At 54.7% G+C, this 57,671-nt stretch carries 47 protein-coding genes, 5 tRNA genes, 2 rRNA genes and 1 riboswitch (2 of these 55 running past the window's edge); of the genes, 36 read left to right on the plus strand and 18 right to left on the minus strand.

Annotated features, from left to right (window positions below; genetic code table 11):
- The 3 genes from HBM95_01020 to HBM95_01030 all read right to left on the minus strand — a co-directional run.
- A protein-coding gene (locus tag HBM95_01020; protein NIH41535.1) for a sugar phosphate isomerase/epimerase crosses the window boundary here: on the minus strand, positions 1-421 show its 5' portion. Its footprint begins 329 nt before the window's first position; the window shows 421 of its 750 coding nt (coding positions 1-421); it begins with the start codon at positions 419-421; its stop codon lies off the left edge, out of view.
- A 103-nt stretch (positions 422-524) separates the two neighbouring features.
- Positions 525-1,541, minus strand: a complete 1,017-nt coding sequence (locus HBM95_01025; GenBank protein NIH41536.1) for a LacI family DNA-binding transcriptional regulator — start codon at positions 1,539-1,541, stop codon at positions 525-527.
- A gap of 129 nt (positions 1,542-1,670) precedes the next feature.
- On the minus strand, positions 1,671-2,333 hold the full coding sequence (locus tag HBM95_01030) for an OmpA family lipoprotein (protein NIH41537.1): 663 nt from the start codon (positions 2,331-2,333) through the stop codon (positions 1,671-1,673).
- A gap of 164 nt (positions 2,334-2,497) precedes the next feature.
- On the opposite strand from HBM95_01030, the gene HBM95_01035 reads away from it, so the two are divergent.
- Complete coding sequence (locus tag HBM95_01035) at positions 2,498-4,825, plus strand: molybdopterin guanine dinucleotide-containing S/N-oxide reductase (protein NIH41538.1); 2,328 nt, start codon at positions 2,498-2,500, stop codon at positions 4,823-4,825.
- On the opposite strand, the gene HBM95_01040 is transcribed toward HBM95_01035, so the two are convergent.
- Together HBM95_01040 and tag are read right to left on the minus strand one after the other, a co-directional pair.
- On the minus strand, positions 4,788-5,234 hold the full coding sequence (locus HBM95_01040; protein ID NIH41539.1) for an N-acetyltransferase: 447 nt from the start codon (positions 5,232-5,234) through the stop codon (positions 4,788-4,790). The two genes, HBM95_01035 and HBM95_01040, sit on opposite strands and share 38 nt — an antisense overlap.
- Positions 5,212-5,793, minus strand: coding sequence for a DNA-3-methyladenine glycosylase I (tag, locus tag HBM95_01045; GenBank protein NIH41540.1), 582 nt, complete (start codon positions 5,791-5,793; stop codon positions 5,212-5,214). The genes HBM95_01040 and tag overlap by 23 nt, the downstream gene beginning before the upstream one ends.
- Positions 5,794-5,955: 162 nt before the next feature.
- Here tag and HBM95_01050 point away from each other — a divergent pair, with 162 nt between their 5' ends.
- The 14 genes from HBM95_01050 (at position 5,956) to dppF (ending at position 22,349) form a co-directional block, all read left to right on the plus strand.
- On the plus strand, positions 5,956-6,654 hold the full coding sequence (locus tag HBM95_01050; protein NIH41541.1) for an autotransporter domain-containing protein: 699 nt from the start codon (positions 5,956-5,958) through the stop codon (positions 6,652-6,654).
- A 238-nt stretch (positions 6,655-6,892) separates the two neighbouring features.
- Positions 6,893-8,095 (plus strand): MFS transporter, encoded by a 1,203-nt coding sequence (locus HBM95_01055; GenBank protein ID NIH41542.1) that lies wholly within the window; start codon positions 6,893-6,895, stop codon positions 8,093-8,095.
- Between the two features lie 347 nt (positions 8,096-8,442).
- On the plus strand, positions 8,443-8,979 hold the full coding sequence (lpfA, locus tag HBM95_01060) for a long polar fimbrial major subunit LpfA (GenBank protein ID NIH41543.1): 537 nt from the start codon (positions 8,443-8,445) through the stop codon (positions 8,977-8,979).
- Positions 8,980-9,064: 85 nt separating this feature from the next.
- On the plus strand, positions 9,065-9,763 hold the full coding sequence (lpfB, locus tag HBM95_01065; GenBank protein NIH41544.1) for a molecular chaperone LpfB: 699 nt from the start codon (positions 9,065-9,067) through the stop codon (positions 9,761-9,763).
- A gap of 22 nt (positions 9,764-9,785) precedes the next feature.
- On the plus strand, positions 9,786-12,314 hold the full coding sequence (lpfC, locus tag HBM95_01070; protein NIH41545.1) for an outer membrane usher protein LpfC: 2,529 nt from the start codon (positions 9,786-9,788) through the stop codon (positions 12,312-12,314).
- A 17-nt stretch (positions 12,315-12,331) separates the two neighbouring features.
- A complete protein-coding gene (lpfD, locus tag HBM95_01075) occupies positions 12,332-13,408 on the plus strand; it encodes a long polar fimbrial protein LpfD (protein NIH41546.1) in 1,077 nt (358 codons plus the stop codon).
- A gap of 5 nt (positions 13,409-13,413) precedes the next feature.
- A complete protein-coding gene (gene lpfE / locus HBM95_01080; protein ID NIH41547.1) occupies positions 13,414-13,941 on the plus strand; it encodes a long polar fimbrial protein LpfE in 528 nt (175 codons plus the stop codon).
- Positions 13,942-14,161: 220 nt separating this feature from the next.
- Positions 14,162-15,856 (plus strand): kdo(2)-lipid A phosphoethanolamine 7''-transferase, encoded by a 1,695-nt coding sequence (eptB, locus tag HBM95_01085; protein ID NIH41548.1) that lies wholly within the window; start codon positions 14,162-14,164, stop codon positions 15,854-15,856.
- Between the two features lie 91 nt (positions 15,857-15,947).
- A tRNA-Pro gene (locus tag HBM95_01090) sits at positions 15,948-16,024 on the plus strand.
- A 620-nt stretch (positions 16,025-16,644) separates the two neighbouring features.
- Complete coding sequence (locus tag HBM95_01095) at positions 16,645-18,252, plus strand: ABC transporter substrate-binding protein (protein ID NIH41549.1); 1,608 nt, start codon at positions 16,645-16,647, stop codon at positions 18,250-18,252.
- 161 nt (positions 18,253-18,413) lie between these two features.
- The gene (gene dppB / locus HBM95_01100) at positions 18,414-19,433 is read left to right on the plus strand and encodes a dipeptide ABC transporter permease DppB (GenBank protein NIH41550.1); all 1,020 of its coding nucleotides are present in this window, start codon (positions 18,414-18,416) and stop codon (positions 19,431-19,433) included.
- A gap of 9 nt (positions 19,434-19,442) precedes the next feature.
- On the plus strand, positions 19,443-20,345 hold the full coding sequence (gene dppC, locus HBM95_01105) for a dipeptide ABC transporter permease DppC (GenBank protein NIH41551.1): 903 nt from the start codon (positions 19,443-19,445) through the stop codon (positions 20,343-20,345).
- A gap of 10 nt (positions 20,346-20,355) precedes the next feature.
- Positions 20,356-21,339 carry a dipeptide ABC transporter ATP-binding protein gene (dppD, locus tag HBM95_01110; GenBank protein NIH41552.1) on the plus strand — a complete coding sequence of 328 codons (984 nt, stop codon included), beginning with the start codon at positions 20,356-20,358 and terminating at the stop codon, positions 21,337-21,339.
- Positions 21,336-22,349 (plus strand): dipeptide ABC transporter ATP binding subunit DppF, encoded by a 1,014-nt coding sequence (dppF, locus tag HBM95_01115; protein ID NIH41553.1) that lies wholly within the window; start codon positions 21,336-21,338, stop codon positions 22,347-22,349. Before dppD ends, dppF begins: the two co-directional genes overlap by 4 nt.
- Before the next feature lie 43 nt (positions 22,350-22,392).
- On the opposite strand, the gene coaA is transcribed toward dppF, so the two are convergent.
- On the minus strand, positions 22,393-23,349 hold the full coding sequence (gene coaA, locus HBM95_01120; protein NIH41554.1) for a type I pantothenate kinase: 957 nt from the start codon (positions 23,347-23,349) through the stop codon (positions 22,393-22,395).
- Between the two features lie 311 nt (positions 23,350-23,660).
- Here coaA and HBM95_01125 point away from each other — a divergent pair.
- The 13 genes from HBM95_01125 (at position 23,661) to rpoC (ending at position 37,726) form a co-directional block, all read left to right on the plus strand.
- Positions 23,661-23,736: transfer RNA gene (locus tag HBM95_01125), tRNA-Thr, on the plus strand.
- Positions 23,737-23,744: 8 nt separating this feature from the next.
- A tRNA-Tyr gene (locus HBM95_01130) sits at positions 23,745-23,829 on the plus strand.
- A gap of 117 nt (positions 23,830-23,946) precedes the next feature.
- Positions 23,947-24,021: transfer RNA gene (locus HBM95_01135), tRNA-Gly, on the plus strand.
- A 6-nt stretch (positions 24,022-24,027) separates the two neighbouring features.
- Positions 24,028-24,103 (plus strand) — tRNA-Thr (locus HBM95_01140).
- Between the two features lie 118 nt (positions 24,104-24,221).
- On the plus strand, positions 24,222-25,406 hold the full coding sequence (gene tuf / locus HBM95_01145) for an elongation factor Tu (GenBank protein NIH41555.1): 1,185 nt from the start codon (positions 24,222-24,224) through the stop codon (positions 25,404-25,406).
- A 229-nt stretch (positions 25,407-25,635) separates the two neighbouring features.
- A complete protein-coding gene (gene secE / locus HBM95_01150) occupies positions 25,636-26,019 on the plus strand; it encodes a preprotein translocase subunit SecE (protein NIH41556.1) in 384 nt (127 codons plus the stop codon).
- Position 26,020: 1 nt separating this feature from the next.
- Complete coding sequence (gene nusG / locus HBM95_01155; protein NIH41557.1) at positions 26,021-26,566, plus strand: transcription termination/antitermination protein NusG; 546 nt, start codon at positions 26,021-26,023, stop codon at positions 26,564-26,566.
- Positions 26,567-26,722: 156 nt separating this feature from the next.
- On the plus strand, positions 26,723-27,151 hold the full coding sequence (gene rplK / locus HBM95_01160; GenBank protein ID NIH41558.1) for a 50S ribosomal protein L11: 429 nt from the start codon (positions 26,723-26,725) through the stop codon (positions 27,149-27,151).
- A gap of 3 nt (positions 27,152-27,154) precedes the next feature.
- The gene (rplA, locus tag HBM95_01165) at positions 27,155-27,859 is read left to right on the plus strand and encodes a 50S ribosomal protein L1 (GenBank protein NIH41559.1); all 705 of its coding nucleotides are present in this window, start codon (positions 27,155-27,157) and stop codon (positions 27,857-27,859) included.
- 289 nt (positions 27,860-28,148) lie between these two features.
- On the plus strand, positions 28,149-28,646 hold the full coding sequence (gene rplJ / locus HBM95_01170) for a 50S ribosomal protein L10 (GenBank protein ID NIH41560.1): 498 nt from the start codon (positions 28,149-28,151) through the stop codon (positions 28,644-28,646).
- A gap of 66 nt (positions 28,647-28,712) precedes the next feature.
- Positions 28,713-29,078 (plus strand): 50S ribosomal protein L7/L12, encoded by a 366-nt coding sequence (gene rplL / locus HBM95_01175; GenBank protein ID NIH41561.1) that lies wholly within the window; start codon positions 28,713-28,715, stop codon positions 29,076-29,078.
- Between the two features lie 319 nt (positions 29,079-29,397).
- Positions 29,398-33,426: a DNA-directed RNA polymerase subunit beta gene (gene rpoB / locus HBM95_01180; protein NIH41562.1), complete on the plus strand. Its 4,029-nt coding sequence runs from the start codon at positions 29,398-29,400 to the stop codon at positions 33,424-33,426.
- 76 nt (positions 33,427-33,502) lie between these two features.
- Complete coding sequence (gene rpoC, locus HBM95_01185) at positions 33,503-37,726, plus strand: DNA-directed RNA polymerase subunit beta' (GenBank protein ID NIH41563.1); 4,224 nt, start codon at positions 33,503-33,505, stop codon at positions 37,724-37,726.
- 58 nt (positions 37,727-37,784) lie between these two features.
- On the opposite strand, the gene HBM95_01190 is transcribed toward rpoC, so the two are convergent.
- The 10 genes from HBM95_01190 to HBM95_01235 form a co-directional block, all read right to left on the minus strand.
- Positions 37,785-38,102 carry a PTS lactose/cellobiose transporter subunit IIA gene (locus tag HBM95_01190; GenBank protein NIH41564.1) on the minus strand — a complete coding sequence of 106 codons (318 nt, stop codon included), beginning with the start codon at positions 38,100-38,102 and terminating at the stop codon, positions 37,785-37,787.
- Positions 38,102-38,410, minus strand: coding sequence for a PTS sugar transporter subunit IIB (locus tag HBM95_01195; GenBank protein ID NIH41565.1), 309 nt, complete (start codon positions 38,408-38,410; stop codon positions 38,102-38,104). The genes HBM95_01190 and HBM95_01195 overlap by 1 nt, the downstream gene beginning before the upstream one ends.
- Positions 38,411-38,590: 180 nt before the next feature.
- Entirely contained in the window at positions 38,591-40,132 is a 1,542-nt protein-coding gene (locus HBM95_01200) for a sensor domain-containing diguanylate cyclase (GenBank protein ID NIH41566.1), read from the minus strand.
- Positions 40,133-40,469: 337 nt separating this feature from the next.
- Complete coding sequence (gene thiH, locus HBM95_01205; protein ID NIH41567.1) at positions 40,470-41,597, minus strand: 2-iminoacetate synthase ThiH; 1,128 nt, start codon at positions 41,595-41,597, stop codon at positions 40,470-40,472.
- Complete coding sequence (gene thiG / locus HBM95_01210; protein ID NIH41568.1) at positions 41,594-42,412, minus strand: thiazole synthase; 819 nt, start codon at positions 42,410-42,412, stop codon at positions 41,594-41,596. The genes thiH and thiG overlap by 4 nt, the downstream gene beginning before the upstream one ends.
- Positions 42,366-42,566, minus strand: a complete 201-nt coding sequence (gene thiS, locus HBM95_01215) for a sulfur carrier protein ThiS (GenBank protein NIH41569.1) — start codon at positions 42,564-42,566, stop codon at positions 42,366-42,368. The genes thiG and thiS overlap by 47 nt, the downstream gene beginning before the upstream one ends.
- Positions 42,550-43,305 (minus strand): thiazole biosynthesis adenylyltransferase ThiF, encoded by a 756-nt coding sequence (gene thiF / locus HBM95_01220; protein NIH41570.1) that lies wholly within the window; start codon positions 43,303-43,305, stop codon positions 42,550-42,552. The genes thiS and thiF overlap by 17 nt, the downstream gene beginning before the upstream one ends.
- On the minus strand, positions 43,298-43,933 hold the full coding sequence (gene thiE, locus HBM95_01225; GenBank protein ID NIH41571.1) for a thiamine phosphate synthase: 636 nt from the start codon (positions 43,931-43,933) through the stop codon (positions 43,298-43,300). The genes thiF and thiE overlap by 8 nt, the downstream gene beginning before the upstream one ends.
- The gene (gene thiC, locus HBM95_01230; protein NIH41572.1) at positions 43,933-45,828 is read right to left on the minus strand and encodes a phosphomethylpyrimidine synthase ThiC; all 1,896 of its coding nucleotides are present in this window, start codon (positions 45,826-45,828) and stop codon (positions 43,933-43,935) included. The genes thiE and thiC overlap by 1 nt, the downstream gene beginning before the upstream one ends.
- A 78-nt stretch (positions 45,829-45,906) precedes the next feature.
- Positions 45,907-46,018, minus strand: a riboswitch (TPP riboswitch).
- 54 nt (positions 46,019-46,072) lie between these two features.
- Entirely contained in the window at positions 46,073-46,570 is a 498-nt protein-coding gene (locus HBM95_01235) for an Rsd/AlgQ family anti-sigma factor (protein NIH41573.1), read from the minus strand.
- A 95-nt stretch (positions 46,571-46,665) separates the two neighbouring features.
- On the opposite strand from HBM95_01235, the gene nudC reads away from it, so the two are divergent.
- From nudC to HBM95_01265, 6 genes are all read left to right on the plus strand, one after another.
- Positions 46,666-47,439 (plus strand): NAD(+) diphosphatase, encoded by a 774-nt coding sequence (nudC, locus tag HBM95_01240; GenBank protein ID NIH41574.1) that lies wholly within the window; start codon positions 46,666-46,668, stop codon positions 47,437-47,439.
- Between the two features lie 38 nt (positions 47,440-47,477).
- Positions 47,478-48,542: a uroporphyrinogen decarboxylase gene (hemE, locus tag HBM95_01245; GenBank protein ID NIH41575.1), complete on the plus strand. Its 1,065-nt coding sequence runs from the start codon at positions 47,478-47,480 to the stop codon at positions 48,540-48,542.
- A gap of 9 nt (positions 48,543-48,551) precedes the next feature.
- A complete protein-coding gene (gene nfi / locus HBM95_01250) occupies positions 48,552-49,223 on the plus strand; it encodes a deoxyribonuclease V (protein NIH41576.1) in 672 nt (223 codons plus the stop codon).
- A gap of 41 nt (positions 49,224-49,264) precedes the next feature.
- Complete coding sequence (locus HBM95_01255; GenBank protein NIH41577.1) at positions 49,265-49,855, plus strand: YjaG family protein; 591 nt, start codon at positions 49,265-49,267, stop codon at positions 49,853-49,855.
- Positions 49,856-50,041: 186 nt separating this feature from the next.
- On the plus strand, positions 50,042-50,314 hold the full coding sequence (gene hupA, locus HBM95_01260) for a DNA-binding protein HU-alpha (GenBank protein NIH41578.1): 273 nt from the start codon (positions 50,042-50,044) through the stop codon (positions 50,312-50,314).
- A gap of 11 nt (positions 50,315-50,325) precedes the next feature.
- Positions 50,326-51,018: a DUF1481 domain-containing protein gene (locus tag HBM95_01265; GenBank protein ID NIH41579.1), complete on the plus strand. Its 693-nt coding sequence runs from the start codon at positions 50,326-50,328 to the stop codon at positions 51,016-51,018.
- 49 nt (positions 51,019-51,067) lie between these two features.
- On the opposite strand, the gene purD is transcribed toward HBM95_01265, so the two are convergent.
- Both purD and purH read right to left on the minus strand, forming a co-directional pair.
- Positions 51,068-52,360 carry a phosphoribosylamine--glycine ligase gene (purD, locus tag HBM95_01270; protein ID NIH41580.1) on the minus strand — a complete coding sequence of 431 codons (1,293 nt, stop codon included), beginning with the start codon at positions 52,358-52,360 and terminating at the stop codon, positions 51,068-51,070.
- A 15-nt stretch (positions 52,361-52,375) separates the two neighbouring features.
- On the minus strand, positions 52,376-53,965 hold the full coding sequence (gene purH, locus HBM95_01275; protein ID NIH41581.1) for a bifunctional phosphoribosylaminoimidazolecarboxamide formyltransferase/IMP cyclohydrolase: 1,590 nt from the start codon (positions 53,963-53,965) through the stop codon (positions 52,376-52,378).
- Between the two features lie 561 nt (positions 53,966-54,526).
- On the opposite strand from purH, the gene HBM95_01280 reads away from it, so the two are divergent.
- Positions 54,527-56,076, plus strand: a 16S ribosomal RNA gene (locus tag HBM95_01280).
- Positions 56,077-56,256: 180 nt separating this feature from the next.
- A 23S ribosomal RNA gene (locus HBM95_01285) occupies positions 56,257-57,671 on the plus strand; it runs 1,516 nt beyond the window's last position.
- The 16S and 23S rRNA genes sit together here, the layout of an rRNA operon.

Genomic DNA, 57,671 nt, shown 5'->3' on the forward strand with positions numbered 1-57,671 from the left:
CGAGCTGACCGCAGTCGGTCTGATCGTTCTCCACGACCAGCGCCATACCGCTGGCATTCAGCAGGGCGCGCAGGGCGTCGAGAGGCTGCGCGTCGCGGAAATGACCCAGGGAAACCTTCAGCCACAGGGCGTTAAGGGTGCTGGCCTCAGAGAGGTAGCGGGTCAGGTCCGGGTTGAGGGTGCCGTCGGGCATAAACAGGGCTGCGGGGGCGGAGTAGCACGCCAGCAGGCCGAGCAGCTCAATGGATTCGCCCAGCGCAGGCAGCGCCAGCAGCTCTTCGCTGCTGAACAGTTCCCGGCGGATCTCCACGCCGTCTGCCCCTGCGCCTGCAATTACGGGAAGCATCGCCCGCTGACCGCCAGCCTGTCGCACCTGTTCCGCGCCGTACGCGGCGGTGACCACTATAATTTTCCTGCCCATCGTCGGACTCCATCGCAACATATCAATACTATTACGCTAGATGGAACCGGTTCCAAAGAAAAGGTCAGGATGTCGAATTTATGATCGCTATCACAAGGGGAAATTAACGGGCGGTGGAGCCGCGAACGATCAGCTCGCCGGAGAAGACCTGCTCGCGTACGGCATCGCTGGTGCCTTCAATACGACGAACCACTTGTTCTACAGCGGCATAGCCAATCTGCCAGGTGGGCTGTTTGAGGGTCGTGATGCCAACGCCTGCCAGCTCCGCCCACTCCAGTTCATCAAAGCCCAGCAGACCGATGTCGCTGCCCCAGTGCAGGCCAATGCGCTTGAGGGAGCGGGCGACCTGCAGCGTCAGCGCCCCGTTGGCGGAGATAACGGCTTTGCGCATCCCGCGATGTCGGGTGTGGAACTGGCGCAGGGTATTGTCGAGCTGGTCGGCTTCGTGAAGCGGCGTTTCGGCATTTTCGGCGATGACGCCGGGATAACGTGCAAGTGTGGCGCGAAATGCCGCCAGGCGATCGCGTCGGGTATTTACCATGCCCAGCGGTTCGCTCAGGAACAGAATCGCCTCGAAGCCTTGTTCGATCAGGTGCTCGGTAGCGGTTGTGGCTGCCTGGGTGTTATCCAGCCCAACCACATCGCAGGCGAATTCCGGGATTTTACGATCGATAAGGACCATGGGCAGGGAGGATTGCTGCAGGCGGTTCAGGCCCTCTTCACGCATGCCTACCGCGTTAACCACAATTCCTTCGACCTGATAGCTGCGCAGCAGATCGAGATAGTGCAGCTCCTGGTCGACTTCATTATTGGTATTACAGACCAGCGGCGTGAAACCCTTCTCGCGACAGGCGGCCTCGATACCGCTGAGGACGTTGACGGAGTAGGGGTTGGTGATATCGGCGATGATAAGGCCAATCAGACGGGTGCGGCCGCGTTTGAGCCCGCGTGCCATAAGGCTGGGACGGTAGTCGAGATCGGCAATGGCCTGTTCAATACGCGCCAGCAGCGCATCGGACAGCAGGTGTTTCTCGCCGTTAAGGTAGCGCGAAATGCTGGTTTTACCGGTTTTGGCGGCTTTCGCCACGTCGCTGATGGTGGCCCGGGCTGGTTTGCTCATCGCTGATTTCCCTGAATTTAGTGAGAATACCTTAGCGGGAAAATCAACGATGGCAAGTGGTTCATGCCGGGGTGTGCGGTCTGATGCCCTCACCCCGACCCTCTCCCACGGGGAGAGGGGGAAATGCGATTACTGAATTGGACTCAACGTAATCTCTACACGACGGTTCTGCGCTTTGCCTTCCGCCGTGCTGTTGCTGGCGATAGGGTTGGCAGGGCCCATGCCGCTGGTGCGGATGCGGTTCGCTTCAACGCCCTGGGTGATCAGCGAGCTGGCCACGGAATCGGCGCGTTGCTGGGACAGGCGCATGTTCAGATCCTGGCTGCCGGTGCTGTCGGTGTAGCCAATCACGTTCACGGCTGTCTTGTTGTACTCTTTCAGCACCATTGCCACGCCGGTGAGGGTGTTCGCACCCGCGGGTTTCAGCGTTGCGCTGCTGCTGTCAAAGGTGACGTTGTTCGGCATGTTCAGGATGATGTTATCGCCGCTGCGGGTGACGCTCACCCCGGTTCCCTTCATTTTGTCGCGCAGTTTTGCTTCCTGTACGTCCATGTAATAACCAACGCCGCCGCCCAGAGCCGCGCCCGCCGCTGCGCCAATCAGCGCACCTTTACCGCGGTCTTTCTTGGAGGAGGAGAGCGCCCCAACGCCTGCGCCTACCAGCGAGCCGATGCCCGCGCCGATGCCGGATTTACCCGCTTCGCGCTCACCGGTGTAAGGGTTGGTTGTGCAGCCAGAAACAGCCAGTGCACCGCTCACCAGAGCGGCAATAACGAGTACGCGTTTTTTCATCTTCTTTCCTTAATCCTTTTTATTCTTTGCCACGGCGAGCGTGGCAGTTGATTATGACGTCCAGATACGGAGAAAATTCCGGGTATAACTCTGAAATTTGTGACAAACCATAAACGGCCTCACCGAGAAGGCCGTAAAACCTGCACGCAACCAGGAGCGCACGCTTGAGCACCTCAACAAAAACCATTCTGACCGCCGCCCACTGGGGGCCGATGCTGGTCGAAACCGATGGCGAAAATGTTCTGTCGTCCCGTGGGGCACTGCCAACACAACATCCCAACTCGTTACAGACCGTCGTTCGCGATCAGGTGCACAGCAAAACGCGCGTGCGCTGGCCGATGGTGCGTAAAGGTTTTCTGGCCTCGCCGGACAAGCCGCAGGGGATCCGTGGTCAGGATGAGTTTGTTCGCGTGAGCTGGGATGACGCGCTGGCACTGATCCACGCCCAGCATAAGCGCATCCGCGACAGCTACGGTCCGTCATCCATTTTCGCCGGTTCTTACGGCTGGCGTTCGAACGGCGTGCTGCACAAGGCCTCGACGCTGCTGCAGCGCTACATGAGCCTGGCAGGAGGCTATACCGGTCATCTGGGTGATTACTCCACCGGCGCGGCGCAGGCGATCATGCCCTATGTCGTGGGGGGGAACGAAGTGTACCAGCAGCAGACCAGCTGGCCGCTGGTGCTGGAGCACACCGACGTGGTGGTACTGTGGAGCGCCAATCCGCTGAATACGCTGAAAATTGCCTGGAATGCCAGCGACGAGCAGGGGATTGGGTATTTCGACGCGCTGCGCAAAAGCGGCAAGCACATCATCTGCATTGATCCGATGCGCTCTGAAACCATGGATTTCTTCGGCGACAGCGCCGAGTGGATTGCTCCGCATATGGGCACCGACGTGGCGATGATGCTGGGCATCGCCCATACGCTGTTGGAGAACGGCTGGCACGACCGCGATTTCCTCGCCCGCTGCACCTCTGGCTTCGACAAATTCGCCGACTACCTGACGGGCCAGTCCGATGGGGTAGTGAAAACGGCAGAGTGGGCCGCAGAAATTTGTGGCATTCCTGCCGCTAAAATCCGCGAACTGGCGGGGCTGTTCCATAAAAACACCACGATGTTAATGTCCGGCTGGGGGATGCAGCGCCAGCAGTTCGGCGAGCAGAAACACTGGATGCTGGTGACGCTTGCCGCAATGCTTGGACAGATTGGTACGCCGGGGGGCGGTTTTGGTCTTTCCTATCATTTTGCGAACGGCGGTAACCCAACGCGTAAAGCGGCGGTGCTGGCGTCCCTGCAAGGCTCGGTGCAGGGCGGCGTGGATGCCGTGGATAAAATTCCGGTGGCGCGGATCGTTGAAGCCCTGGAAAAGCCGGGCGGTTTTTATCAGCACAACGGTCTGGACCGCCACTTCCCGGACATTAAGTTTGTCTGGTGGGCGGGCGGGGCGAACTTTACGCACCACCAGGATACCAATCGCCTGATCCGCGCCTGGCAAAAGCCTGAGCTGGTGGTGATTTCCGAGTGCTTCTGGACCGCCTCGGCCAAACACGCCGATATCGTGCTGCCGGCGACCACGTCGTTTGAACGTAACGATCTCACCATGACCGGCGATTACAGCAACCAGCATATGGTACCGATGAAGCGCGTTGTGGCCCCGCGTGATGAAGCGCGTGATGATTTTGACGTATTTGCCGAACTGAGCGAGCTGTGGGAAGCGGGCGGTCGCGAGCGATTTACCGAAGGGAAAAATGACCTGCAGTGGCTGGAGAGTTTCTATCAGATCGCCGGGCAGCGCGGTGCGGCGCAGGGCGTGACGCTTCCGCCATTTGCTGAGTTCTGGGAGGCGAATCAGATTCTCGAAATGCCGGAAAGCGAACAGAACGCCCGGTTTGTCCGTTTCGCCGATTTCCGCCGGGACCCGGAAAACCATCCGCTGAAAACGGAGAGCGGCAAGATTGTGATCTACAGCGAGCGCATTGCCAGCTTTGGTTATGCTGATTGTCCGCCACACCCTTCGTGGCTGGAGCCGGACGAGTGGCACGGCAATGCGCTCCCTGAACAGCTCCAGATATTGTCTGCCCATCCCGCGCATCGTCTCCACAGCCAGCTTAACTACACTTCACTGCGCGAGCAGTATGCGGTTGCGGGGCGAGAGCCGATTACGCTGAATACTTTTGACGCGAAAGCCCGCGGGATTGCAGACGGCGACGTGGTGCGCGTCTGGAACTCGCGTGGACAGGTGCTGGCAGGAGCGGTGGTCAGCGACGGGATTAAGCCGGGCGTAATCTGTATTCACCAGGGGGCATGGCCCGACCTTGAGCCCGCCGAAGGCGGTATCTGTAAAAACGGGGCGGTTAACGTGCTGACCAAAGATCTCCCCAGCTCGAAGCTGGGGAACGGTTGCGCGGGGAACACGGCGCTGGCCTGGGTCGAGAAATATGAGGGGCCCGAGCTTACCTTAACGGCGTTTGATCCGCCTGCCAGCTCATGATCCACGTCGGGTGCTGAGTATCATCTTGCCAGGCGCTGTCTTCGATGCGAAAGCCCTGAGCATGATAGAAATTCACCGCCCGGACGTTTTTCTGATACACCTCCAGGCTTAAGTGCGGGAAGCGCTGTTGAACATGGTTCAGCAGCGCGCGTCCAATACCGTGCCCGATATACGCAGGCGTAACGAACAGCGCCCCCACAAACTGCGACTGTATGACGCTGATAAACCCGCGCGGCGCGCCTTCTTCTTCCCACACCCAGGTTTCTGCCGCGGGCAGGTAGACCTCCCGCACCATGGCTTCATTCTCTTGCCAGTAGCTCGAGCTAATAAACGGGTGCGCCTCGGTGGTGCTTTCAAGCCACAGGCTCATGAGCGGATCGGCATTTTCACTTTGCCATTTGCGGATCATGTTGCCTCCCCGGATGACAGAAGCAGCCGGTGACATGGTCGTTGACCAGTCCACAGGCCTGCATAAAGGCGTAGCAGATGGTGGAGCCGACAAACTTAAAGCCGCGTTTTTTCAGCGCTTTAGAGAGCGCGTCCGACGCAGGCGTGGACGCAGGGATCTCCGCCAGCGTGGCGGCCTGCGTGATTTGCGGATCGTTATTCACGAACGACCAGACAAACGCTGAGAACGGTTCGCCGTTTTGTTCCATCGCCAGCCAGGCGCGGGCGTTGCCGATGATGGCCTGGATTTTACCGCGATGGCGGATGATACCGGCATCCTGCACCAGCCGTTCTACGTCATCTTCGGTCATGGCGGCGACGGCAACGGGATCGAACTGGTGGAAGGCGTTGCGGTAGTTTTCGCGTTTCTTCAGTACCGTAATCCATGATAATCCTGCCTGCTGGCCCTCCAGGCAGATCATCTCAAAGAGTTTTTTGCCATCCGTCTCCGGTATGCCCCATTCCCGATCGTGATAGTCGATATAAAGCTGATCCTGGCTAACCCAACCGCAACGTTCCATTCGTCCTCTCCCTTATTGATACTGATTTCGCAAAAATTTCGTTCTGACTGGCTTGACGTGTTTACTATAAAGACAATAGTTAATACAGGGCCATATGCTCTCTCAAGTCTTCCTGAATAACGACAAATATCGCCGAATTCGGCTCTCTCTGGGGTCGCTTTGATGATGATAAAAAAAATCAGTGGTCGCCATGCCGCTTCTGGTCTGGTGGGGATTTCAGCCTGCCTGTTGTTGTGTAATACAGCATCTGCCTGGCAACAGGAATATATCGTTTCAGACGCCCAAAATAATACGGCTGAACGCTATACATGGGACGCGGATCACCAACCGCGTTACGAGGATATTCTGGCTGAGCGAATTCAGTCTTCCCAAAATTCGCCGGGGCTGGCCCTGGCTCTGCCATCTGGTGCTAAAACGGAAGCGGCGATGAGTGTAGGCTGGAATTTTCCGGTTTCGTCGCATGTAACCACCGGTCCGGTGATGGCCTGGCGGTATGACGGCTCTACGCCGATGATGATCAATGAGTTTGGTGATAGCGCGACGACGCAGACGCTCGCCGATCCGCTCTGGCATGCCAGCGTGAGTACGCTAGGCTGGCGCGTGAATACCCAGTACGGCGATCTTCGTCCCTGGGCACAGATTAGCTATAACCAGCAGTTTGGTGAAAACCAGTGGAAATCGCAGTTTGGCATGCCTCAAACGCCAGCCCCTGTTCAAAGCGGTAACTGGATGGACGTCACCGTGGGAACAGACATTCCGTTTAATACGCACATGGCGGCCTATGCGTCGCTGGCTCAGGGGGAACGCACCACCACTGGTGAGGAGTTTCTGTATACCCTGGGGGTGAGCGCGAATTTTTAGTATTGTTACTTTTTTAAACGTTACGATAACATCTTAAAAACAATGACCACAGGCTTTGCAGCGATAGCAGGTACTAACCTGCCATCGCTTTCTTCCTCGGCAAGGTCATTCATTCCCGATTCCAGGCATTTCATTCCGTTCTTCCTGCATTTCATGACGTTTTACCCCATCGGTATTAAGGTTTTGTTTATCGTTGTCCTCAGCGAATTCCCTTAATTTCTGTTGCAGGACAACGGCCATGAACACATCAACCTATAACCGTACGCGCTGGCTCACGCTCTTCGGCACTATCGTTACCCAGTTCGCGCTGGGATCGGTCTATACCTGGAGCCTGTTTAACAGCGCGCTTTCCGACAAACTCGACGCCCCGGTCAGCCAGGTAGCGTTCTCCTTCGGCCTGCTGAGCCTGGGTCTGGCGATTTCGTCTTCCGTCGCGGGCAAGCTGCAGGAGCGTTTTGGCGTGAAGCGTGTGACCATGGCGTCCGGCATACTGCTGGGGCTGGGCTTTTTCCTGACGGCGCATTCCAGCAACCTGATGATGCTGTGGCTGAGCGCCGGCGTGCTGGTGGGGCTGGCCGACGGTGCAGGTTACCTGCTGACGCTGTCGAACTGCGTGAAGTGGTTCCCGGAGCGTAAAGGCTTAATCTCCGCGTTCGCCATCGGCTCCTATGGCCTGGGCAGCCTCGGCTTTAAATTTATCGACTCCCAACTGCTGGCATCCGTTGGCCTCGAAAAAACGTTTATGATCTGGGGCGCAATCGTCCTGGTGATGATCCTGTTTGGCGCTACGCTGATGAAAGATGCCCCGCAGCAGGAAGTGAAATCCGTTAACGGCGTGGTGGAGAACGATTTCACCCTCGCGCAGTCCATGCGTAAGCCGCAGTACTGGATGCTGGCGGTGATGTTCCTGACGGCCTGCATGAGCGGTCTGTATGTTATCGGTGTGGCGAAAGATATTGCTCAGGGGATGGTAAAACTGGATGCCGCGACGGCGGCGAATGCGGTGACGGTCATCTCCATTGCCAACCTCTCGGGTCGCCTGGTGCTCGGTATTCTGTCTGACAAAATTGCCCGCATCCGCGTGATTACGATTGGGCAGGTGGTTTCGCTGGTAGGAATGGCGGCATTGCTGTTTGCACCACTGAATGAAGCGACCTTCTTTGCGGCGATTGCCTGCGTGGCCTTTAATTTCGGCGGCACCATTACCGTCTTCCCGTCGCTGGTGAGCGAGTTCTTTGGCCTGAACAACCTGGCGAAAAACTACGGTGTCATTTATCTCGGCTTCGGTATCGGCAGTATTTGCGGTTCGCTGATTGCTTCCCTGTTCGGCGGGTTCTACGTGACCTTCTGTGTGATATTTGCCTTGCTGATTATTTCCCTGGCGCTGTCAACCACGATTCGCCAGCCGCAGCGAGAAATATTTAAAGAAGTGCATGCATAACGAACGTTTGACATGCCAGACAACAAAGCGCCCATCGGGCGCTTTTTTCGATTTAGCACAAATGAATAATTAATTCTCACCCGAGAAACGTTAAATAAGAAGGATCATCCATTTTACTGATCTATAGATTGTCAAAATCAATATATAAATTATATTGATTTATTCCTAATAAAAGAGCGGCTTGTACGGGCTGTCTTATATCTTTATGAATTTACTTAGTTTTAATTTTGACTAAAGATTAGCTTTATTTATTCTAATTTTAAAATCTAAATTCCCGTCTATATACTCCATTTTCTCACAGAATGCAGGTTATTCCTAAGGATGCGTTCTGTCATCTAACGTCATAAATGGAGTTTTTAATGAAAAAGGTTATTTTTGCACTGTCTGCTCTCGCTGTAGTTTCCACTTCCGCTTTTGCTGCTGAATCCGGTGACGGCACCGTTCGATTCAGCGGTGAAATCGTTGACGCGCCATGCGTAATTTCTACTGACTCTCAGAACCAGGAAGTTGTGCTGGGCCAGGTTAAGAAATCTGTCTTCAAAGCGGTTGGCGACAAATCTGTTTCCACTCCTTTCCAGATCAAACTGGAAGACTGCGACATCACCACTAAAACCAAAGTTAACGTGAGCTTCACCGGCGTTGCAGATGCAGATGACGCGAAACTGGTTTCTGTTAACACCGAAGCTGGTTCTGCGACTGGCGTGGGCATCGGTATCTACGACAACGCTAACAAAGCGGTTGATATGAACACCGGTAAATCCACCACCACGCTGGCTGCTGGTCAGACCGTGCTGTACTACACCGCTAACTACGTTGCGACCAAAGCCGCTGTAACCACCGGTTACGGTAACGCAGAAGTAGACTTCAACCTGTCCTACGAATAATCGACTTTTCGTTAGTAGAAGACAATCACAATGGCAACGGAAACCCCGTTGCCATTTTTTCCAGCGGAGTCTCAGGGAGAGAAGCATGAACCGCTTACGTTTGATATCTTGCGCAGCACTGGCGCTGGCGCTGATTTCACAAAACAGTTTTGCAGGCGGCGTGGCATTAAGCAGCACGCGCGTTATTTATGACGGCAGCAGAAAGGAAGCTTCTCTGACGGTCAATAACAAAAGCACCACGGATGAATTCCTTATTCAGTCATGGATTGATGATGCCAACGGTAATAAAAAGACGCCGTTTATCATCACCCCACCTTTATTTAAATTAAGCCCGAAGAAAAATAACGTCTTACGTATTGTGAATACCGCTAATACGTTACCGCAGGATCGCGAGTCCGTTTACTGGGTTAACGTGAAAGCGATTCCAGCCAAAAGTGAAAATGCGGAAGGTAAAAACGTACTGCAGATTGCCGTGCGTACCCGCTTAAAACTGTTCTATCGCCCTGCTGGCCTGAAAGGCAACAGCATGGACGGCTGGAGCAAACTGAAGTTTACCAGCGCAGGGGCTAACCAGATCAAAGTTGAAAACCCATCTGCCTTTAACCTCACTTTTAATAAATTTTATGCCAATGGCCGTGCTGTTGAAAAAGCGGGTATGGTTCCGGCAAAAGGCTCGTTGAATATTGAACTGCCAGCCGGCACCGGCAAGGTAAACGAAGTCAAATACAACATTATTAATGACTTCGGTACGGCTGGCGACATGCTGACTCAGCGCGTTAATTAATACGTTTTGAAGGTTTATTACTATGCCATGGACGCATCTTCCTCAGGTCAATAAGACCCCGCGTTTCCCCCTGTCCGCGCTTGCGCTGATGGTTGCGGGCACGCTCCCCGCGTATGCGGGAACATTTAACCCGCGCTTTCTGGAAGATGTGCCGGGTATTGACCAGCACGTTGACCTTTCAATGTATGAATCCAGTAAAGCCGAACAGCTGCCGGGTAAATACCGCGTGTCGGTGGTGGTCAACGATAAAAAAATGGAGTCTCGCACCCTGGAGTTTAAGGCGGCGACCGAAGCGCAGCGCGCAAAAATGGGTGAAAGCCTGGTGCCGTGCTTAAGCCGCGTGCAGCTTGAGGACATGGGCGTGCGTATTGACAGCTTCCCGGCGCTGAAAATGGCACCGCCGGAGGCGTGCGTGGCCTTTGAAGACATTATTCCTCAGGCCGCCAGCCATTTCAATTTTGCAGACCAGACGCTGATCATGAGCTTCCCGCAGGCCGCGATGAAGCAGACGGCGCGTGGTACGGTACCGGAATCCCAGTGGGACGAAGGGGTGAATGCCCTGCTGCTGGACTATAACTTCTCCGGTAGCAACGCCAGCTATGACGCGCACGACAGTGAAACCAGTTACAACAGCGACAGCTACTATCTGAACCTGCGCAGCGGTATGAACCTGGGCGCGTGGCGTTTACGTAACTACAGCACCTGGACACGAAACGATGGCAACAACAAATGGGATAACATCGGCACCTCGTTAAGCCGTGCCATTGTGCCGCTGAAATCACAGCTGACGCTGGGGGATACCTCAACGTCCGGTGATATTTTTGACAGCATTCAGATGCGCGGCGCACAGCTAACCTCCGACGAAGAGATGCTGCCTGACAGCCAGCGCGGGTTTGCGCCGGTGATCCGCGGTATTGCCAAAAGTAACGCCGAAGTGACCGTTGAGCAGAATAACTACGTTATCTACCGTACGTTTGTTCAGCCGGGTGCGTTTGAAATTAATGACCTGTACCCAACCTCAAACAGCGGTGACCTGACGGTCACTATTAAAGAAGCGGATGGCAGCGAGCAGAAGTTCGTACAGCCGTTCTCCGCGGTGGCGATCCTCCAGCGTGAAGGTCATCTGAAATACAGCCTCTCTGCAGGGGAATACCGTGCCGGTAACTATGACAGCGCCGAGCCGAAGTTCTGGCAGTTGGATGCCATGTACGGTCTGCCGTACGGCGTTACCGTTTACGGTGGTTCGATCTTCTCCGACGACTATTACTCGCTGGCGGGTGGTTTAGGTAAAAACTTCGGTTACATCGGTGCGGTATCCATCGACGTGACCCAGGCGAAAAGCAACCTGGCTAACGATGAAAGTTCGGAAGGTCAGTCCTACCGCTTCCTCTACTCCAAGAGCTTTAACAGCGGTACCGATTTCCGTCTTCTGGGTTACAAGTATTCGACCAGCGGCTACTACACCTTCCAGGAAGCGACGGATGTACGCAGCGATGCGGACAGTTCGTATAGCCAGTACCACAAACGTAGCCAGATTCAGGGCAACGTGACGCAGCAGTTGGGCACCTGGGGTTCGGTCTATTTTAACGTCACGCAGCAGGACTACTGGAACGATGAAGGTAAACAGCGCTCGCTGAACGCCGGTTATAACGGGCGTATTGGACGCGTGAACTACAGCGTAGCCTACACCTGGACGAAAAGCCCGGAGTGGGATGAGAGCGACCGTCTGCTGTCATTCTCCATGTCGATTCCGCTGGGACGCATGTGGAGTAACTACCACCTCACGACAGATCAGCATGGCCGCACCACCCAGCAGCTGGGCGTGAGCGGTAGTGCTTTGGAAGACCGCAACCTGAACTATAGCGTGCAGGAAGGGTACGGTAGTAACGGTGTGGGTAATAGCGGCAGCGTGAACCTGGATTATCAGGGCGGCGTGGGGAGTGCCAGCTTGGGTTACAACTACAACCGCGACGGCCAGCAGGTGAACTACGGTCTGCGCGGCGGCGTGATTGCCCACAGCGAAGGCATTACGCTTTCTCAGCCGCTGGGCGAGTCGATGGCCATTATCTCCGCGCCGGGCGCGCGCGGTGCGCACGTCATCAACAACGGCGGTGTGGAAGTGGACTGGATGGGGAACGCGGTCGTGCCTTACCTCACTCCGTACCGTGAAACGGAAGTCTCACTGCGAAGCGACAGTCTCAACAACCGGGTTGATCTGGATACGGCCTCCGTCAACGTGGTGCCAACGCGCGGCGCGATTGTCCGGGCTCGCTTCGATACCCGCGTGGGCTACCGCGTGCTGATGAACCTGACTCAGCCTGACGGCAAAGCGGTACCGTTTGGTGCAACCGCCACGCTTCTGGACACTAAAAAAGAGTCCAGCAGCATCGTCGGGGAAGACGGACAGCTCTATATCAGCGGAATGCCAGAGAAAGGCGCGTTGCAGGTGAATTGGGGCAAAGGCCAGGCACAGCAATGCCGCGTGGCGTTTACGCTCCCGGAACAACAGGATAATGCCGGAGTGGTGATGGCGAATGCCGTCTGTCGGTAACAGGGAAGGATTTTACTATGTTTAAAAAGCTTACGATGATTGCTGGCCTGCTGGGCGGGTCAGCGCTGTTTTCCGGCCAGGTGCTGGCGGCGGCGGATTGGGGGCCATGCGCACCGGATGGGGGTACGCACAACTTTAATGCATTAATCAATCAAACGATTACTGATACAACAATGAATGTTGCTGGCGGAACTCTTCCTGATTTTTATTCCTGGAATTTAGGTACTAGCTATCAGGCTAGTTGCCAATGTGCACCTGGAGTAGACAACAAAGAGTTTAATTACTTTAAAGCTGTTTCTCCTCTACCTGCTGGATATAAAAATGGGTCTTTAGAATATTACACACTAAATTCCAATATCGATATTTTGACATCCGTATATATATCTGGTGGTGTACAGGAGTACCGAACGGTTCCGTTTGATAATGTATCGAATGAAGTCTATTCACATGATGATTGTGATGATGGCTCTGGGCCTAAAACTGCTTGGACTTCAGGCAGTATGGGGCAGCTGTCTATGTATATTACACATCCGTTCGTTGGATCGCTTACAATCCCTTCGACGAAAATCGTTGACATATATGCGACGATGAAGAGTGGTGTGTATGGCTCTATACCGATATCGTCTGTTTATTTAAGTGGTAACATTGTCGTCCCTCAGGGGTGCGAACTCTCCAGCGGCAGTACCCTGGAAATACCATTTGGTGAATTTAAGGCCAGCGATTTTAAAGATCGCAAAGGGCAAATTGCTAAGAACGCCACGAAATTTACCAAAGAGCTGCAGTTTAAATGCACCAATATTTCCGATGGCGTAAAGATTTTCCTGCATATCGAGGGGATGCCAAACGCGAATGATTCGAACGCCATTGATATGGGCAACCCGGATATCGGCGCGGTGATTGAAGGGGCTAATGGTAAAATTCTGGTACCTAATGACACCAGCGTTAATCAGGAGATGAGCGTATCCGCGCTGGTCGATGATACGCACCGTACCGCCTCAACGACCATTTCGGCCTACCCGATAAGTACCACCGGTAAATTGCCGGCCGCGGGGGAGTTCGAAGGGATTGCCACCATGCGTATTGATGTGGAGTAAGCAGGATGAAAACCATGTATGCGTTTATGCCAGCATGTTTGCTGCTCACGGCCTCAGCGATGGCAGCCCCGACGAATATCGGTTCAGCAGGCGATATCCATTTCACCATTACCATTAAGGCGGCAACCTGTGAGCTGGAAAGTGACAATATTGATGTCAATATGGATACCGTGGTGCTCCAGCGGCCGGTGAGAGTGGGTAAAGAGCTGAACCAGAAAAGCTTCAGCATTGGCTTAAAAGATTGTGCCTACGCCACGAAGGCCTACGTCACGATGGACGGTACGGCAGACGCCACCAACCCATCGCTCTTTGCCCTGGAGAGCGGTGGCGCGACCGGCGTGGCGTTGAAAATCCAGAGCTCTGGCGGTGTGCAGCAGTATCCCTCCAGTACGGACAGCACGCCCGTGGAGCACACCGTCTGGTTTGATGGGACGAACAAGCTGAACTATATCGCCAGCTATGTGCCTGTTAAATCTGATGCCACCGTAGGCACGGCGAATGCGACGGTGAATTTTAGCGTCGCATACGAGTAATCACAGAGGGCCAGTTTGCTGGCCCTTTTCCATTTTTACTGATTTTTTGTAAAAATCTTCATCGATCACACTCTCTGCTGCCACTTTTTTTCCCCGCTGTGGTCTACTTATCGCGCTTGTGGACGTTTCTGATAACGGTTTCTCTCGCATCTACTTACTCTGTCTGCTTTCTCGATGAGATTCGGCGGGTCTTTATACCCCTTCCCCCAGGGTTGTTTGCATGAAATATATTAGGTCTCTTACCCAGCAAAGATTATGTCTGATGCTGGCTGTCTATATCGGTTTGTTTCTGAATGGCGCGGTGCTGTTCAGAAGAGTGGAAGGCTATTTTGAACACCTCACCGTAAGAAATGGAATTTTTGCCGCGATTGAAGTGTTTGGCTCTGTTCTCGCTACCTTCTTCCTGTTGCGTCTGCTCTCGCTCTTTGGCCGACGTACCTGGCAAATTCTGGCCTCGCTGGTGGTGATTATTTCCGCCGCTGCAAGCTATTACATGACATTCATGAACGTGGTGATTGGCTACGGCATCGTTGCCTCGGTGATGACCACGGATATCGACCTCTCGAAAGAGGTGGTAGGAAAAGGCTTTATCGTCTGGACGGTATTAACCTGCCTGATACCGCTCTTCTTTATCTGGAGTAATACCTGCCGCTATACCCTGTTACGCCAGCTGCGTACGCGGGAGCAACGTATCCGCAACGTCCTCGTCGTTCTGCTGGCGGGTCTGCTGGTGTGGGCGCCGATTCGTTTGATGGAAAAACAGCAAAAACGTATCGAAAAAGCGACGGGCGTGGATATGCCAAGCTATGGCGGCGTAGTGGCGAACTCCTATTTGCCGTCTAACTGGCTGTCAGCGTTAGGTCTGTATGCCTGGGCACAGGCGGACGAATCCAGTGATGTGAAATCCTTGATGAACCCGACCAAAAAATTTACCTATCAGGCGCCTGCTGACGGGCTGGATGATACTTACGTGGTCTTTGTCATCGGTGAAACGACGCGCTGGGATCATATGGGTATTCTCGGCTATGACCGTGATACCACGCCAAAACTGGCGCAGGAAAAGAACCTGGTGGCCTATCGGGGTTACTCCTGCGATACCGCAACGAAGCTCTCGCTGCGCTGTATGTTTGTGCGTGAAGGCGGGGCAAGCGATAACCCACAGCGCACGCTGAAAGAGCAAAACGTCTTTGCCGTGCTGAAGCAGCTTGGATTTAGCGCTGACCTGTTCGCCATGCAGAGTGAGATGTGGTTCTACACCAACACGCTGGCAGATAACATCGCGTACCGTGAGCAGATTGGCGCCGAGCCGCGTAACCGGGGCAAAAACGTTGATGACATGCTACTGCTGGAAGAGATGTCGCAATCTCTGAAGAACCATCCGAAAGGTAAGCATCTTGTCATTCTTCATACCAAAGGGTCGCACTACAGCTATTACCAGCGCTATACCCGTGATTTCGCGAAGTGGAAACCGGAGTGCGTTGGCATTAATAAAGATTGCAGCAAGCAGGAGCTGATCAACGCCTACGATAACTCCGTTCTGTATGTGGATACGTTCCTGAGCCGCGTAATCGACCAGCTGCGTGATAAAAAAGCGATTGTTATCTACGCCGCAGACCACGGTGAGTCCATCAACGAGAAAGAGCATCTGCACGGTACACCGCGTAAGCTGGCGCCGCCGGAGCAGTTCCGCGTGCCGATGATCATGTGGATGTCCGATAAGTATCTGGAGAATCCTGATAAGGCGAAAATGTTTGCCCATCTGAAACAGCAGGCAGAAATCAAGGTACCTCGCCGTCACGTTGAATTGTACGACACCATTATGGGGTGTCTCGGCTATACCTCACCAAACGGTGGGATTAACGAAAACAACAACTGGTGTAAACTCCCTGATAACACCGCAAAAGCCGCGCAGTAGCAGCTCTGGCGAGAATATCGCCAGTTGAATGGCTTTTTGAAAATAAGGGATTGACGGGGGCGTACCTCAGCAGTAAGATGCGCTCCGCATTCGGCGAGTAGCGCAGCTTGGTAGCGCAACTGGTTTGGGACCAGTGGGTCGGAGGTTCGAATCCTCTCTCGCCGACCACATTCTGAAAAGGGCTAACCGCAAGGTTAGCCCTTTTTGCATTATGACCTTATCCTGTCAGAGTATCCAAAACGCCCCTTAGACCTGCTTCTTCCTGCCTGTTAACGATTTTGTGACATAATCCATTGTATTTTTTTATATATAGATTGATCTTTTTTCGCGTTGCTTATGGATAACCTCAGCATTTTTCGCTGTGCGTTTTAACGTTCGCGGTATTTAGTGCTCAGATAATCACCATTCTGCAAGAAAATTTACCTATTCTGAATAAAAGTTAATCACTGATTGTTGCGAAATATGAAGATAGTTGTGCTGCAAGTTGGCGAGTAGCATAAATTTCCCTGCTGAAAACTGGCGTTCAGGGTTTTTTTAATCTTTGTTTGCGGTTTCTCACACTCAGCGCAAATCCCCGTCACCTGTATTGACGTTTTCACATTCTGTTGACAGATTGTAGGGCATGAGGGGCATTTCAGGGACGATCTGCGCTGCAACTCAAACGCTCTTCTGAAAGGATTCTCCATCCCTTTAACGCCTTCGGGCACCTCCGACCGGACCGGGTAAAAAATAAATAAAGGTCTGGCGGCGTAACACAACAAAGCAAAACATCACATTGGAGCAGAATAATGAGTATTTCCTTGAAGAAGTCAGGGATGCTGAAGCTTGGTCTGAGCCTGGTGGCTATGACCGTGGCAGCAAGCGTACAGGCAAAAACCCTGGTTTACTGTTCTGAAGGCTCGCCGGAAGGCTTTAACCCACAGCTCTTTACCTCTGGTACGACTTACGACGCAAGCTCTGTACCGATCTATAACCGTCTGGTTGAATTCAAAACCGGCACCACGGAAGTGATTCCGGGTCTGGCCGAGAAGTGGGACATCAGCGAAGACGGTAAAACCTATACCTTCCACCTGCGCCAGGGCGTGAAGTGGCAGGACAGCAAAGAATTCAAACCAACGCGCGACTTTAACGCCGACGACGTTGTGTTCTCCTTTGACCGTCAGAAAAACGCGCAGAACCCGTACCACAAAGTGTCTGGCGGCAGCTACGAATACTTCGAAGGGATGGGTCTGCCGGACCTGATCGCCGAAGTGAAAAAAGTGGACGATAAAACCGTTCAGTTCGTACTGACGCGCCCGGAAGCGCCATTCCTGGCTGACCTGGCCATGGACTTCGCCTCTATTCTCTCTAAAGAGTATGCGGATAACATGCTGAAAGCCGGCACGCCGGAAAAAGTGGACCTGAACCCAATCGGTACCGGTCCGTTCCAGCTGCTGCAGTACCAGAAAGACTCCCGTATTCTGTATAAAGCCTTCCCGGGCTACTGGGGCACCAAGCCGCAGATCGACCGTCTGGTCTTCTCCATTACGCCTGATGCGTCCGTTCGTTATGCAAAACTGCAGAAAAACGAATGCCAGGTTATGCCGTACCCGAACCCGGCTGACATCGCGCGCATGAAGCAGGATAAAAACATCAACCTGCTGGAGCAGGCGGGCCTGAACGTGGGCTATCTCTCCTTCAACACCGAGAAGAAACCGTTTGATGACGTGAAAGTGCGTCAGGCGCTGACCTACGCGGTGAACAAAGAAGCGATCATCAAAGCCGTTTACCAGGGCGCGGGCGTTGCGGCCAAAAACCTGATCCCGCCAACCATGTGGGGCTATAACGACGACGTTAAAGACTACAGCTACGATCCTGAAAAAGCGAAAGCGCTGCTGAAAGAAGCGGGTCAGGATAAAGGCTTTACCGTTGAGCTGTGGGCGATGCCTGTTCAGCGTCCTTACAACCCGAACGCCCGCCGTATGGCGGAAATGGTTCAGGCTGACTGGGCGAAGATTGGCGTTCAGGCCAAGATTGTGACCTACGAGTGGGGCGAGTATCTGAAGCGCGCCAAAGCGGGTGAGCACCAGGCGGTGATGATGGGCTGGACCGGTGACAACGGGGATCCGGACAACTTCTTCGCTACCCTGTTCAGCTGCGCGGCGGCGAAAGACGGTTCTAACTACTCTCGCTGGTGCTACAAGCCGTTTGAAGACCTGATCCAGCCGGCGCGTGCCACCGACGATCACAACAAACGTATTGAACTCTACAAGCAGGCTCAGGTTGTTATGCACGATCAGGCTCCGGCGCTGATTGTTGCTCACTCCACCGTGTATGAGCCAGTGCGTAAAGAAGTGAAGGGCTACGTGGTTGATCCACTGGGCAAACACCACTTCGAAAACGTATCGGTTGAATAATAAGTAGGGTGTTCTCCCTCTCCCTGTGGGAGAGGGCAGGGGTGAGGGGCGTGCATGCATCCCCTCACCCTAACCCTCTCCCGAAGGGAGAGGGAATTTACATTTGTGAGCAATACAGACGTCACGCCACTGGTCGTGCGTCATCAGAGAGAATCCGGGTTATGTTGCAGTTCATCCTCCGACGTCTGGGACTTGTTATCCCGACGTTTATCGGTATCACCCTTCTCACTTTTGCCTTCGTTCATATGATCCCCGGCGACCCGGTAATGATTATGGCGGGCGAGCGTGGTATCTCCCCTGAACGTCATGCGCAGCTGCTGGCTGAACTCGGCCTTGATAAGCCGATGTGGCAGCAGTACCTCCACTATATCTGGGGCGTGATGCACGGTGACTTGGGGATTTCGTTAAAAAGCCGTCTTCCGGTGTGGGACGAGTTCGTGCCGCGTTTTAAAGCGACGCTGGAGCTTGGCATCTGCGCCATGATTTTTGCCACTGCGGTGGGTATTCCTGTTGGGGTACTGGCTGCCGTTAAGCGTGGCTCTATTTTCGACCATACCGCCGTGGGCCTGGCGCTGACCGGTTATTCCATGCCTATTTTCTGGTGGGGCATGATGCTGATCATGCTGGTCTCGGTGCAATTGAACCTGACGCCGGTCTCCGGGCGCGTCAGCGATATGGTCTTCCTTGATGATACCAACCCGTTAACCGGCTTTATGCTGATCGACACGGCCATCTGGGGTGAGGAGGGTAACTTCATTGATGCCGTCGCGCACATGATCCTGCCTGCCATGGTGCTGGGCACCATTCCTCTGGCAGTGATCGTGCGTATGACCCGTTCCTCCATGCTGGAAGTGCTGGGCGAGGATTACATTCGTACCGCACGCGCTAAAGGGTTAACCCGGATGCGCGTCATCATTGTCCACGCGCTGCGTAACGCCATGCTGCCGGTGGTGACCGTTATCGGCCTCCAGGTGGGTACGCTGCTGGCGGGAGCGATCCTGACCGAAACCATCTTCTCCTGGCCGGGCCTCGGACGCTGGCTGATTGATGCGCTGCAACGCCGCGACTATCCGGTGGTGCAGGGCGGGGTGCTGCTGGTCGCGACGATGATTATCCTCGTCAACCTGCTGGTCGATTTGCTGTACGGCGTGGTGAACCCGCGTATTCGTCATAAGAAGTAAGGGGCCATCATGTCACAGGTTTCTGAAAACAAAGCTGTTGCTGCACCGGTTCCGATGACGCCGCTGCAGGAGTTCTGGCACTACTTCAAGCGCAATAAAGGCGCGGTAGTCGGGCTGGTGTATGTATCCATCATGATCCTGATTGCGGTGTTTGCAAACGTGCTTGCGCCGTATAACCCGGCGGATCAGTTCCGCGATGCGCTGCTGGCTCCCCCTGCCTGGCAGGACGGCGGTAGCCTGGCGCACCTGCTGGGTACCGATGATGTGGGCCGCGACGTGCTGTCGCGTCTGATGTACGGCGCGCGTCTGTCGCTGCTGGTTGGCTGCCTGGTGGTGGTGCTCTCCCTGATTATGGGGATCGTACTCGGTCTGGTTGCCGGTTACTTCGGCGGCATCGTTGATAACATCATCATGCGTGTTGTCGACATCATGCTGGCGCTGCCAAGCCTGCTGCTGGCCCTGGTGCTGGTGGCGATCTTCGGTCCGTCGATCGGTAACGCCGCACTTGCGCTGACCTTCGTGGCGCTCCCTCACTACGTACGTTTAACCCGTGCGGCGGTGCTGGTGGAAGTGAACCGCGATTATGTCACCGCGTCTCGCGTGGCGGGTGCGGGTGCGATGCGCCAGATGTTCGTAAATATCTTCCCTAACTGCCTTGCGCCGCTGATTGTTCAGGCGTCGCTCGGTTTCTCTAACGCCATTCTTGATATGGCCGCTCTTGGCTTCCTGGGCATGGGTGCGCAGCCGCCAACACCGGAGTGGGGCACCATGCTCTCCGACGTGTTGCAGTTCGCACAAAGCGCCTGGTGGGTTGTCACCTTCCCGGGTCTGGCAATCCTGCTGACGGTGCTGGCATTTAACCTGATGGGTGATGGTCTGCGTGATGCGCTTGATCCCAAACTGAAGCAGTAAGAGGCACGAGATGGCGTTATTAAATGTAGATAAATTATCGGTGCACTTCGGCGACGAAGGCACCCCGTTTCGCGCCGTGGACCGCATCAGCTACAGCGTAAATCAGGGCGAAGTGGTTGGCATTGTCGGGGAGTCCGGTTCCGGTAAGTCGGTGAGTTCACTGGCGATCATGGGGCTGATTGATTACCCGGGCCGCGTGATGGCGGAAAACCTGCAGTTCAACGGTCAGGACCTGAAGCGCATTTCTGAGAAACAGCGCCGCCAGCTGGTGGGCGCCGAAGTGGCAATGATCTTCCAGGACCCGATGACCAGCCTGAACCCGTGTTACACGGTCGGTTTCCAGATTATGGAAGCGATTAAGGTGCACCAGGGCGGTAACAAGAAAACCCGTCGCCAGCGCGCGATCGACCTGCTGAATCAGGTCGGTATCCCTGATCCGGCATCGCGCCTGGACGTTTACCCGCACCAGCTCTCCGGAGGGATGAGCCAGCGCGTGATGATCGCCATGGCGATTGCCTGTCGGCCAAAGCTGCTGATTGCGGATGAACCGACAACGGCGCTGGATGTGACCATTCAGGCGCAAATCATCGAGCTGCTGCTGGAGCTGCAGCAGAAAGAGAACATGGCGCTGGTGCTGATTACGCACGATCTGGCGCTGGTGGCCGAAGCCGCGCACAAAATCATCGTGATGTATGCCGGCCAGGTGGTCGAGACCGGTAATTCGCACGATATCTTCCGCGCGCCGCGTCACCCGTATACGCAGGCGCTGCTGCGTGCGTTGCCGGAGTTTGCCCAGGATAAAGCGCGGCTGGCGTCGCTGCCTGGTGTGGTACCGGGTAAATATGACCGACCGCAGGGCTGTCTGCTCAATCCGCGTTGTCCGTACGCGACGGATAAGTGCCGGGCGGAAGAGCCAGAGCTAAACCAGCTTGCTGACGGCCGCCAGTCGAAATGTCACTACCCACTCGATGATGCCGGGAGGCCAACACTATGAGTACGCAACAGGCCACCACGCAACAGCCGCTGTTGCAGGCCATCGACCTGAAAAAACACTATCCGGTTAAAAAGGGGATTTTTGCCCCTGAACGCCTGGTGAAGGCGCTGGACGGCGTCTCCTTTACCCTCGAACGCGGTAAAACGCTGGCGGTGGTGGGGGAGTCAGGCTGCGGTAAATCCACGCTCGGTCGTCTGCTGACGATGATTGAAGTGCCGACCGGCGGTGAGCTCTATTATCAGGGGCAGGATCTGCTCAAGCACGATCCGCAGGCGCAGAAGCTGCGTCGCCAGAAAATCCAGATTGTGTTCCAGAACCCGTACGGTTCTCTGAACCCGCGTAAAAAAGTGGGACAGATTCTGGAAGAGCCGCTGCTGATTAACAGCAATCTGAGCAAAGAGCAACGCCGTGAGAAAGCCCTGGCGATGATGGCGAAGGTCGGCCTCAAAACCGAGCATTACGATCGCTACCCGCATATGTTCTCCGGCGGTCAGCGTCAGCGTATCGCTATTGCCCGCGGTCTGATGCTTGACCCGGACGTGGTGATTGCCGATGAGCCGGTTTCGGCGCTCGACGTCTCCGTACGCGCGCAGGTGCTGAACCTGATGATGGATCTCCAGCAGGAGCTGGGGCTCTCTTACGTGTTCATCTCCCACGACCTGTCGGTGGTGGAGCACATCGCTGACGAAGTGATGGTGATGTATCTGGGGCGCTGCGTGGAGAAGGGGACCAAAGATCAGATCTTTAATAACCCTCGTCACCCGTACACCCAGGCACTGCTGTCTGCCACGCCGCGTCTGAACCCGGACGATCGTCGTGAGCGCATTAAGCTGACGGGTGAACTGCCTAGTCCGCTGAATCCACCTCCGGGATGTGCATTCAACGCCCGGTGCAGCCGTCGCTTTGGCCCGTGCACCCAGCTCCAGCCGCAGCTGAAGGAGTATGGCGGGCAGCTGGTTGCCTGCTTCGCGGTCGATCAGGATGAAAACGGCGAGAAGCCCCATGCATAAAGTAAAAAACCGGCGTTAAGCCGGTTTTTTTATGTCTGCCTGGCTATTTCCGCAGGCGAATCTGGTCGACGGCGTGCTTCTCGCTCTTGGTGAGGATCAGGCTCGCACGCTCGCGCGTCGGCAGGATGTTCTCTTTGAGGTTCACGTAGTTGATCTCATTCCACAGCCCCGTCGCCACATTAATCGCTTCTTCTTCAGAAAGCTGGGCGTAGTGGTGGAAATAGGAGTCCGGGTCGGTGAATGCCCCTTCACGGAACTTCAGGAAGCGGTTGATATACCAGTTCTGCAGCAGGTCTTCCGGCGCATCAACATAGATAGAGAAATCGACGAAATCCGAAACGAACACATGATGCGGGTCATGTGGATAATCCATTCCGCTTTGCAGCACGTTCAAACCTTCAAGAATCAGGATGTCCGGCTGGACTACCGTTTTATCCCCATCCGGGATGCGGTCGTAGATCAGGTGTGAATAGACCGGCGCCGTGACGTGAGGCACGCCAGATTTCAGGTCAGAGACAAATTTCACCAGACGGTGCATATCATAAGAGAGCGGGAAGCCCTTCTTCTTCATCAGCCCGCGTTCTTTTAATACTTCGTTCGGGTGCAGGAAGCCGTCGGTCGTGATCAACTCAACGCTGCGGTGTTCCGGCCAGCGGCTCAATAACGCCTGCAGTACGCGTGCGGTGGTGCTTTTACCCACGGCCACGCTGCCTGCAATGCTAATGATATAAGGAATGCGCTGACCGTTCGTGCCGAGGAACTGCTCCAGCACCGCCTGACGGCGCAGGTTGGAGCTGATATAGAAGTTAAGCAAGCGAGAGAGGGGGAGATAAATTTCTGCCACCTCTTCCAGGGACAGATCTTCGTTTATCCCTTTTAACCGTGCGATTTCACCTTCCGTCAGCGTCATAGGGACGGAATCACGCAGGGCAGCCCACTGGCTGCGGTTAAAGTGAAGATAAGGCGTCATTAACGTTTGCTCTTTTTTGCTCATAAGCATGCTTCAGTGAGCCAGCGCTATGCTGCCGGGACGTGGCTCATCACACAGTTAATTTTGGACAATGGGCAGGAGGTTAACACCAGATGGCGGGAATAATAAGAAAAAAGATGGAAAGCGCTGCGTTACGCGGAAGCCGTCACGCTACGGTGTATACCGTGCAAAACACCCTTTCATGTTGATTATTTGACCGTGGATGACTACTTTTACAGCGCTTAGTGCGCTGTTCGCATAAAATGTGAGCGAAAGAACGTTTTATGCAAATTTTTAGTTGCATGACCGCGCAGGTATCCATAGAATGCGCGCTACTTGATGCCGACTTAGCTCAGTAGGTAGAGCAACTGACTTGTAATCAGTAGGTCACCAGTTCGATTCCGGTAGTCGGCACCATCAAGTCCGGTGGGGTTCCCGAGCGGCCAAAGGGAGCAGACTGTAAATCTGCCGTCACAGACTTCGAAGGTTCGAATCCTTCCCCCACCACCACTTTCTGGCAGCGTAAATGCCGCCGGAGCTGGTTGGAAAAATTAGCCAGCTCAAACTGAAAAAGAGAGAAATCTCTTTTTTTGTTACAGAAAGAACTGGGTAGCCGAGTTTCAGGATGCGGGCATCGTATAATGGCTATTACCTCAGCCTTCCAAGCTGATGATGCGGGTTCGATTCCCGCTGCCCGCTCCAATACGTGCTGATATGGCTCAGTTGGTAGAGCGCACCCTTGGTAAGGGTGAGGTCCCCAGTTCGACTCTGGGTATCAGCACCACTTCACTTCTCCTTCCCGTTTCTCTCTGTTTCAATTTTACTGTATTCAACAATTCGGGCATTTCGCCTGGTTGATGTGGTGATATCACCGATTTATCCGTGTCTTAGAGGGACAATCGATGTCTAAAGAAAAGTTTGAACGTACAAAACCGCACGTTAACGTCGGTACTATCGGCCACGTTGACCATGGTAAAACAACGCTGACCGCTGCAATCACTACCGTTCTGGCAAAAACCTACGGTGGTTCTGCTCGTGCATTCGACCAGATCGATAACGCACCAGAAGAAAAAGCTCGTGGTATCACCATCAACACCTCTCACGTTGAATACGACACCCCGACTCGCCACTACGCACACGTAGACTGCCCAGGCCACGCCGACTATGTTAAAAACATGATCACCGGTGCTGCGCAGATGGACGGCGCGATCCTGGTTGTTGCTGCGACTGACGGCCCAATGCCTCAGACCCGTGAGCACATCCTGCTGGGTCGTCAGGTAGGCGTTCCTTTCATCATCGTGTTCCTGAACAAGTGCGACATGGTTGATGACGAAGAGCTTCTGGAACTGGTAGAGATGGAAGTTCGTGAACTGCTGTCTCAGTACGATTTCCCAGGCGACGACACCCCAATCGTTCGTGGTTCCGCGCTGAAAGCGCTGGAAGGCGACGCAGAGTGGGAAGCGAAAATCATCGAACTGGCTGGCTTCCTGGATTCTTACATCCCAGAACCAGAGCGTGCGATTGACAAGCCATTCCTGCTGCCAATCGAAGACGTATTCTCCATCTCCGGTCGTGGTACCGTTGTTACCGGTCGTGTAGAGCGCGGTATCATCAAAGTTGGTGAAGAAGTTGAAATCGTTGGTATCAAAGAGACTGCGAAGTCTACCTGTACTGGCGTTGAAATGTTCCGCAAACTGCTGGACGAAGGCCGTGCCGGTGAGAACGTTGGTGTTCTGCTGCGTGGTATCAAGCGTGAAGAAATCGAACGTGGTCAGGTTCTGGCGAAGCCAGGCTCAATCAAGCCACACACCAAGTTCGAATCTGAAGTGTACATCCTGTCCAAAGACGAAGGCGGCCGTCATACTCCGTTCTTCAAAGGCTACCGTCCACAGTTCTACTTCCGTACAACTGACGTGACCGGTACCATCGAACTGCCAGAAGGCGTAGAGATGGTAATGCCAGGCGACAACATCAAGATGGTTGTGACTCTGATCCACCCAATCGCGATGGACGACGGTCTGCGTTTCGCAATCCGTGAAGGTGGCCGTACCGTTGGCGCGGGCGTGGTTGCTAAAGTTCTCGGCTAATTGCTGATAACATTTGACGCAATGCGCAATAAAAGGGCATCATTTGATGCCCTTTTTGCACGCTTTCACGCCAGAACCTGGCTCATCAGTGATTATTTTTGTCATAATCATTGCTGAGACAGGCTCTGCAGAGAGCGTATAATCCGAAAAGCGAATTAGCATTTCGATTTGGTTTGCCTCGCGATCGCGGGGTGAAAATGTTTGTAGAATACTTCTGACAGGTTGGTTTATGAGTGCGAATACCGAAGCTCAAGGGAGCGGGCGCGGCCTGGAAGCGATGAAATGGGTAGTAGTAGCCGTTCTGCTGATCGTAGCGATTGTCGGCAACTACCTTTATCGTGACATTATGCTGCCGCTACGCGCGCTTGCAGTGGTAATTCTGATTGCTGCAGCGGGTGGTGTCGCGCTGTTGACGACGAAAGGCAAAGCGACTGTCGCTTTTGCCCGCGAAGCGCGTACCGAAGTCCGCAAGGTAATTTGGCCGACTCGCCAGGAAACATTGCACACCACGCTGATCGTAGCGGCGGTTACCGCTGTAATGTCACTGATCCTGTGGGGACTGGATGGTATTCTGGTTCGCCTGGTATCCTTTATCACTGGCCTGAGGTTCTGAGATGTCTGAAGCCCCTAAAAAGCGCTGGTACGTCGTTCAGGCGTTTTCCGGTTTTGAAGGCCGCGTAGCCACGTCGCTGCGTGAGCATATCAAATTACACAACATGGAAGAGTTGTTTGGCGAAGTTATGGTTCCAACCGAAGAAGTGGTTGAGATCCGTGGCGGGCAGCGTCGCAAAAGCGAGCGCAAATTCTTCCCGGGTTACGTGCTGGTTCAGATGGTTATGAACGACGCGAGCTGGCACCTGGTGCGCAGCGTACCGCGCGTGATGGGCTTTATCGGCGGCACGTCTGACCGTCCGGCGCCAATCAGCGACAAAGAAGTTGATGCGATTATGAACCGCCTGCAGCAGGTAGGTGATAAGCCGCGTCCGAAAACGCTGTTTGAACCGGGTGAAATGGTTCGTGTTAATGACGGTCCGTTTGCTGACTTTAATGGCGTGGTTGAAGAAGTGGACTACGAGAAGTCCCGCCTGAAAGTTTCTGTTTCTATCTTCGGTCGTGCGACCCCGGTAGAACTGGACTTTGCCCAGGTAGAAAAAGCCTAAGCAGCGATCAAAAAAGCGACGATTTAATCGTTGCACAAGGCGCGGGATTGGAATACAATTTCGCGCCTTTTGTTTTTATGGGTCTCGGCCCGTAAAACGAATTTTATTCACGGGGAGCCTCCCTGAGGCGCTATTACCCAATCAGAGGATTTTAGAATGGCTAAGAAAGTACAAGCCTACGTCAAGCTGCAGGTTGCAGCTGGTATGGCGAACCCAAGTCCACCAGTTGGTCCAGCTCTGGGTCAGCAGGGTGTGAACATCATGGAATTCTGTAAAGCGTTCAACGCAAAAACTGAATCCCTGGAAAAAGGTCTGCCAATCCCAGTCGTAATCACTGTTTACGCTGACCGTTCTTTCACTTTCGTTACCAAAACCCCTCCAGCAGCAGTTCTGCTGAAGAAAGCGGCTGGTATCAAGTCTGGTTCCGGTAAACCGAACAAAGACAAAGTGGGTAAAATTTCCCGCGCTCAGCTGCAGGAAATCGCGCAGACCAAAGCTGCCGACATGACTGGTGCCGACATTGAAGCGATGACTCGCTCCATCGAAGGTACTGCACGTTCCATGGGCCTGGTAGTGGAGGACTAAGAAATGGCTAAACTGACCAAGCGCATGTCCGTGATCCGTGACAAAGTTGATGCGACCAAACAGTACGACATCAACGAAGCTATCGCTCTGCTGAAAGAACTGGCAACTGCTAAGTTCGTTGAAAGCGTTGACGTTGCCGTTAACCTGGGCATCGACGCTCGTAAATCCGATCAGAACGTTCGTGGCGCAACTGTACTGCCACACGGTACTGGCCGTTCCGTTCGCGTAGCTGTATTTGCTCAGGGTGCAAACGCTGAAGCTGCTAAAGCTGCCGGTGCTGAACTGGTAGGTATGGAAGATCTGGCTGATCAGATCAAGAAAGGCGAAATGAACTTTGACGTTGTTATCGCATCTCCAGATGCAATGCGCGTTGTTGGCCAGCTGGGCCAGGTTCTGGGTCCACGCGGCCTGATGCCAAACCCGAAAGTTGGTACTGTAACTCCTAACGTTGCTGAAGCGGTTAAGAACGCTAAAGCGGGTCAGGTTCGTTATCGTAACGACAAAAACGGCATCATCCACACCACCATCGGTAAAGTGGACTTTGACGCTGACAAACTGAAAGAAAACCTGGAAGCTCTGCTGGTTGCGCTGAAAAAAGCAAAACCAACTCAGGCGAAAGGCGTGTACATCAAGAAAGTTAGCATCTCCACCACTATGGGTGCAGGTGTTGCAGTTGACCAGGCTGGCCTGAGCGCTGCTGCAAACTAATGCCTTTACGTGGGCGGTGATTTTGTCTACAATCTTACCCCCACGTTTGCTAACGAAAGTTAGTGGCTAAAAGAATTGTTCGTTGGAGCCTGGCCTATCCAGGCCTCCGTCGAAGACCGCAGGTGTCTCGAAAGAGACTTAATCCCCTGCGTAGACGGTGACAGAACGCTAAGATTATTTTTAATACTCTGGCTTGTTTCTGCTCACCGTATTAAGACGCTCTTCCCGTTGGGAAGAGTGAAGTGAGTTCCGGAACATGAGTTCCGGCAAACATCCAGGAGCAAAGCTAATGGCTTTAAATCTTCAAGACAAACAAGCGATTGTTGCTGAAGTCAGCGAAGTAGCCAAAGGCGCGCTGTCTGCAGTAGTTGCGGATTCCCGTGGCGTTACTGTAGACAAAATGACTGAACTGCGTAAAGCAGGTCGTGAAGCTGGCGTATACATGCGTGTTGTTCGTAACACCCTGCTGCGCCGCGTAGTTGAAGGTACTCAGTTCGAGTGCCTGAAAGACACGTTTGTTGGTCCGACCCTGATTGCATACTCTATGGAACACCCGGGCGCTGCTGCTCGTCTGTTCAAAGAGTTCGCGAAAGCGAATGCAAAATTTGAGGTCAAAGCTGCAGCCTTTGAAGGTGAGTTGATCCCGGCATCGCAAATCGATCGCCTGGCAACCCTGCCGACCTACGAAGAAGCAATTGCACGCCTGATGGCAACCATGAAAGAAGCTGCGGCTGGCAAACTGGTTCGCACTCTGGCTGCTGTACGCGATGCGAAAGAAGCTGCTTAATTGCAGTTATCTTTATAAAGCATTTGCTTACGTATAAACTTATTCTGATTTTCAGGAACAATTTAAATGTCTATCACTAAAGATCAAATCATTGAAGCAGTAGCAGCTATGTCCGTAATGGACGTTGTAGAGCTGGTTTCTGCAATGGAAGAAAAATTCGGTGTTTCTGCTGCTGCTGCTGTAGCTGTAGCTGCTGGCCCGGCTGAAGCTGCTGAAGAAAAAACTGAATTCGACGTAATTCTGAAAGCTGCTGGCGCGAACAAAGTTGCTGTTATCAAAGCAGTACGTGGCGCAACTGGCCTGGGTCTGAAAGAAGCTAAAGACCTGGTAGAATCTGCTCCAGCTGCGCTGAAAGAAGGCGTGAGCAAAGACGACGCAGAAGCACTGAAAAAATCTCTGGAAGAAGCTGGCGCTGAAGTTGAAGTTAAATAAGCCAACTTTTCTGGTTGCAGCCTAAGCAATTAGGCTGATGGCTGGTGACTTTTTAGTCACCAGCCTTTTTGCGCTGTAAGGCATCAGTAGCATTTCACACTGTTTGACTGCTGATTGTCCTGACAATGCTTGTTTCTATCGACGACTTAATATACTGCGACAGGGTGCTCGCTCTGTGTAAATCGCAATGAAATGGTTTAAGCGTGATAGCAACAGGTATTGCGGAAAGTATTCAATTTTCCGGTCCACAAAATGGTGTTGCACAAACTGTCCCTTCGTCGGACAGATGGGTCGACTTGTCAGCGAGCTGAGGAACCCTATGGTTTACTCCTATACCGAGAAAAAACGTATTCGTAAGGATTTTGGTAAACGTCCACAAGTTCTGGACATTCCATATCTCCTTTCTATCCAGCTTGACTCGTTCCAGAAGTTTATCGAGCAAGATCCTGAAGGGCAGTACGGTCTGGAAGCAGCCTTCCGTTCCGTGTTCCCGATTCAGAGCTACAGCGGTAACTCCGAGCTGCAGTACGTCAGCTACCGCCTTGGCGAACCGGTGTTTGACGTTCAGGAATGTCAGATCCGTGGCGTGACCTATTCCGCACCGCTGCGCGTAAAACTGCGTCTGGTGATCTACGAGCGCGAAGCGCCGGAAGGCACCGTAAAAGACATTAAAGAACAAGAAGTCTACATGGGTGAGATTCCACTCATGACAGACAACGGTACTTTCGTCATCAACGGTACTGAGCGTGTTATCGTTTCCCAGCTGCATCGTAGCCCGGGCGTCTTCTTCGACAGCGATAAAGGTAAAACACACTCTTCCGGTAAAGTACTGTATAACGCACGCATCATTCCTTACCGTGGTTCATGGCTGGACTTCGAGTTCGATCCAAAAGACAACCTGTTTGTCCGTATCGACCGTCGTCGTAAACTGCCTGCAACCATCATTCTGCGTGCACTGAACTATACCACTGAGCAGATCCTGGACCTGTTCTTTGAGAAAGTGATCTTTGAAATCCGCGACAACAAGCTGCAGATGGAGCTGGTGCCGGAACGTCTGCGTGGTGAGACCGCGTCGTTCGACATCGAAGCCGACGGCAAAGTGTATGTGGAAAAAGGTCGCCGTATCACCGCGCGCCACATCCGCCAACTGGAAAAAGATGATATCAAACACATCGAAGTTCCGGTTGAATACATTGCAGGAAAAGTAGCCGCGAAAGATTACGTTGATGAATCAACTGGCGAGCTGATCTGCCCGGCTAACATGGAGCTGAGCCTGGATCTGCTGGCTAAGCTGAGCCAGTCTGGCCACAAACGTATCGAAACGCTGTTCACCAACGATCTGGACCACGGTCCGTACATCTCTGAGACTGTACGCGTCGACCCAACGACCGATCGTCTGAGCGCGCTGGTCGAAATCTACCGCATGATGCGTCCTGGTGAGCCACCAACTCGCGAAGCGGCTGAAAGCCTGTTCGAGAACCTGTTCTTCTCCGAAGACCGCTACGATCTGTCCGCGGTAGGTCGTATGAAGTTCAACCGTTCTCTGCTGCGCGACGAAATCGAAGGTTCCGGTATCCTGAGCAAAGACGACATCATCGAAGTGATGAAGAAGCTCATCGATATCCGTAACGGTAAAGGCGAAGTGGACGATATCGACCACCTCGGCAACCGTCGTATCCGCTCCGTAGGCGAAATGGCGGAAAACCAGTTCCGCGTTGGCCTGGTACGTGTAGAGCGTGCGGTGAAAGAGCGTCTGTCTCTGGGCGATCTGGATACCCTGATGCCTCAGGATATGATCAACGCCAAGCCGATTTCTGCAGCAGTGAAAGAGTTCTTCGGTTCCAGCCAGCTGTCTCAGTTCATGGACCAGAACAACCCGCTGTCTGAGATTACGCACAAACGTCGTATCTCCGCACTCGGCCCGGGCGGTCTGACCCGTGAACGTGCAGGCTTCGAAGTTCGAGACGTACACCCGACGCACTACGGTCGCGTATGTCCAATCGAAACGCCTGAAGGTCCAAACATCGGTCTGATCAACTCCCTGTCCGTTTACGCACAGACGAACGAATACGGTTTCCTCGAGACCCCGTACCGTAAAGTGACTGACGGTGTTGTTACCGACGAAATTCACTACCTGTCTGCTATCGAAGAAGGCAACTACGTTATCGCTCAGGCGAACTCCAACCTGGATGACGAAGGCCACTTTGTAGAAGATTTGGTTACCTGCCGTAGCAAAGGCGAATCCAGCTTGTTCAGCCGCGACCAGGTTGACTACATGGACGTTTCCACCCAGCAGGTGGTATCCGTTGGTGCGTCCCTGATCCCGTTCCTGGAACACGATGACGCCAACCGTGCATTGATGGGTGCGAACATGCAACGTCAGGCCGTTCCAACTCTGCGTGCTGATAAGCCGCTGGTTGGTACCGGTATGGAACGTGCTGTTGCCGTTGACTCCGGTGTTACTGCAGTTGCTAAGCGTGGCGGTACCGTTCAGTACGTCGACGCATCCCGTATCGTTATCAAAGTTAACGAAGACGAGATGTATCCGGGCGAAGCGGGTATCGACATCTACAACCTGACCAAATACACCCGTTCTAACCAGAACACCTGTATCAACCAGATGCCTTGCGTATCTCTGGGTGAGCCAGTTGAGCGCGGCGACGTGCTGGCAGACGGTCCGTCCACCGACCTTGGTGAACTGGCGCTCGGTCAGAACATGCGCGTAGCGTTCATGCCGTGGAACGGTTACAACTTCGAAGACTCCATCCTCGTCTCCGAGCGTGTGGTTCAGGAAGATCGTTTCACCACCATCCACATTCAGGAACTGGCCTGTGTGTCCCGTGACACCAAGCTGGGGCCAGAAGAGATCACTGCCGACATCCCTAACGTGGGTGAAGCTGCGCTCTCCAAACTGGATGAATCCGGTATTGTTTACATCGGTGCGGAAGTGACCGGCGGCGACATTCTGGTTGGTAAGGTTACGCCGAAAGGTGAAACCCAGCTGACGCCAGAAGAGAAACTGCTGCGTGCAATCTTCGGTGAGAAAGCGTCTGACGTTAAAGACTCTTCTCTGCGCGTACCAAACGGTGTTTCCGGTACGGTTATCGACGTTCAGGTCTTCACTCGTGATGGCGTTGAGAAAGATAAGCGTGCGCTGGAAATCGAAGAGATGCAGCTCAAGCAGGCTAAGAAAGACCTGTCTGAAGAACTGCAGATCCTCGAAGCGGGTCTGTTCAGCCGTATTTATGCGGTGCTGGTTGCCGGTGGCGTTGAAGCTGAGAAGCTCGACAAACTGCCACGCGATCGCTGGCTGGAACTGGGCCTGACCGACGAAGAGAAACAAAATCAGCTGGAACAGCTGGCTGAGCAGTATGACGAACTGAAACACGAGTTCGAGAAAAAACTCGAAGCGAAACGCCGCAAAATCACTCAGGGCGACGATCTGGCACCAGGCGTGCTGAAGATTGTTAAGGTGTATCTGGCCGTTAAACGTCAGATCCAGCCTGGTGATAAGATGGCAGGTCGTCACGGTAACAAGGGTGTTATCTCTAAGATCAACCCGATCGAAGATATGCCGCACGATGCTAACGGTACGCCGGTAGATATCGTACTGAACCCACTGGGCGTACCGTCTCGTATGAACATCGGTCAGATTCTGGAAACCCACTTGGGTATGGCAGCGAAAGGTATTGGCGACAAGATCAACGCCATGCTGAAACAGCAGCAGGAAGTCGCGAAACTGCGCGAATTCATCCAGCGTGCCTACGATCTGGGTACCGATGTGCGTCAGAAAGTCGACCTGAACACCTTCAGCGATGAAGAAGTGCTGCGTCTGGCAGAGAACCTGCGCAAAGGTATGCCAATTGCAACGCCGGTATTCGACGGTGCAAAAGAAGCTGAAATTAAAGAGCTGCTGCAACTGGGTGGTCTGCCAACGTCTGGTCAGATTACGCTGTTTGACGGCCGTACCGGTGAACAGTTTGAGCGTCCAGTAACCGTTGGTTACATGTACATGCTGAAACTGAACCACCTGGTCGACGACAAGATGCACGCTCGTTCTACCGGTTCTTACAGCCTGGTTACTCAGCAGCCGCTGGGTGGTAAGGCACAGTTCGGTGGTCAGCGCTTCGGGGAGATGGAAGTGTGGGCGCTGGAAGCATACGGCGCGGCATACACCCTGCAGGAAATGCTCACCGTTAAGTCTGATGACGTGAACGGTCGTACCAAGATGTATAAAAACATCGTGGACGGCAACCATCAGATGGAGCCGGGCATGCCAGAATCCTTCAACGTACTGTTGAAAGAGATTCGTTCGCTGGGTATCAACATCGAACTGGAAGACGAGTAATTCTCGCTCAAACAGGTCACTGCTGTCGGGTTAACGCCCGACAGCAGAGTGTGCTAACTCCGACGGGAGCAAATCCGTGAAAGACTTATTAAAGTTTCTGAAAGCGCAAACTAAAACCGAAGAGTTTGATGCGATCAAAATTGCTCTGGCTTCGCCAGACATGATCCGTTCATGGTCTTTCGGTGAAGTTAAAAAGCCGGAAACCATCAACTACCGTACGTTCAAACCTGAGCGTGACGGCCTTTTCTGTGCACGTATTTTCGGGCCAGTAAAAGATTACGAGTGCCTGTGCGGTAAGTACAAGCGCCTGAAACACCGTGGTGTGATCTGTGAGAAGTGCGGCGTTGAAGTGACCCAGACCAAAGTACGCCGTGAGCGTATGGGCCACATCGAGCTGGCGTCTCCGACTGCTCACATCTGGTTCCTGAAATCTCTGCCGTCCCGTATCGGCCTGCTGCTGGATATGCCGCTGCGCGATATCGAACGTGTACTGTACTTCGAATCTTATGTGGTTATCGAAGGCGGGATGACGAACCTGGAACGTCACCAGATCCTGACTGAAGAGCAGTATCTGGACGCGCTGGAAGAGTTCGGTGACGAATTCGACGCGAAGATGGGTGCGGAAGCTATTCAGGCCCTGCTGAAGAGCATGGATCTGGAGCAAGAGTGCGAGCAGCTGCGTGAAGAGCTGAACGAAACTAACTCCGAAACCAAGCGTAAAAAGCTGACCAAGCGTATCAAACTGCTGGAAGCGTTCGTTCAGTCTGGTAACAAACCAGAGTGGATGATCCTGACCGTTCTGCCGGTTCTGCCGCCAGATCTGCGTCCGCTGGTTCCGCTGGATGGTGGTCGTTTCGCAACGTCCGATCTGAACGATCTGTATCGTCGCGTGATCAACCGTAACAACCGTCTGAAACGTCTGCTGGATCTGGCTGCGCCGGATATCATCGTACGCAACGAAAAACGTATGCTGCAGGAAGCGGTAGATGCCCTGCTGGATAACGGTCGTCGTGGTCGTGCGATCACCGGTTCTAACAAACGTCCTCTGAAATCTTTGGCCGACATGATCAAAGGTAAACAGGGTCGTTTCCGTCAGAACCTGCTCGGTAAGCGTGTTGACTACTCCGGTCGTTCTGTAATCACCGTAGGTCCATACCTGCGTCTGCATCAGTGCGGTTTGCCGAAGAAAATGGCACTGGAGCTGTTCAAACCGTTCATCTACGGCAAGCTGGAGCTGCGAGGACTCGCCACTACCATCAAAGCCGCTAAGAAAATGGTTGAGCGTGAAGAAGCTGTCGTTTGGGATATCCTGGACGAAGTGATCCGCGAACACCCGGTACTGCTGAACCGTGCACCAACACTGCACCGTCTGGGTATCCAGGCATTTGAGCCAGTACTGATCGAAGGTAAAGCTATCCAGCTGCACCCGCTGGTCTGTGCGGCTTATAACGCCGACTTCGATGGTGACCAGATGGCTGTTCACGTACCGCTGACGCTGGAAGCCCAGCTCGAAGCGCGTGCGCTGATGATGTCTACCAACAACATCCTGTCTCCAGCGAACGGTGAGCCAATCATCGTTCCTTCTCAGGACGTTGTATTGGGTCTGTACTACATGACCCGTGACTGTGTTAACGCCAAAGGCGAAGGCATGGTGCTGACTGGCCCGAAAGAAGCTGAGCGTATTTATCGCGCTGGCCTGGCCTCTCTGCATGCGCGCGTTAAAGTGCGTATCACCGAATACGAAAAAGATGCAAACGGCGAATTCGTTGCGAAAACCAGCCTGAAAGACACGACCGTTGGCCGTGCCATTCTGTGGATGATCGTACCGAAAGGTCTGCCTTTCTCCATCGTCAACCAGGCGCTGGGTAAGAAAGCGATCTCCAAAATGCTGAACACCTGTTACCGCATTCTGGGTCTGAAGCCGACCGTTATCTTCGCTGACCAGACAATGTATACCGGCTTTGCTTATGCAGCGCGTTCAGGTGCATCTGTTGGTATCGATGACATGGTCATCCCAGAGAAGAAACACGAGATCATCTCTGAAGCGGAAGCTGAAGTTGCGGAAATCCAGGAGCAGTTCCAGTCTGGTCTGGTCACCGCGGGCGAACGTTACAACAAAGTTATCGATATCTGGGCTGCGGCGAACGATCGTGTATCCAAAGCGATGATGGATAACCTGCAAACCGAAACCGTGATTAACCGTGACGGCGTAGAAGAGCAGCAGGTTTCCTTCAACAGCATCTACATGATGGCCGACTCCGGTGCGCGTGGTTCCGCAGCACAGATTCGTCAGCTGGCAGGTATGCGTGGTCTGATGGCGAAGCCGGATGGCTCCATCATCGAAACGCCAATCACCGCGAACTTCCGTGAAGGTCTGAACGTACTCCAGTACTTCATCTCCACGCACGGTGCGCGTAAAGGTCTGGCGGATACCGCACTGAAAACAGCGAACTCCGGTTATCTGACGCGTCGTCTGGTTGACGTTGCGCAGGATCTGGTTGTGACCGAAGACGATTGTGGCACCCTCGAAGGTATCACCATGACCCCGGTTATCGAGGGTGGTGATGTTAAAGAGCCGCTGCGCGATCGCGTACTGGGTCGTGTAACCGCGGAAGACATCCTGAAGCCGGGCACCGCAGACATTCTGGTTCCACGCAACACGCTGCTGCACGAACAGTGGTGTGACCTGCTGGAAGCGAACTCTGTTGACTCCGTAAAAGTGCGTTCCGTTGTATCCTGTGACACCGACTTTGGTGTATGTGCGCACTGCTACGGTCGTGACCTGGCGCGTGGCCACATCATCAACAAAGGTGAAGCCATCGGCGTTATCGCGGCACAGTCCATCGGTGAGCCGGGTACACAGCTGACGATGCGTACGTTCCACATCGGTGGTGCGGCATCTCGTGCGGCTGCTGAATCCAGCATCCAGGTGAAAAACAAAGGTAGCATCAAGCTCAGCAACGCGAAATCGGTTGTGAACTCCAGCGGTAAACTGGTTATCACTTCTCGTAACACCGAGCTGAAGCTGATCGACGAATTCGGTCGTACCAAAGAGAGCTATAAAGTGCCTTACGGTGCTGTTATGGCGAAAGGTGATGGCGAGCAGGTTGCCGGCGGTGAAACCGTTGCAAACTGGGATCCACACACCATGCCGGTTATCACCGAAGTAAGTGGTTTCATCCGCTTTACTGACATGATCGACGGCCAGACCATTACTCGTCAGACCGACGAGCTGACCGGTCTGTCTTCTCTGGTGGTTCTGGATTCTGCAGAACGTACTACCGGTGGTAAAGATCTGCGTCCTGCGCTGAAAATCGTTGATGCTCAGGGTAACGACGTTCTGATCCCGGGTACCGATATGCCTGCGCAGTACTTCCTGCCGGGTAAAGCGATTGTACAGCTGGAAGATGGCGTACAGATCAGCTCTGGTGACACCCTGGCGCGTATTCCTCAGGAATCCGGCGGTACCAAGGACATCACCGGTGGTCTGCCACGCGTTGCGGACCTGTTCGAAGCACGTCGTCCGAAAGAGCCTGCAATCCTGGCTGAAATCAGCGGCATCATCTCCTTCGGTAAAGAGACCAAAGGCAAGCGCCGTCTGGTTATCACGCCAGTAGATGGCAGCGAGCCGTACGAAGAGATGATTCCTAAGTGGCGTCAGCTCAACGTGTTCGAAGGCGAACGTGTAGAACGTGGTGACGTGGTTTCCGACGGTCCAGAAGCGCCGCACGACATCCTGCGTCTGCGTGGTGTGCATGCTGTTACTCGTTACATTGTTAACGAAGTACAGGACGTATACCGCCTGCAGGGCGTTAAGATTAACGATAAGCACATCGAAGTTATCGTTCGTCAGATGCTGCGTAAAGCAACCATCGAAAACGCGGGCAGCTCCGACTTCCTGGAAGGCGAGCAGGTTGAATACTCACGCGTTAAGATCGCTAACCGCGATCTCGAAGCGAATGGCAAAATCGGTGCGACCTTCGCACGCGATCTGCTGGGTATCACCAAAGCGTCTCTGGCAACCGAGTCCTTCATCTCTGCAGCATCGTTCCAGGAGACGACTCGTGTCCTGACCGAAGCCGCTGTTGCAGGTAAACGTGATGAACTGCGCGGTCTGAAAGAGAACGTCATCGTGGGTCGTCTGATCCCGGCCGGTACCGGTTATGCGTACCACCAGGATCGTATGCGTCGTCGCGCAGCGGGCGAACTGCCAGCTGCACCGCAGGTTACTGCTGAAGATGCCTCCGCGAGCCTTGCAGAACTGCTGAACGCAGGTCTGGGCGGTTCCGACAACGAGTAATCGTTGATGCCGTAAATAAAAAACCCGCCTCGGCGGGTTTTTTTATATCTGCATGTCTTTAATTCACTAGCGGGATGCGTCGATAAAGCTCAATCATATCGCCCGCCAGATCCTGAATAACCATCGCGTTCATCAGGTGGTCCTGAGAATGAACGGTGATCAGGTTAACCGGCAGTTTCCCGGTCCCTTCGTCAAGGCCGATAAGCTGCGTTTGGATCGTATGCGCGTGCTTCACATATTCGCGCGACTCTTCCATCGCTTTCTCAGCTTCGTCAAACTCACCTTTACGCGCCATCTGCAGGGCCGTCAGGGCCGCGCTGCGTGCCGCACCTGCATTGACCAGCAGTTCCATGATCGTGGTTTCTAAGTCGTCCATTATGACTCCAGCAGCTTGAGCGCTTTTTCCAGTACGGCATCGCCTTTCATCATGCCGTAATCCATCATGTCGATCACCGCGACCTTTTTGCCCAGCGGGTCGGCCTGCGCCTGCAGTTTAGCCTGCTCGTATTTAACCTGTGGCCCCAGCAATACGATGTCGGCCGTCGCGATGTTGTCTTTAAACTCCGCAACCGGAACGGCTTTAATGGTGACTTCAACCCCTTTTTTCTGCGCGGCGTCTTTCATACGTTGAACCAGCATGCTGGTTGACATTCCCGCTGCACAGCATAAAACGATGTTCTTCATAATCAGCCTCGATCTACATGTGTTTATTGATAATTATCTCGCACAGAGGGCTTCAACAACCGCTTTACCACGATTGTGTGTCAGGCATCACAAAGAAACCGGCGAATTTCTGAAACCGGTTACAATTTGTATGACCGTCAACCTCACCCGTGGGGAACGGGCGGGCTGTGAGGTGGGGAATTAGCTGATGGCTGTTCGGATAATGCGGTTTTTACCCTGCCGTTTCGCGCTGTAGAGGGCACTATCAACGCTTTCGACAAATTGTTCCAGCGGTTCGAAGTGCCATTCACCGAGACCCGCACTGAACGTTACGTGCAGGTTTTCTTCCCGCCAGGCGCGCCTTTCAACGGCGGTGCGCCATGCATCAAGCAATGAGAATGCGGCAGCGATCTGCTCGGCCTGGAAGATTACCGCGAACTCTTCGCCACCGTAGCGGTAGACCGAGACGTGGTGGGGCTGCATTATCTGGATCCCCTCACGCGCCACGTTACGCAGGACGATATCACCGCTCAGGTGTCCCCACGTGTCGTTAATTGACTTGAAGTTATCAATATCAACCAGCGCCATCGCGAAAGGCTGGTGGGCGCTTAATAATTCCTCTACATCGCTATCGAACGCACGGCGGTTTTTGCAGCCCGTCAGCGCATCGTGAGTGGCCTGGCGGACATATGCCATCTCACGCTCTTTATTGGACTGGATGGTGTGGCTCAGCATCGCTTCCAGACGCGGTGCCTGGCTGACATCGCCCGTTTTGATCGCGTTGATAATGGTCATCAGCACGGTACGTGAGGCATGGCGCAGATAGAGGCCGAAGAGAATGATAATGATGGCCGCCAGCGCGAAACCCCAGCCTACGATCGTCGTTTCGTGGCGGGTAATATCGGTAAGCGTTGCGCCAGAGACCCGGTAGATAACAAACCAGTCCGGGTTTGTGAAAGAGTAGTAGTAATACCAGGCGTTGGTTTTCTTGTCGTAGAGATGGCCTTCGCCGCTGGTCATTTTGTCCATCAGCGCTTCGCTCACGTACTGTTTGAAGAGCGCGCCAGTATCAGGGTGCAGCACGACGGCGCCATCACGTTCGACGACGAAGAATTCCCCCTGAACAGGGGCGACCATCTGACGCAGGGTGTAGCCCATTGACGTCAAATCAAGATGAAACGCGAGCGTGCCCTTAAGGCGGCCTTCTGGTGAAATTAACGGCTTATAGACTGTTACCGTTGGGTGGCCGGTGAAGTAATCCATATAGGGGCGGGTATAGTGGCTAAAGATACTGGCTTCAGCCTGGGCGACAAACCACGGCCGCGTCCGGGGATCGAAAGTTTTGCTCTTCTCCGTGGGGAGCACTTCCGGCGCGCGCAGATAATGTCCCTGCGTGTCTGCCAGCGAGATGGATGACACGGTCGGCATCAGATTCTGCAAATGCATCATCATCTGCAGACCTTGCGTCGGGTTAAGGTTGAGGGTCTCGTTTAGCTTGTCGTCGCGCGCAAAGTAGATGGCGGAGCGTCCCAGAATATAGTCATTTTCACGCAGGATAGACTCGGTGTAGTTCACCGCAAGGTTATGGGTAAAATTCCCATTAATCTTATGATAGTCCTCAAGAAAATCCTTTTGTTGCGAAAGCGTGACCACGACTGCGATCAGCGCAAAACTGCACAGGATCCCCGCGAAGCTAAGCATGATTGGCCGGGTAAAAGAGAGCTTTTTGCTGTGAAGTGCCATGAGTTGTACATCGATCCTGATGGTGAATACTTTTCGTCTGCCGATATCCTCTCAGCATAGTCGCTGTCCTGCGGTTAGCGGTGAATTATACGGAACCCGATTTAAGACGAGATGATTTATCTTAAGAATCACTAAGAAATACCTTATTCATGCCATGTCGCCCATCTTATACACGGAGTCTGAGGCAGGGCGAAACGAGGAAGAAGCTTTTCGCCCTGGTCAGCGTCCGTTGCTGACCTGATGACAATAAAAAACCGGACGATCGCTGACAATCATCCGGTTTTGCCTTTCCGTAGCGCCTCGACAATTTTTTACCGTGTTGCAGTGCGTTTCATCGTCATTGCGAGGCTCTTCCCAGCCAGCTGTCCCAGTCTTTCCAGACAGGCTGCAGACCCTGTGCCGTCAGGGCGGCGGCAACGGTTTCTGGACGCCGTCCGTCATGCGGTGCAAACTGCTCCAGCTCCGGATGGTCGTCTGCATACCCGCCCGGCTGCGTTTTGGAAAACGCGCTGACGTTGTTAATCGCAAGGGGAATGACGCGATCGCGAAACGCCGGGGACTCACGTGTTGAGAGCGATAATTCTACTTCCGGGGCGAGCAGGCGAAACGCGCAGATGGTCTGCACCAGCTGGCGCTCATCCATCAGCGAAGCCGGTTCAATGCCTCCTGCGCAGGGGCGAAGGCGCGGGAAGGAGATGGAGTATCGGGTTTGCCAGTAGTGTTGCTGCAGCCACAGCAGATGTTCTGCCACCATGTAGCAATCAACCCGCCAGCTGTCTGAAAGCCCAATTAGCGCCCCCAGCCCGATTTTGTCGATCCCGGCACGGCCCAGCCTGTCCGGCGTTTCCAGCCGGAAGAAGAAATCCTGCTTCTTCCCCTTCAGGTGATGCCGGGCGTACGTCGTCTCGTGGTAAGTTTCCTGATAGACCATGACCCCGTCCAGCCCGAGCGTTTTTAACTCTGCATACTCGTCCTGCGACAGGGGCTGAACCTCCATCTGCAACGACGCAAACTCCCGACGTATCGCCGGAAGATGCTGACGGAAGTAGTCCATTCCCACTTTCCCCTGATGCTCGCCCGTAACCAGCAGAAGATGCTCAAACCCCATTTCACGAATGGCGGCACACTCGCGTGCGATCTCCTCTTCATCGAGCGTTTTCCGCTTGATGCGGTTGCTCATGGAGAAACCACAGTAGGTACAGTCGTTGGCGCACAGGTTCGAAAGATAGAGCGGGACGTAGAAGCTTACCGTGTTGCCAAACCGTTGCCGGGTGAGGCGCTGAGCGCGCTGTGCCATCGGTTCAAGGTAGGCGCTGGCTGCCGGAGAGAGCAGGGCCATCAGATCCTCACGGGTCAAATGACGGGCATTCAGCGCGCGTTCCACGTCAGCCGCCGTTTTGCTGTTGATGCGCAGGGCAATGTCGTCCCAGTTAAGCTCGCGCCAGCGCTCGGTAAACGTGCTCATGAGAGCGCCTCCAGAAAACCGGTCAGCGGGCTGGTAGCCTGTGCCTGGAAACTGCGTGAGCCGGGACCTGATTCTCTGGCCAGCACGCCAGCCTCCACGGCAAGACGGAACGCGCGCGCCATCATCACCGGATCGTCAGCTACCGCAATCGCGGTATTCACCAGCACCGCGTCGGCACCCATCTCCAGCGCCTGCGCGGCGTGGCTGGGAACGCCGATGCCCGCATCCACCACCACCGGCACGGTCGCCTGCTCGATGATGATCTCCAGCATTGCGCGGGTTTCCAGCCCCTGATTGGAGCCAATGGGGGCGCCCAGGGGCATGACGGCGGCGCAGCCGACCTCTTCCAGACGCTTACACAACACGGGATCCGCGCCGCAGTAAGGCAGAACGGTAAACCCCTGCTGCACCAGCTTTTCTGCCGCTTTCAGCGTCTCGATCGGGTCGGGCAGCAGCCAGCGGGCATCCGGGTGAATTTCCAGCTTCAGCCAGCGGGTGCCGAGCGCTTCCCGCGCCAGCTGTGCGGCGAAAATCGCCTCTTCGGCCGTTTTGGCGCCGGAGGTGTTAGGCAGCAGCGTGACGCCAGCTTCAAGCAACGGTGCAAGAATGGCATCGCTGTGATGACGCAGATCCACGCGCTTAAGCGCCAGCGTCACCAGCTGGCTGCCGCTTTCGCGAATGGCATCCACCATCAGCTGTGGCGAGGCGAATTTTCCGGTTCCGGTAAACAGATGCGAATCAAAGACTTTATCGGCAATACGTAACATATCAGCCCCCTGCGATAACCTGAAACAGCAGGATCTGGTCGCCTTCATTGACCTGCTGATGTTCCCACTGCTCGCGCGGCAGGATCTGTTGATTGAGCGCCAGCGCCGTTCCCGGCTTAAGCTGGCGTAATTTATCGAGCAGTACGGCAACGGTAAGCCCGTCGTCGCAGCTCATCGGCTCATCGTTAAACAGAATGCGCATCGCGGCCTCCGCATACCGGGCAGCGGCTGGCGCGGTGTAGCGCCAGATGGCGCCAGCCGCTGGAGCGGGCGTCGAACAGGCGCAGCGTGTTGCGCTCCGTCTCCATGCCGCTGAGCAGCTTGATGGCCTCCAGCGCCTGCAGCGTGCCCATCACGCCCACCACCGGACCAAGCACACCCGCCGTGCGGCAGTTGCGCGCTGGCTCGGCATCGTCCGGCCACAGGCAACGGTAGCAGCCCTGCGCCCACGGCGGCGTTAGGACCATCATCTGCCCGCCGAACCCCACCGCGCTGGCGGTGATCAGCGGCGTATTCTCTGCCACGCAGGCGGCGTTAATGGCCTGACGCGTCGCCATATTGTCGGTGCAGTCCAGCACCACGTCGGCAAGGGCGACTTCACGCTGCAAATGTTCACCGCTCAGCCGCGTCTGAAGTGCAATCAGTTCGATATCGGGGTTGAGCTGATTCAGCCTCTGGCGCGTAACCTGCGCTTTAGGCTGGTTGACATCGTCTGTCGTGAAGAGGATTTGCCGCTGCAGGTTGCTGAGGTGCACTTCGTCGTCATCGGCCAGCACCAGCGTGCCCACGCCCGCACCGGCCAGATAGAGCGCGGCGGGCGCGCCTAATCCTCCCAGGCCAACAATCAGCACCCGGCTGGCGAGCAGCTTTTGCTGCCCGTCGATGGCGATATCTTCCAGCAGGATCTGACGGCTGTAGCGCATAAAATCGCGGTCATTCATTGCCAGCTCCTGTCAGCTGTAAAAGCTGTTCGGTGGCGGACCGCCAGTCTGCCGCCTGGGTGATGGCGCTGACGACGGCGATACTGCCGACGCCGGTCTCCAGCACTGCCGGGGCGCGTTCAAGGCTGATTCCGCCAATAGCGACGGTCGGGTAATCGGCAAGGCGCTTAACGTGACTCGCCAGCTGCGTCAGCCCCTGCGGCGCCGAGGGCATCTGCTTGGTTTGCGTCGGGAAGACGTGACCCAGCGCGATGTAAGAGGGGCGGGCCGTCAGCGCCACGTCGATCTCCATGTCATCGTGTGTTGAAACGCCAAGGCGCAGGCCAGCCTGGCGGATGGCGTTCAAATCGGTGGTTTCCAGGTCCTCCTGACCCAAATGGACACCATACGCCTGGTGCTTAATCGCCAGTCGCCAGTAATCGTTGATAAACAGACGCGCGTCGTAACGGCGTCCCAGCGTGATGGCGGCGACCACATCGGCCTCTACCTCTTCATCGCGCTTATCCTTGATGCGCAGCTGGAGGGTGCGAACGCCGGCCTCAAGCAGGCGTTCGATCCACTCCACGCTGTCCACCACCGGATAGAGCCCTAAACGGAAGGGCACGGAGGGGAAATCAGGCTGGTACATTACGCCTCCTCTTTTTTGAGGTAGATTTCGCCGCCTTTCGCGCGGAAGGTTTCTGACATGTCCGCCATGCCGACTTCAATGGTCTGCGCGGCGGCGTAGTCGCGCACCTCCTGGCTAATTTTCATCGAGCAGAACTTCGGCCCGCACATGGAGCAGAAGTGCGCCACCTTACCCGATTCCTGCGGCAGGGTTTCATCGTGGTAGGCGCGGGCGGTGAAGGGATCGAGCGCCAGGTTAAACTGGTCTTCCCAGCGGAATTCAAAGCGCGCTTTGGACATGGCGTTGTCGCGGATTTGCGCACCCGGGTGGCCTTTCGCCAGATCCGCCGCGTGGGCGGCAATCTTGTAGGTAATCAGCCCCTGCTTCACGTCCTCTTTGTTAGGCAGGCCGAGGTGCTCTTTCGGCGTCACGTAGCAGAGCATGGCGCAGCCGAACCAGCCGATCATTGCCGCCCCAATGCCTGACGTGAAGTGGTCATAGCCCGGCGCAATATCGGTCGTCAATGGCCCCAGGGTGTAGAACGGCGCTTCGTGGCAGTGTTCCAGCTCCTCGGTCATGTTGCGGCGGATCATCTGCATCGGCACGTGGCCCGGGCCTTCAATCATTACCTGCACGTCATACTCCCAGGCGATTTTGGTCAGTTCGCCCAGCGTGTGCAGCTCGGCAAACTGCGCTTCGTCGTTGGCGTCGCGAATTGAGCCCGGACGCAGGCCGTCGCCCAGCGACAGCGAGACGTCATAGGCGGCGCAGATTTCGCAGATCTCGCGGAAGCGCTCGTAGAGGAAGTTTTCCTGATGATGGGACAGGCACCACTTCGCCATAATGGAACCGCCGCGCGAGACGATGCCGGTCAGACGCTTCGCCGTCATCGGCACATAGCGCAGCAGCACGCCTGCGTGAATGGTGAAGTAGTCCACACCCTGTTCCGCCTGCTCCAGCAGCGTGTCGCGGAACGCTTCCCAGGTGAGGTTTTCGGCGATGCCGTTGACCTTCTCCAGCGCCTGATAAATCGGGACGGTACCGATCGGCACCGGGCTGTTACGCAGGATCCATTCGCGGGTTTCGTGGATGTAGCGGCCAGTAGAAAGATCCATTACCGTATCCGCGCCCCAGCGCGTTGACCAGACCAGCTTTTCCACCTCTTCTTCGATGGATGACGTCACCGCCGAGTTGCCGATGTTGGCATTGACCTTCACCAGGAAGTTACGGCCGATAATCATCGGCTCGGATTCCGGATGGTTAATGTTGGCGGGGATAATAGCGCGGCCTGCGGCCACTTCGTCGCGCACAAACTCTGGCGTGATGTTTTCCGGCAGGCGAGCGCCAAAGCCTTCGCCCGGATGCTGGTGGCGCAATATTTCGCTGCGGATGCGCTCACGGCCCATGTTTTCACGGATGGCGATGAACTCCATCTCCGGCGTGACGATGCCCTGGCGCGCATAGTGCAACTGGGTCACGCATTTGCCCGCTCTGGCGCGTTTTGGCGTCAGCAGGCCGGTAAAGCGCAGCTCGTCCAGACCGTCGTCGGCCAGACGTTCTTTGGTATACGCAGAGCTGCGCACGCTCAGCTCTTCGCAGTCGTTACGCGCGTCAATCCACGGCTGGCGTAGCTTTGCCAGGCCCTGCTGGACATTGATGGCAACATCAGGGTCACCGTACGGGCCTGAGGTGTCATACACCGGCACGGCTTCGTTGTCTTCGTACTGCGGGTTCTCTTTGCTGCCGCCAATAAGCGTCGGGCTAAGCTGGATTTCACGCATCGGCACGCGGATATCGGCCTGCGAGCCGGTGATGTAGATACGTTTCGAGTTTGGGAAGGCGGTCCCTTCCAGGGTATCGATGAAGCGTTGGGCGTGTTCGCGCTGTTCGCGACGGGTCAATTTAGCGATAGACATAGCTCATTCCAAAAGTGAAGGACATGGCTTGTCAGACGACGGATGAAGCAAGAGAAGATCGCCCAGGGGCGATTCAACAGCAGTGTAACTCTTGTTCCCTTCGCAGGTATTAGCCTGATCAGGTTCCGCGGATCCCGAATTAACGGTCTCAGCCCGCGCGTTCAGGCGCTGGGCACTCCGACAAGAAAAATCCCCCTCCGTAGAGGGGCGAATGGTTGTAAATTACTCGTTAACGATTAAGAACTCAAGCCGGGCGCACGACGTTATCTTCGTGGCTGACGTCCAGGCCGTTATCCAGGGCGAGGGCGATCAGCTTATCTTCCAGCGTGAATCGCTCTTCCAGCGCTTCGCCAAGGTCGGAAAGCGCCTGCTGGAACTCAAGATAATTATCGTGATCGATGGCATTCTCGAGCGTGGAATCGTAGTAATCCATAATCTGCTGGGTATTGGCTTCCAGTAGTGGACAAAGTTTGCTGGCCGCTAAACAGGGATTTGTGCCTTCCATTTCGCGGATAATACGTTCATAAATGTTGAAATGGCCGTCGGAAAGGTAGTCGACCAGGCTCTGACAAAAATCATCCAGCGCTTTTTCGTTCAGCCGCATAAAGGATTCTTTGCCAGGCTTAAGACCGACCAGATTGTAATACGCCACGAGGAGATGCTTGCGTACATGTAGCCAGCGATCCACCAGTGTGTTACTTCCTCCAACGCGCTCCGTCAGGCTTTCTAGCTGGTTTAACATGGTCGACTCCGCAAAGTTTAGAATGGGATCTACTTATCCAAAATGTAACCACAATGCTAACAACATGTCAGTGAAGCGAAGGTAGTGCAATAGATATGGATCGTATTATTGAAAAATCAGATCTGGGTTGGTGGATCGTCAGTCACGAACAGAAGTTGTGGCTGCCCGGTGGAGAAATACCCTACGGTGCGGCAGAAACGTTCGATCTCGTGGGCCTGCCTGCGCTCAGGATCGGCGAGTGGCAGGGTGAGCCCGTATGGTTGATCCAACAAGCGCGTCGTCAGGATATGGGATCCGTTCGCCAGGTGCTTGATCTGGATGCGGGACTGTTCCAGCTCGCGGGGCGGGGCGTGCAGCTGGCGGAGTTTTATCGCTCGCACAAATACTGCGGCTATTGCGGGCATACCATGCACCCAAGCAAAACCGAGTGGGCGCTGCTCTGCGGCCACTGCCGTGAACGTTATTATCCGCAGATCGCGCCGTGCATCATCGTCGCTATCCGTCGGGAAGATTCCATCCTGCTGGCGCAGCATACCCGCCATCGCAACGGCATTCATACCGTCCTCGCCGGGTTCGTCGAGGTGGGCGAAACGCTGGAGCAGGCGGTAGCGCGCGAGGTGATGGAAGAGAGCGGAATCAAGGTGAAAAACCTGCGCTACGTCACCTCGCAGCCGTGGCCGTTCCCGATGTCGCTGATGACGGCGTTTATGGCTGAATATGATAGCGGCGAGATCGTTATCGACCAGAAAGAGCTGCTGGAGGCAAACTGGTATCGTTATGACGATCTGCCTCTTTTACCCCCACCGGGTACGGTGGCGCGTCGGCTGATAGAAGATACCGTGGCGATGTGTCGGGCCGAGTATGAGTAGTGTTACACTGAGGCCATGACGCTTAAGGAACTGCAAAAATGACCGAACTGAAGAACGATCGTTATCTGCGTGCGCTGCTGCGCCAGCCCGTTGATGTCACCCCGGTGTGGATGATGCGCCAGGCGGGACGCTATCTGCCAGAGTACAAAGCCACGCGCGCACAGGCGGGTGATTTTATGTCGCTGTGCAAAAACGCCGAGCTGGCCTGTGAAGTAACGCTCCAGCCGCTGCGCCGCTTCCCGCTGGATGCCGCCATTCTCTTTTCGGACATTCTCACCATTCCGGACGCCATGGGCCTTGGGCTCTATTTTGAAACCGGCGAAGGCCCGCGCTTCACCTCCCCTATCAAAAGCAAAGCCGACGTGGATAAGCTGCCGATCCCCGATCCGGAAGGCGAGCTGGGCTACGTGATGAACGCCGTACGCACCATTCGCCGTGAGCTGAAAGGTGAAGTGCCGCTGATTGGCTTCTCCGGCAGCCCGTGGACGCTGGCGACCTATATGGTTGAAGGGGGCAGCAGCAAAGCCTTCACCATGATTAAAAAGATGATGTACGCCGAGCCGCTGGCCCTGCATGCGCTGCTCGACAAGCTGGCGAAGAGTGTCACCCTCTATCTGAACGCGCAGATTAAAGCGGGCGCGCAGTCGGTGATGATTTTCGATACCTGGGGCGGCGTGCTGACCGGGCGCGATTATCAGCAGTTCTCCCTGTACTACATGCACAAAATCGTCGACGGCCTGCTGCGTGAAAACGAAGGCCGTCGCGTGCCGGTGACGCTGTTCACCAAAGGTGGCGGCCAGTGGCTGGAAGCGATGGCGGCAACCGGCTGCGACGCGCTGGGCCTCGACTGGACCACCGATATCGCCGAAGCGCGCCGTCGCGTGGGCGACAAAGTGGCGCTGCAGGGCAATATGGATCCGTCCATGCTCTATGCGCCGCCAGCCCGCATTGAAGAAGAAGTGTCGACTATACTGTCTGGTTTCGGCCAGGGTGAAGGCCACGTGTTTAACCTCGGCCACGGCATCCATCAGGATGTGCCGCCAGAACACGCAGGCGTATTTGTGGAGGCGGTGCATAGGCTTTCAGCCCAGTATCACAAGTAAGGAGAGGTTATGGATCTCGCGTCGCTACGCGCTCAGCAAATCGAACTGGCTTCATCGGTGATCCGTGAGGATCGTCTGGATAAGGATCCTCCGCAGTACATTGGTGGAGCGGACGTCGGGTTCGAGCAGGGTGGGGAAGTGACGCGAGCGGCGATGGTCGTACTGAAATACCCTTCGCTTGAGCTGGTGGAGTACAAGGTGGCGCGTATCGCGACCACCATGCCGTACATTCCGGGTTTCCTCTCCTTTCGCGAATATCCCGCGCTGCTGGCAGCGTGGGAACAGCTCTCGCAAAAACCTGACCTGCTGTTTGTCGATGGACACGGTATTTCCCACCCGCGCCGCTTAGGCGTTGCCAGCCACTTTGGGCTGCTGGTGGATGTGCCGACCATCGGCGTTGCCAAGAAGCGCCTGTGTGGGGCGTTTGAGCCGCTCTCCCCAGAGCCTGGCGCGCTGGCGCCGCTCATCCATAAAGGCGAGCAGCTGGCGTGGGTCTGGCGCAGCAAGGCGCGCTGTAACCCGCTGTTCATCGCCACCGGGCACCGGGTCAGTATGGACAGCGCCCTGGCGTGGGTTCAGCGCTGCATGAAGGGCTACCGTTTACCTGAGCCGACGCGCTGGGCGGACGCCGTTGCCTCCTCGCGTCCGGCTTTTGTTCGTTGGCAGGAAATTCAGCCGTGATTCAGGTAAACTGCGGCTAATTTTCGATTCGAGACATCATCATGCTACAAAACCCGATTCATCTGCGCCTTGAGAAGCTGGAAAGCTGGCAGCACGTGACGTTTATGGCTTGCCTGTGCGAGCGCATGTATCCCAACTACGCCGCGTTCTGTAAGCAAACGGAGTTTGGCGAAGGCCAGATTTATCGCCGCATCCTGGATTTAATCTGGGAGACGCTGACGGTTAAAGACGCGAAGGTGAACTTCGACTCTCAGCTGGAAAAGCTGGAAGAGGCGATCCCGGTTGCGGATGATTTTGACCTGTACGGAGTTTATCCAGCGATTGATGCCTGCGTCGCGTTAAGCGAGCTGCTCCACTCTCGTCTGAGCGGTGAAACGCTGGAGCACGCTATCGAAGTCAGTAAGGCCTCAATTACCACCGTCGCGATGCTGGAGATGACCCAGGCAGGTCGTGAAATGACCGACGAAGAGCTGCGTGCCAATCCGGCCGTAGAGCAAGAATGGGACATCCAGTGGGAAATTTTCCGCCTGCTGGCAGAGTGTGAAGAACGCGATATTGAGCTGATCAAAGGTCTGCGAGCGGACTTACGTGAGGCCGGCGAGAGCAATATTGGTATAATTTTTAACCAATGAGACAACAAAACGTGATTTAACGCCTGTTTTGTCGCTCCTCGACTCTTCCCTTCTGCCCCCCGTCTGGTCTACATTTGGGGGGCGAAAAAAAGTGGCTATCGGTGCGTGTATGCAGGAGAGTGCTTTTTTGGCATTTTCGTCGCACTCGATGCTTAGCAAGCGATAAACACATTGAAAGGATAACTTATGAACAAGACTCAACTGATTGATGTAATTGCGGACAAGGCTGATCTGTCTAAAGTGCAGGCTAAAGCTGCTCTGGAATCTACCCTGGCTGCTATTACTGAGTCTCTGAAAGAAGGCGATGCTGTACAACTGGTTGGTTTCGGTACCTTCAAAGTGAACCACCGCGCTGAGCGTACTGGCCGCAACCCGCAGACCGGTAAAGAAATCAAAATCGCCGCAGCTAACGTGCCGGCATTTGTTTCTGGTAAAGCACTGAAAGACGCTGTTAAGTAAGACGCGTGGCAGTGAACAGTTTTAGCGAAGGGGCGGCAACGCCCCTTTTGTCTTTCTGGCGTGGAACGCTCGCGCTGGCAGGCGTGCTGTTGCTGTCAGCCTGTAGCCACGATTCCTCCCTCCCTCCGTTTACCGCCAGCGGTTACGCGGACAACCAGGGGGCGGTCAGGATCTGGCGCAAAGATTCCGGTGGCGAAGTGCATCTGCTTTCTGCCTTCAGCCCGTGGCATAACGGCAATACGTCGACTGCGGAATATCGCTGGCAGGGAGATGACCTGTCGCTGATTGAACTGAACGTCTACAGCAAAACCCCCGAACACGTGAAAGTGCGTTTTGATGACCATGGCGAGCTGAGCTTTATGCAGCGTGAAGTCGGCGGTCAAAAACAGCAGCTTTCCAGTGATCAAATCGCCCTCTACCGTTACCGTGCCGAACAAATCCGCCAGACAAGCGACGCGCTGCGTCTGGGACGCGTTGTGCTGCGCCAGGGGCGCTGGCATACCGATGGAACGGTGACCACCTGCGAAGGGCAGACGGTGAAGCCTGAGCTCGAATCCTGGGCTACCGAACATATTCAACGCCGTCAGCGTCATTCATCAATGGAGGTGAGTGTGGCGTGGCTGGAAGCGCCGGAAGGCTCTCAGCTGCTGCTGGTGGCGAACGAAGACTTCTGCACCTGGCAGCCGACAGAGAAAAGTTTTTGATTTAAGTTCCCTCTCCCTTGAGGGAGAGGGTTAGGGAGAGGGTGTGAAATTACTCGCCCTGCTCACGCGCAATCGCGCGATAACCGATATCCTGGCGGCTGAAGCTGCCGTCCCAGTGAATATCCGCCATCAGCGCATAAGCGCGCTTCTGCGCTTCTGCCACGGTATGGCCCAGCGCGGTGGCGCACAGCACGCGGCCACCGTTGGTGAGGACGCGATCGTCGTCAGCCAGCTTCGTCCCGGCGTGGAACACCTTCGCACCGTCAATTTCTTCCAGCGGCAGGCCGTGGATTTCATCGCCGGTGCTGTAGCTACCCGGATACCCGCCCGCAGCAATCACCACGCCCAGAGACGCGCGCTCGTCCCACTCTGAGGTTTTCTCGTCGAGCTTGCCTTCGCAGGCTGCCAGACACAGATCCACCAGATCGGATTTCATGCGCAGCATGATAGGCTGTGTTTCCGGATCGCCGAAGCGGCAGTTGAATTCAATCACCTTCGGGTTGCCCTGCTTATCGATCATCAGACCTGCGTAAAGAAAACCAGTGTAGGTATTGCCTTCCGCCGACATCCCTTTCACGGTAGGCCAGATGATGCGGTCCATGGTGCGCTGGTGCACTTCGTCAGTCACTACCGGAGCAGGGGAGTAGGCGCCCATCCCGCCGGTATTCGGGCCGGTATCGCCGTTGCCCACGCGCTTGTGATCCTGGCTGGTGGCCATCGGCAGAACGTGCTCGCCGTCGACCATCACGATAAAACTCGCCTCTTCACCGTCGAGGAACTCTTCGATCACGATGCGGTGGCCCGCGTCGCCAAAGGCGTTGCCGGCCAGCATATCGTGAACAGCGGCTTCGGCTTCCTCGAGGGTCATCGCGACGATAACGCCTTTCCCGGCGGCCAGACCGTCGGCCTTGATGACAATCGGCGCGCCTTTTTCACGTAAGTAGGCCAGGGCTGGCTCCACTTCGGTGAAGTTCTGATACTCCGCCGTCGGAATGTTATGACGCGCGAGGAAATCTTTGGTGAAGGCTTTAGAGCCTTCAAGCTGGGCTGCACCTTCCGTTGGGCCGAAGATTTTCAGGCCTGCTGCGCGGAACGCATCCACCACGCCAATTACCAGCGGTGCTTCCGGGCCCACAATCGTCAGGTCGATTTTCTCGCTCTGGGCAAAGCTCAGCAGCGCCGGGATATCGGTCACGCCGATAGCCACGTTCTGCAGCGCGGGTTCCAGCGCGGTACCGGCGTTGCCCGGTGCCACGAAGACGGTATCAACCAGCGGAGACTGCGCCGCTTTCCACGCCAGAGCGTGCTCGCGCCCGCCGTTACCAATCACTAATACTTTCATTTTCTGCTCCGGGAATTAATGGCGGAAGTGACGCATGTCGGTGAAGATCATCGCGATGCCGTGTTCGTCGGCGGCGGCAATCACTTCGTCGTCGCGGATAGAGCCGCCAGGCTGGATCACGCAGGTGATGCCCACAGCAGCAGCCGCGTCGATACCGTCACGGAACGGGAAGAAAGCGTCAGAAGCCATGGCGGAGCCTTTCACTTCCAGACCTTCATCGCCTGCTTTAATGCCCGCAATTTTCGCGGAGTAAACGCGGCTCATCTGGCCGGCGCCTATCCCGATGGTCATGTTCTCTTTGGCGTAGACAATGGCGTTTGATTTGACGAACTTGGCGACCTTCCAGCAGAACAGCGCGTCACGCAGTTCCTGTTCGCTCGGCTGACGCTTGGTCACCACGCGCAGGTCGGCTTCTGTCACCATCCCCAGATCGCGGTCCTGAACCAGCAGACCGCCGTTCACGCGCTTGAAGTCCAGGCCCGGCACGCGTTCGGCCCACTGGCCGCAAACCAGTACGCGCACGTTCTGTTTCGCCGCGGTGATTTTTAGCGCTTCTTCGGATGCGGATGGCGCGATGATCACTTCAACGAACTGGCGGGAGATGATGGCCTGTGCGGTTTCAGCATCCAGCTCGCGGTTGAAGGCGATAATGCCGCCGAACGCGGAGGTTGGGTCGGTTTTGTACGCGCGATCGTAGGCATCCAGAATAGAGCTGCTCACGGCAACGCCGCATGGGTTCGCATGCTTGACGATAACGCAGGCAGGCTCGCTGAACTCTTTCACGCACTCCAGCGCAGCGTCGGTGTCGGCAATGTTGTTATAGGAGAGCGCTTTGCCCTGCACCTGCTTGGCAGTCGCAACAGAGGCTTCTTTTACCTCTTCTTCTATATAGAAGGCTGCATGCTGGTGGCTGTTCTCGCCGTAACGCATATCCTGCTTCTTAATGAAGTTCAGGTTCAGGGTGCGCGGGAAGCGGCCAGAAGGATCTTTGCTTTCACCGTGGTAAGCCGGCACCAGGCTACCGAAGTAGTTGGCGATCATGCTGTCGTACGCCGCGGTGTGTTCGAAGGCTTTGATGGCGAGGTCGAAACGCGTTTCCAGTGTGAGCGACCCTTCGTTAGCATCCATCTCATTAATAATGGTTTCGTAATCGCTGCTCTTCACCACGATGGCCACATCTTTATGGTTCTTGGCTGCGGAGCGCACCATGGTCGGGCCGCCGATATCAATATTCTCTACGGCATCTTCAAGAGAACAGCCTTCGCGGGCAACGGTTTGGGCAAACGGGTAGAGGTTAACGACCACCATGTCGATTGGGGCGATGTCATGCTGTTTCATAATGGCGTCGTCCTGACCGCGACGGCCAAGAATACCGCCGTGTACTTTCGGGTGCAGGGTTTTGACGCGTCCATCCATCATTTCCGGGAAACCGGTGTAATCGGACACTTCGGTTACCGGCAGACCTTTATCTGCTAACAGGCGAGCGGTACCGCCTGTGGAAAGCAGCTCCACACCGCGTGCGGAAAGTGCCTGAGCGAATTCGACGATACCGGCTTTATCAGAAACACTGAGCAGAGCGCGGCGGACTGGACGACGTTGTTGCATGGTAAATCCCCTGGATTTCACGATTACAGAGAGCGTTAGATGAATTTTCCAGTGAAAAACTCATCTAACACACCTGACGGGGCATCCTTATTAAGCGCGAGCATTTTAACGAAAACGTTTGCGCAACGCTCGCATATTTTCACTTTTTCGTATCATTGTGGATAAGTCTGTGTGTAAAAAGGTATAAGGCGGGGGTTTGCTGTGGAATGCAGCAGTCAGTCATTTTTCTGTCATTTAGCGGTTGCGGCCTGCGGAGAACTCCCTATAATGCGCCTCCATCGACACGGCGGATGTGAATCACTTCACAGACAACCCGGTCGGTTGAAGAGAAAAAATCCTGAAATAACGGGTTGACTCTGAAAGAGGAAAGCGTAATATACGCCACCTCGCAACGGTGAGCTGAAAGCCGCGTTGCACTGCTCTTTAACAATTTATCAGACAATCTGTGTGGGCACTCAAAGTGACATGGATTCTTAATGTCTTCGGACAATAAATGAATACCAAGTCTCTGAGTGAACATACGTAATTCATTACGAAGTTTAATTCACGAGCATCAAACTTAAATTGAAGAGTTTGATCATGGCTCAGATTGAACGCTGGCGGCAGGCCTAACACATGCAAGTCGAACGGTAGCACAGAGAGCTTGCTCTCGGGTGACGAGTGGCGGACGGGTGAGTAATGTCTGGGAAACTGCCTGATGGAGGGGGATAACTACTGGAAACGGTAGCTAATACCGCATAACGTCGCAAGACCAAAGAGGGGGACCTTCGGGCCTCTTGCCATCAGATGTGCCCAGATGGGATTAGCTAGTAGGTGGGGTAACGGCTCACCTAGGCGACGATCCCTAGCTGGTCTGAGAGGATGACCAGCCACACTGGAACTGAGACACGGTCCAGACTCCTACGGGAGGCAGCAGTGGGGAATATTGCACAATGGGCGCAAGCCTGATGCAGCCATGCCGCGTGTATGAAGAAGGCCTTCGGGTTGTAAAGTACTTTCAGCGGGGAGGAAGGCGATAAGGTTAATAACCTTGTCGATTGACGTTACCCGCAGAAGAAGCACCGGCTAACTCCGTGCCAGCAGCCGCGGTAATACGGAGGGTGCAAGCGTTAATCGGAATTACTGGGCGTAAAGCGCACGCAGGCGGTCTGTCAAGTCGGATGTGAAATCCCCGGGCTCAACCTGGGAACTGCATTCGAAACTGGCAGGCTAGAGTCTTGTAGAGGGGGGTAGAATTCCAGGTGTAGCGGTGAAATGCGTAGAGATCTGGAGGAATACCGGTGGCGAAGGCGGCCCCCTGGACAAAGACTGACGCTCAGGTGCGAAAGCGTGGGGAGCAAACAGGATTAGATACCCTGGTAGTCCACGCCGTAAACGATGTCGACTTGGAGGTTGTGCCCTTGAGGCGTGGCTTCCGGAGCTAACGCGTTAAGTCGACCGCCTGGGGAGTACGGCCGCAAGGTTAAAACTCAAATGAATTGACGGGGGCCCGCACAAGCGGTGGAGCATGTGGTTTAATTCGATGCAACGCGAAGAACCTTACCTACTCTTGACATCCAGAGAACTTAGCAGAGATGCTTTGGTGCCTTCGGGAACTCTGAGACAGGTGCTGCATGGCTGTCGTCAGCTCGTGTTGTGAAATGTTGGGTTAAGTCCCGCAACGAGCGCAACCCTTATCCTTTGTTGCCAGCGGTCCGGCCGGGAACTCAAAGGAGACTGCCAGTGATAAACTGGAGGAAGGTGGGGATGACGTCAAGTCATCATGGCCCTTACGAGTAGGGCTACACACGTGCTACAATGGCGCATACAAAGAGAAGCGACCTCGCGAGAGCAAGCGGACCTCATAAAGTGCGTCGTAGTCCGGATTGGAGTCTGCAACTCGACTCCATGAAGTCGGAATCGCTAGTAATCGTGGATCAGAATGCCACGGTGAATACGTTCCCGGGCCTTGTACACACCGCCCGTCACACCATGGGAGTGGGTTGCAAAAGAAGTAGGTAGCTTAACCTTCGGGAGGGCGCTTACCACTTTGTGATTCATGACTGGGGTGAAGTCGTAACAAGGTAACCGTAGGGGAACCTGCGGTTGGATCACCTCCTTACCTTAAAGAACCTGCCTTTGCAGTGCTCACACAGATTGTCTGATGAATGATGAACTTCTGAATGTACTTTTGAGTGCATTAAGAAGTTTTGCTCTTTAAAAATCTGGATCAAGCTGAAAATTGAAACGACACACATGTTATGTGTGTTCGAGTCTCTCAAATTTTCGCAATCACGAAGTGAAACATCTTCGGGTTGTGAGGTTAAGCGACTAAGCGTACACGGTGGATGCCCTGGCAGTCAGAGGCGATGAAGGACGTGCTAATCTGCGAAAAGCGCCGGCGAGGTGATATGAACCTTTGACCCGGCGATGTCCGAATGGGGAAACCCAGTGTGATTCGTCACACTATCGTTAACTGAATACATAGGTTAACGAGGCGAACCGGGGGAACTGAAACATCTAAGTACCCCGAGGAAAAGAAATCAACCGAGATTCCCCCAGTAGCGGCGAGCGAACGGGGAGCAGCCCGGAGTCTGAATCAGCTTGTGTGTTAGTGGAAGCGTCTGGAAAGTCGCAGGGTACAGGGTGATACTCCCGTACACGAAAATGCACAGGCTGTGAACTCGAAGAGTAGGGCGGGACACGTGGTATCCTGTCTGAATATGGGGGGACCATCCTCCAAGGCTAAATACTCCTGACTGACCGATAGTGAACCAGTACCGTGAGGGAAAGGCGAAAAGAACCCCGGCGAGGGGAGTGAAAAAGAACCTGAAACCGTGTACGTACAAGCAGTGGGAGCACCTTCGTGGTGTGACTGCGTACCTTTTGTATAATGGGTCAGCGACTTATATTCTGTAGCAAGGTTAACCGTATAGGGGAGCCGAAGGGAAACCGAGTCTTAACTGGGCGTTAAGTTGCAGGGTATAGACCCGAAACCCGGTGATCTAGCCATGGGCAGGTTGAAGGTTGGGTAACACTAACTGGAGGACCGAACCGACTAATGTTGAAAAATTAGCGGATGACCTGTGGCTGGGGGTGAAAGGCCAATCAAACCGGGAGATAGCTGGTTCTCCCCGAAAGCTATTTAGGTAGCGCCTCGTGAACTCATCTTCGGGGGTAGAGCACTGTTTCGGCTAGGGGGCCATCCCGGCTTACCAACCCGATGCAAACTACGAATACCGAAGAATGTTATCACGGGAGACACACGGCGGGTGCTAACGTCCGTCGTGAAGAGGGAAACAACCCAGACCGCCAGCTAAGGTCCCAAAGTCATGGTTAAGTGGGAAACGATGTGGGAAGGCACAGACAGCCAGGATGTTGGCTTAGAAGCAGCCATCATTTAAAGAAAGCGTAATAGCTCACTGGTCGAGTCGGCCTGCGCGGAAGATGTAACGGGGCTAAACCATGCACCGAAGCTGCGGCAGCGACACTATGTGTTGTTGGGTAGGGGAGCGTTCTGTAAGCCGTCGAAGGTGGCCTGTGAGGGCTGCTGGAGGTATCAGAAGTGCGAATGCTGACATAAGTAACGATAAAGCGGGTGAAAAGCCCGCTCGCCGGAAGACCAAGGGTTCCTGTCCAACGTTAATCGGGGCAGGGTGAGTCGACCCCTAAGGCGAGGCCGAAAGGCGTAGTCGATGGGAAACAGGTTAATATTCCTGTACTTGGT

Origin of the sequence: Enterobacter asburiae, assembly GCA_011754535.1 — a bacterium.
Classification (GTDB): Bacteria; Pseudomonadota; Gammaproteobacteria; order Enterobacterales; family Enterobacteriaceae; genus Enterobacter; species Enterobacter cloacae_N.

Excerpts from the sequence above, each read along its gene's own strand:
- HBM95_01025 (NIH41536.1), bottom strand. The coding sequence starts at position 1,541 with ATGAGCAAACCAGCCCGGGCCACCATCAGCGACGTGGCGAAAGCCGCC.
- HBM95_01030 (NIH41537.1), bottom strand. The coding sequence starts at position 2,333 with ATGAAAAAACGCGTACTCGTTATTGCCGCTCTGGTGAGCGGTGCACTG.
- HBM95_01040 (NIH41539.1), bottom strand. The coding sequence starts at position 5,234 with ATGATCCGCAAATGGCAAAGTGAAAATGCCGATCCGCTCATGAGCCTG.
- tag (NIH41540.1), bottom strand. The coding sequence starts at position 5,793 with ATGGAACGTTGCGGTTGGGTTAGCCAGGATCAGCTTTATATCGACTAT.
- HBM95_01050 (NIH41541.1), top strand. The coding sequence starts at position 5,956 with ATGATGATAAAAAAAATCAGTGGTCGCCATGCCGCTTCTGGTCTGGTG.
- HBM95_01055 (NIH41542.1), top strand. The coding sequence starts at position 6,893 with ATGAACACATCAACCTATAACCGTACGCGCTGGCTCACGCTCTTCGGC.
- lpfA (NIH41543.1), top strand. The coding sequence starts at position 8,443 with ATGGAGTTTTTAATGAAAAAGGTTATTTTTGCACTGTCTGCTCTCGCT.
- lpfB (NIH41544.1), top strand. The coding sequence starts at position 9,065 with ATGAACCGCTTACGTTTGATATCTTGCGCAGCACTGGCGCTGGCGCTG.
- lpfC (NIH41545.1), top strand. The coding sequence starts at position 9,786 with ATGCCATGGACGCATCTTCCTCAGGTCAATAAGACCCCGCGTTTCCCC.
- lpfD (NIH41546.1), top strand. The coding sequence starts at position 12,332 with ATGTTTAAAAAGCTTACGATGATTGCTGGCCTGCTGGGCGGGTCAGCG.
- lpfE (NIH41547.1), top strand. The coding sequence starts at position 13,414 with ATGAAAACCATGTATGCGTTTATGCCAGCATGTTTGCTGCTCACGGCC.
- eptB (NIH41548.1), top strand. The coding sequence starts at position 14,162 with ATGAAATATATTAGGTCTCTTACCCAGCAAAGATTATGTCTGATGCTG.
- HBM95_01095 (NIH41549.1), top strand. The coding sequence starts at position 16,645 with ATGAGTATTTCCTTGAAGAAGTCAGGGATGCTGAAGCTTGGTCTGAGC.
- dppB (NIH41550.1), top strand. The coding sequence starts at position 18,414 with ATGTTGCAGTTCATCCTCCGACGTCTGGGACTTGTTATCCCGACGTTT.
- dppC (NIH41551.1), top strand. The coding sequence starts at position 19,443 with ATGTCACAGGTTTCTGAAAACAAAGCTGTTGCTGCACCGGTTCCGATG.
- dppD (NIH41552.1), top strand. The coding sequence starts at position 20,356 with ATGGCGTTATTAAATGTAGATAAATTATCGGTGCACTTCGGCGACGAA.
- dppF (NIH41553.1), top strand. The coding sequence starts at position 21,336 with ATGAGTACGCAACAGGCCACCACGCAACAGCCGCTGTTGCAGGCCATC.
- coaA (NIH41554.1), bottom strand. The coding sequence starts at position 23,349 with ATGCTTATGAGCAAAAAAGAGCAAACGTTAATGACGCCTTATCTTCAC.
- tuf (NIH41555.1), top strand. The coding sequence starts at position 24,222 with ATGTCTAAAGAAAAGTTTGAACGTACAAAACCGCACGTTAACGTCGGT.
- secE (NIH41556.1), top strand. The coding sequence starts at position 25,636 with ATGAGTGCGAATACCGAAGCTCAAGGGAGCGGGCGCGGCCTGGAAGCG.
- nusG (NIH41557.1), top strand. The coding sequence starts at position 26,021 with ATGTCTGAAGCCCCTAAAAAGCGCTGGTACGTCGTTCAGGCGTTTTCC.
- rplK (NIH41558.1), top strand. The coding sequence starts at position 26,723 with ATGGCTAAGAAAGTACAAGCCTACGTCAAGCTGCAGGTTGCAGCTGGT.
- rplA (NIH41559.1), top strand. The coding sequence starts at position 27,155 with ATGGCTAAACTGACCAAGCGCATGTCCGTGATCCGTGACAAAGTTGAT.
- rplJ (NIH41560.1), top strand. The coding sequence starts at position 28,149 with ATGGCTTTAAATCTTCAAGACAAACAAGCGATTGTTGCTGAAGTCAGC.
- rplL (NIH41561.1), top strand. The coding sequence starts at position 28,713 with ATGTCTATCACTAAAGATCAAATCATTGAAGCAGTAGCAGCTATGTCC.
- rpoB (NIH41562.1), top strand. The coding sequence starts at position 29,398 with ATGGTTTACTCCTATACCGAGAAAAAACGTATTCGTAAGGATTTTGGT.
- HBM95_01190 (NIH41564.1), bottom strand. The coding sequence starts at position 38,102 with ATGGACGACTTAGAAACCACGATCATGGAACTGCTGGTCAATGCAGGT.
- HBM95_01195 (NIH41565.1), bottom strand. The coding sequence starts at position 38,410 with ATGAAGAACATCGTTTTATGCTGTGCAGCGGGAATGTCAACCAGCATG.
- HBM95_01200 (NIH41566.1), bottom strand. The coding sequence starts at position 40,132 with ATGGCACTTCACAGCAAAAAGCTCTCTTTTACCCGGCCAATCATGCTT.
- thiH (NIH41567.1), bottom strand. The coding sequence starts at position 41,597 with ATGAGCACGTTTACCGAGCGCTGGCGCGAGCTTAACTGGGACGACATT.
- thiG (NIH41568.1), bottom strand. The coding sequence starts at position 42,412 with ATGAAGGCGACCAGATCCTGCTGTTTCAGGTTATCGCAGGGGGCTGAT.
- thiS (NIH41569.1), bottom strand. The coding sequence starts at position 42,566 with ATGCGCATTCTGTTTAACGATGAGCCGATGAGCTGCGACGACGGGCTT.
- thiF (NIH41570.1), bottom strand. The coding sequence starts at position 43,305 with ATGAATGACCGCGATTTTATGCGCTACAGCCGTCAGATCCTGCTGGAA.
- thiE (NIH41571.1), bottom strand. The coding sequence starts at position 43,933 with ATGTACCAGCCTGATTTCCCCTCCGTGCCCTTCCGTTTAGGGCTCTAT.
- thiC (NIH41572.1), bottom strand. The coding sequence starts at position 45,828 with ATGTCTATCGCTAAATTGACCCGTCGCGAACAGCGCGAACACGCCCAA.
- HBM95_01235 (NIH41573.1), bottom strand. The coding sequence starts at position 46,570 with ATGTTAAACCAGCTAGAAAGCCTGACGGAGCGCGTTGGAGGAAGTAAC.
- nudC (NIH41574.1), top strand. The coding sequence starts at position 46,666 with ATGGATCGTATTATTGAAAAATCAGATCTGGGTTGGTGGATCGTCAGT.
- hemE (NIH41575.1), top strand. The coding sequence starts at position 47,478 with ATGACCGAACTGAAGAACGATCGTTATCTGCGTGCGCTGCTGCGCCAG.
- nfi (NIH41576.1), top strand. The coding sequence starts at position 48,552 with ATGGATCTCGCGTCGCTACGCGCTCAGCAAATCGAACTGGCTTCATCG.
- HBM95_01255 (NIH41577.1), top strand. The coding sequence starts at position 49,265 with ATGCTACAAAACCCGATTCATCTGCGCCTTGAGAAGCTGGAAAGCTGG.
- hupA (NIH41578.1), top strand. The coding sequence starts at position 50,042 with ATGAACAAGACTCAACTGATTGATGTAATTGCGGACAAGGCTGATCTG.
- purD (NIH41580.1), bottom strand. The coding sequence starts at position 52,360 with ATGAAAGTATTAGTGATTGGTAACGGCGGGCGCGAGCACGCTCTGGCG.
- purH (NIH41581.1), bottom strand. The coding sequence starts at position 53,965 with ATGCAACAACGTCGTCCAGTCCGCCGCGCTCTGCTCAGTGTTTCTGAT.